Source organism: Allobosea sp., from assembly GCF_051860145.1.
Classification (GTDB): domain Bacteria; phylum Pseudomonadota; class Alphaproteobacteria; order Rhizobiales; family Beijerinckiaceae; genus Allobosea.
Genome location: NZ_JBHYEM010000001.1, coordinates 56273 through 111394, shown reverse-complemented (window position 1 = coordinate 111394; position 55122 = coordinate 56273). Strand labels below are relative to the sequence as shown.

General features: G+C 67.3%; 52 protein-coding genes, 1 tRNA gene and 1 pseudogene (2 of these 54 only partly in view). 20 read left to right on the top strand and 34 right to left on the bottom strand.

Annotated elements, in window-relative coordinates; genetic code table 11:
- From hemW to rph, 3 genes are all read right to left on the bottom strand, one after another.
- Positions 1 to 90, bottom strand: the 5' portion of a protein-coding gene (gene hemW / locus ACTIF2_RS00530) for a radical SAM family heme chaperone HemW (RefSeq protein ID WP_439495057.1). It extends 1113 nt beyond the left edge of the window; the window shows 90 of its 1203 coding nt (coding positions 1–90); its start codon is at positions 88 to 90; its stop codon lies beyond the left edge, outside the window.
- Positions 87 to 737: an RdgB/HAM1 family non-canonical purine NTP pyrophosphatase gene (rdgB, locus tag ACTIF2_RS00525; protein ID WP_439495056.1), complete on the bottom strand. Its 651-nt coding sequence runs from the start codon at positions 735 to 737 to the stop codon at positions 87 to 89. The genes hemW and rdgB overlap by 4 nt, the downstream gene beginning before the upstream one ends.
- Positions 738 to 938: 201 nt before the next feature.
- Positions 939 to 1655 carry a ribonuclease PH gene (gene rph / locus ACTIF2_RS00520; protein WP_439495055.1) on the bottom strand — a complete coding sequence of 239 codons (717 nt, stop codon included), beginning with the start codon at positions 1653 to 1655 and terminating at the stop codon, positions 939 to 941.
- Positions 1656 to 1925: 270 nt separating this feature from the next.
- On the opposite strand from rph, the gene hrcA reads away from it, so the two are divergent.
- A complete protein-coding gene (gene hrcA / locus ACTIF2_RS00515; RefSeq protein ID WP_439495589.1) occupies positions 1926 to 3041 on the top strand; it encodes a heat-inducible transcriptional repressor HrcA in 1116 nt (371 codons plus the stop codon).
- 86 nt (positions 3042 to 3127) lie between these two features.
- Positions 3128 to 3700: an ankyrin repeat domain-containing protein gene (locus ACTIF2_RS00510; protein ID WP_439495054.1), complete on the top strand. Its 573-nt coding sequence runs from the start codon at positions 3128 to 3130 to the stop codon at positions 3698 to 3700.
- Here ACTIF2_RS00510 and ACTIF2_RS00505 read toward each other — a convergent pair whose 3' ends face one another.
- Positions 3701 to 4048 carry a cupin domain-containing protein gene (locus ACTIF2_RS00505; protein ID WP_439495053.1) on the bottom strand — a complete coding sequence of 116 codons (348 nt, stop codon included), beginning with the start codon at positions 4046 to 4048 and terminating at the stop codon, positions 3701 to 3703.
- Positions 4049 to 4205: 157 nt separating this feature from the next.
- Between ACTIF2_RS00505 and ACTIF2_RS00500 the strand changes: the two genes are divergently transcribed.
- Complete coding sequence (locus ACTIF2_RS00500; protein WP_439495052.1) at positions 4206 to 4448, top strand: DUF3297 family protein; 243 nt, start codon at positions 4206 to 4208, stop codon at positions 4446 to 4448.
- A gap of 6 nt (positions 4449 to 4454) precedes the next feature.
- Here the strand turns inward: ACTIF2_RS00500 and ACTIF2_RS00495 are convergent, their stop codons facing one another.
- Complete coding sequence (locus ACTIF2_RS00495; RefSeq protein WP_439495051.1) at positions 4455 to 4907, bottom strand: anthrone oxygenase family protein; 453 nt, start codon at positions 4905 to 4907, stop codon at positions 4455 to 4457.
- 111 nt (positions 4908 to 5018) lie between these two features.
- On the opposite strand from ACTIF2_RS00495, the gene ACTIF2_RS00490 reads away from it, so the two are divergent.
- A complete protein-coding gene (locus ACTIF2_RS00490) occupies positions 5019 to 5474 on the top strand; it encodes a MarR family winged helix-turn-helix transcriptional regulator (protein WP_439495050.1) in 456 nt (151 codons plus the stop codon).
- Here ACTIF2_RS00490 and ACTIF2_RS00485 read toward each other — a convergent pair.
- Positions 5471 to 6010 (bottom strand): GNAT family N-acetyltransferase, encoded by a 540-nt coding sequence (locus ACTIF2_RS00485; protein WP_439495049.1) that lies wholly within the window; start codon positions 6008 to 6010, stop codon positions 5471 to 5473. The two genes, ACTIF2_RS00490 and ACTIF2_RS00485, sit on opposite strands and share 4 nt — an antisense overlap.
- A gap of 137 nt (positions 6011 to 6147) precedes the next feature.
- Between ACTIF2_RS00485 and lepA the strand changes: the two genes are divergently transcribed.
- A complete protein-coding gene (lepA, locus tag ACTIF2_RS00480) occupies positions 6148 to 7953 on the top strand; it encodes a translation elongation factor 4 (protein WP_439495048.1) in 1806 nt (601 codons plus the stop codon).
- A 7-nt stretch (positions 7954 to 7960) separates the two neighbouring features.
- On the opposite strand, the gene ACTIF2_RS00475 is transcribed toward lepA, so the two are convergent.
- Positions 7961 to 9271: an MFS transporter gene (locus ACTIF2_RS00475; protein ID WP_439495047.1), complete on the bottom strand. Its 1311-nt coding sequence runs from the start codon at positions 9269 to 9271 to the stop codon at positions 7961 to 7963.
- Positions 9272 to 9441: 170 nt separating this feature from the next.
- Positions 9442 to 10056 (bottom strand): HAD family hydrolase, encoded by a 615-nt coding sequence (locus ACTIF2_RS00470; RefSeq protein WP_439495046.1) that lies wholly within the window; start codon positions 10054 to 10056, stop codon positions 9442 to 9444.
- A gap of 113 nt (positions 10057 to 10169) precedes the next feature.
- Here ACTIF2_RS00470 and ACTIF2_RS00465 point away from each other — a divergent pair, with 113 nt between their 5' ends.
- Complete coding sequence (locus ACTIF2_RS00465) at positions 10170 to 11066, top strand: protein-methionine-sulfoxide reductase heme-binding subunit MsrQ (RefSeq protein WP_439495045.1); 897 nt, start codon at positions 10170 to 10172, stop codon at positions 11064 to 11066.
- 60 nt (positions 11067 to 11126) lie between these two features.
- A complete protein-coding gene (locus ACTIF2_RS00460) occupies positions 11127 to 12851 on the top strand; it encodes an MFS transporter (RefSeq protein ID WP_439495044.1) in 1725 nt (574 codons plus the stop codon).
- 101 nt (positions 12852 to 12952) lie between these two features.
- On the opposite strand, the gene ACTIF2_RS00455 is transcribed toward ACTIF2_RS00460, so the two are convergent.
- Genes ACTIF2_RS00455 through ACTIF2_RS00435 form a run of 5 tightly spaced genes read right to left on the bottom strand, consistent with a single transcriptional unit; the run spans position 12953 to position 17009 of the window.
- Positions 12953 to 13288 (bottom strand): hypothetical protein, encoded by a 336-nt coding sequence (locus ACTIF2_RS00455; RefSeq protein WP_439495043.1) that lies wholly within the window; start codon positions 13286 to 13288, stop codon positions 12953 to 12955.
- A complete protein-coding gene (locus ACTIF2_RS00450) occupies positions 13288 to 14175 on the bottom strand; it encodes a DUF6772 family protein (RefSeq protein WP_439495042.1) in 888 nt (295 codons plus the stop codon). Before ACTIF2_RS00450 ends, ACTIF2_RS00455 begins: the two co-directional genes overlap by 1 nt.
- 4 nt (positions 14176 to 14179) lie before the next feature.
- Positions 14180 to 14989, bottom strand: a complete 810-nt coding sequence (locus tag ACTIF2_RS00445; RefSeq protein ID WP_439495041.1) for a carbohydrate ABC transporter permease — start codon at positions 14987 to 14989, stop codon at positions 14180 to 14182.
- A 16-nt stretch (positions 14990 to 15005) separates the two neighbouring features.
- Complete coding sequence (locus tag ACTIF2_RS00440) at positions 15006 to 15881, bottom strand: carbohydrate ABC transporter permease (protein WP_439495040.1); 876 nt, start codon at positions 15879 to 15881, stop codon at positions 15006 to 15008.
- A gap of 3 nt (positions 15882 to 15884) precedes the next feature.
- Entirely contained in the window at positions 15885 to 17009 is a 1125-nt protein-coding gene (locus tag ACTIF2_RS00435; RefSeq protein WP_439495039.1) for a mandelate racemase/muconate lactonizing enzyme family protein, read from the bottom strand.
- A gap of 104 nt (positions 17010 to 17113) precedes the next feature.
- Here ACTIF2_RS00435 and ACTIF2_RS00430 point away from each other — a divergent pair, with 104 nt between their 5' ends.
- Genes ACTIF2_RS00430 through ACTIF2_RS00415 form a run of 4 tightly spaced genes read left to right on the top strand, consistent with a single transcriptional unit; the run spans position 17114 to position 21274 of the window.
- Positions 17114 to 17905 (top strand): FadR/GntR family transcriptional regulator, encoded by a 792-nt coding sequence (locus tag ACTIF2_RS00430; RefSeq protein ID WP_439495038.1) that lies wholly within the window; start codon positions 17114 to 17116, stop codon positions 17903 to 17905.
- Positions 17877 to 19175, top strand: a complete 1299-nt coding sequence (locus tag ACTIF2_RS00425) for an ABC transporter substrate-binding protein (protein WP_439495037.1) — start codon at positions 17877 to 17879, stop codon at positions 19173 to 19175. Before ACTIF2_RS00430 ends, ACTIF2_RS00425 begins: the two co-directional genes overlap by 29 nt.
- Before the next feature lie 53 nt (positions 19176 to 19228).
- Entirely contained in the window at positions 19229 to 20521 is a 1293-nt protein-coding gene (locus ACTIF2_RS00420) for an ABC transporter substrate-binding protein (RefSeq protein ID WP_439495036.1), read from the top strand.
- A 3-nt stretch (positions 20522 to 20524) separates the two neighbouring features.
- Positions 20525 to 21274, top strand: a complete 750-nt coding sequence (locus ACTIF2_RS00415; protein ID WP_439495035.1) for an SDR family NAD(P)-dependent oxidoreductase — start codon at positions 20525 to 20527, stop codon at positions 21272 to 21274.
- Here the strand turns inward: ACTIF2_RS00415 and ACTIF2_RS00410 are convergent, their stop codons facing one another.
- Positions 21275 to 22072, bottom strand: coding sequence for an undecaprenyl-diphosphate phosphatase (locus ACTIF2_RS00410; RefSeq protein WP_439495034.1), 798 nt, complete (start codon positions 22070 to 22072; stop codon positions 21275 to 21277).
- A 247-nt stretch (positions 22073 to 22319) separates the two neighbouring features.
- On the opposite strand from ACTIF2_RS00410, the gene ACTIF2_RS00405 reads away from it, so the two are divergent.
- From ACTIF2_RS00405 to ACTIF2_RS00395, 3 genes are read left to right on the top strand one after another with little or no spacing between them, the layout of a single operon-like run.
- The gene (locus tag ACTIF2_RS00405) at positions 22320 to 23012 is read left to right on the top strand and encodes a glutathione S-transferase family protein (protein ID WP_439495033.1); all 693 of its coding nucleotides are present in this window, start codon (positions 22320 to 22322) and stop codon (positions 23010 to 23012) included.
- Positions 23013 to 23050: 38 nt separating this feature from the next.
- Entirely contained in the window at positions 23051 to 24148 is a 1098-nt protein-coding gene (gene queG / locus ACTIF2_RS00400) for a tRNA epoxyqueuosine(34) reductase QueG (protein WP_439495032.1), read from the top strand.
- Entirely contained in the window at positions 24145 to 25011 is an 867-nt protein-coding gene (locus ACTIF2_RS00395; RefSeq protein ID WP_439495031.1) for an SDR family oxidoreductase, read from the top strand. The genes queG and ACTIF2_RS00395 overlap by 4 nt, the downstream gene beginning before the upstream one ends.
- A gap of 6 nt (positions 25012 to 25017) precedes the next feature.
- Here the strand turns inward: ACTIF2_RS00395 and olsB are convergent, their stop codons facing one another.
- The 8 genes from olsB to ACTIF2_RS00355 all read right to left on the bottom strand — a co-directional run bounded on the left by olsB (position 25018) and on the right by ACTIF2_RS00355 (position 35057).
- The gene (gene olsB / locus ACTIF2_RS00390) at positions 25018 to 25881 is read right to left on the bottom strand and encodes a l-ornithine N(alpha)-acyltransferase (RefSeq protein WP_439495030.1); all 864 of its coding nucleotides are present in this window, start codon (positions 25879 to 25881) and stop codon (positions 25018 to 25020) included.
- A gap of 188 nt (positions 25882 to 26069) precedes the next feature.
- Positions 26070 to 28178, bottom strand: coding sequence for an ATP-binding protein (locus ACTIF2_RS00385; RefSeq protein WP_439495029.1), 2109 nt, complete (start codon positions 28176 to 28178; stop codon positions 26070 to 26072).
- Positions 28179 to 28305: 127 nt separating this feature from the next.
- Positions 28306 to 29844 carry a YifB family Mg chelatase-like AAA ATPase gene (locus tag ACTIF2_RS00380; RefSeq protein WP_439495028.1) on the bottom strand — a complete coding sequence of 513 codons (1539 nt, stop codon included), beginning with the start codon at positions 29842 to 29844 and terminating at the stop codon, positions 28306 to 28308.
- 70 nt (positions 29845 to 29914) lie between these two features.
- On the bottom strand, positions 29915 to 32080 hold the full coding sequence (locus tag ACTIF2_RS00375) for a TRAP transporter permease (protein ID WP_439495027.1): 2166 nt from the start codon (positions 32078 to 32080) through the stop codon (positions 29915 to 29917).
- A gap of 125 nt (positions 32081 to 32205) precedes the next feature.
- Entirely contained in the window at positions 32206 to 33183 is a 978-nt protein-coding gene (locus tag ACTIF2_RS00370; RefSeq protein ID WP_439495026.1) for a TAXI family TRAP transporter solute-binding subunit, read from the bottom strand.
- A 165-nt stretch (positions 33184 to 33348) separates the two neighbouring features.
- Entirely contained in the window at positions 33349 to 33921 is a 573-nt protein-coding gene (locus ACTIF2_RS00365; RefSeq protein ID WP_439495025.1) for a TIGR00645 family protein, read from the bottom strand.
- A 98-nt stretch (positions 33922 to 34019) separates the two neighbouring features.
- Positions 34020 to 34676: a peptide-methionine (S)-S-oxide reductase MsrA gene (msrA, locus tag ACTIF2_RS00360; RefSeq protein ID WP_439495024.1), complete on the bottom strand. Its 657-nt coding sequence runs from the start codon at positions 34674 to 34676 to the stop codon at positions 34020 to 34022.
- Positions 34677 to 34754: 78 nt separating this feature from the next.
- The gene (locus tag ACTIF2_RS00355; protein WP_439495023.1) at positions 34755 to 35057 is read right to left on the bottom strand and encodes a hypothetical protein; all 303 of its coding nucleotides are present in this window, start codon (positions 35055 to 35057) and stop codon (positions 34755 to 34757) included.
- A gap of 168 nt (positions 35058 to 35225) precedes the next feature.
- Between ACTIF2_RS00355 and ACTIF2_RS00350 the strand changes: the two genes are divergently transcribed.
- Positions 35226 to 35315 (top strand) — tRNA-Ser (locus tag ACTIF2_RS00350).
- 296 nt (positions 35316 to 35611) lie between these two features.
- Here the strand turns inward: ACTIF2_RS00350 and ACTIF2_RS00345 are convergent.
- The 5 genes from ACTIF2_RS00345 to ACTIF2_RS00325 all read right to left on the bottom strand — a co-directional run bounded on the left by ACTIF2_RS00345 (position 35612) and on the right by ACTIF2_RS00325 (position 40906).
- Positions 35612 to 36067, bottom strand: coding sequence for a YHS domain-containing (seleno)protein (locus ACTIF2_RS00345; RefSeq protein WP_439495022.1), 456 nt, complete (start codon positions 36065 to 36067; stop codon positions 35612 to 35614).
- A gap of 26 nt (positions 36068 to 36093) precedes the next feature.
- Entirely contained in the window at positions 36094 to 36579 is a 486-nt protein-coding gene (locus ACTIF2_RS00340; protein WP_439495021.1) for a hypothetical protein, read from the bottom strand.
- A 27-nt stretch (positions 36580 to 36606) separates the two neighbouring features.
- Complete coding sequence (locus tag ACTIF2_RS00335; RefSeq protein WP_439495020.1) at positions 36607 to 37992, bottom strand: tetratricopeptide repeat protein; 1386 nt, start codon at positions 37990 to 37992, stop codon at positions 36607 to 36609.
- A gap of 71 nt (positions 37993 to 38063) precedes the next feature.
- A complete protein-coding gene (locus ACTIF2_RS00330; RefSeq protein WP_439495019.1) occupies positions 38064 to 39260 on the bottom strand; it encodes an OpgC family protein in 1197 nt (398 codons plus the stop codon).
- Positions 39260 to 40906, bottom strand: a complete 1647-nt coding sequence (locus ACTIF2_RS00325; protein WP_439495018.1) for a thiamine pyrophosphate-binding protein — start codon at positions 40904 to 40906, stop codon at positions 39260 to 39262. The genes ACTIF2_RS00330 and ACTIF2_RS00325 overlap by 1 nt, the downstream gene beginning before the upstream one ends.
- A gap of 298 nt (positions 40907 to 41204) precedes the next feature.
- Here ACTIF2_RS00325 and ACTIF2_RS00320 point away from each other — a divergent pair, with 298 nt between their 5' ends.
- Positions 41205 to 41777: a sigma-70 family RNA polymerase sigma factor gene (locus tag ACTIF2_RS00320; protein ID WP_439495017.1), complete on the top strand. Its 573-nt coding sequence runs from the start codon at positions 41205 to 41207 to the stop codon at positions 41775 to 41777.
- Positions 41778 to 41862: 85 nt separating this feature from the next.
- Positions 41863 to 42504: an NrsF family protein gene (locus ACTIF2_RS00315; protein WP_439495016.1), complete on the top strand. Its 642-nt coding sequence runs from the start codon at positions 41863 to 41865 to the stop codon at positions 42502 to 42504.
- Between the two features lie 419 nt (positions 42505 to 42923).
- Here ACTIF2_RS00315 and ACTIF2_RS00310 read toward each other — a convergent pair whose 3' ends face one another.
- The 4 genes and pseudogenes from ACTIF2_RS00310 to ACTIF2_RS00295 all read right to left on the bottom strand — a co-directional run.
- Positions 42924 to 45362, bottom strand: coding sequence for a hypothetical protein (locus ACTIF2_RS00310; RefSeq protein WP_439495015.1), 2439 nt, complete (start codon positions 45360 to 45362; stop codon positions 42924 to 42926).
- Positions 45363 to 45894: 532 nt separating this feature from the next.
- Positions 45895 to 47538, bottom strand: coding sequence for a cache domain-containing protein (locus ACTIF2_RS00305; protein ID WP_439495588.1), 1644 nt, complete (start codon positions 47536 to 47538; stop codon positions 45895 to 45897).
- 100 nt (positions 47539 to 47638) lie between these two features.
- Complete coding sequence (locus tag ACTIF2_RS00300) at positions 47639 to 48655, bottom strand: ABC transporter substrate-binding protein (protein WP_439495014.1); 1017 nt, start codon at positions 48653 to 48655, stop codon at positions 47639 to 47641.
- Positions 48656 to 48769: 114 nt separating this feature from the next.
- Positions 48770 to 49351: pseudogene (locus tag ACTIF2_RS00295) on the bottom strand (class I SAM-dependent methyltransferase); the annotation flags it as partial.
- Positions 49352 to 49625: 274 nt separating this feature from the next.
- On the opposite strand from ACTIF2_RS00295, the gene ACTIF2_RS00290 reads away from it, so the two are divergent.
- Complete coding sequence (locus ACTIF2_RS00290; RefSeq protein ID WP_439495013.1) at positions 49626 to 49805, top strand: Myb-like DNA-binding domain-containing protein; 180 nt, start codon at positions 49626 to 49628, stop codon at positions 49803 to 49805.
- A 230-nt stretch (positions 49806 to 50035) separates the two neighbouring features.
- On the top strand, positions 50036 to 51622 hold the full coding sequence (locus ACTIF2_RS00285) for a tetratricopeptide repeat protein (protein ID WP_439495012.1): 1587 nt from the start codon (positions 50036 to 50038) through the stop codon (positions 51620 to 51622).
- Positions 51623 to 51669: 47 nt separating this feature from the next.
- On the opposite strand, the gene ACTIF2_RS00280 is transcribed toward ACTIF2_RS00285, so the two are convergent.
- From ACTIF2_RS00280 to ACTIF2_RS00270, 3 genes are all read right to left on the bottom strand, one after another.
- Positions 51670 to 52041, bottom strand: a complete 372-nt coding sequence (locus tag ACTIF2_RS00280) for a hypothetical protein (protein ID WP_439495011.1) — start codon at positions 52039 to 52041, stop codon at positions 51670 to 51672.
- 423 nt (positions 52042 to 52464) lie between these two features.
- Entirely contained in the window at positions 52465 to 53829 is a 1365-nt protein-coding gene (locus ACTIF2_RS00275) for a tetratricopeptide repeat protein (protein WP_439495010.1), read from the bottom strand.
- A gap of 77 nt (positions 53830 to 53906) precedes the next feature.
- Positions 53907 to 54281 (bottom strand): DUF1127 domain-containing protein, encoded by a 375-nt coding sequence (locus ACTIF2_RS00270; RefSeq protein WP_439495009.1) that lies wholly within the window; start codon positions 54279 to 54281, stop codon positions 53907 to 53909.
- Between the two features lie 146 nt (positions 54282 to 54427).
- Between ACTIF2_RS00270 and ACTIF2_RS00265 the strand changes: the two genes are divergently transcribed.
- Positions 54428 to 55122, top strand: the 5' end (the start) of a protein-coding gene (locus ACTIF2_RS00265; RefSeq protein WP_439495008.1) for a BTAD domain-containing putative transcriptional regulator. The gene runs 1342 nt beyond the window's last position; the window shows 695 of its 2037 coding nt (coding positions 1–695); the start codon lies at positions 54428 to 54430; the stop codon falls past the right edge of the window.

Genomic DNA, 55122 nt, shown 5'->3' with positions numbered 1-55122 from the left:
CGGCCAATGCACATAGACCGCGAAACCGGCGCCCGCGGTCGGATGCGTCGGGGCCGCCTGCCGCTCGGCGATGGCGACCGGCGCGCTCATGCGGGCATCCTCAGGCAGGCGGCGGCGAGTGCCTGGAAGGCGCGGGCGCGATGGGACAGGCTGGCCTCGCGGTTGCCCCAGTCGATGCCGTGCTTCTCGATGCTGCTCATCTCGCCGAATGTCCGCTCATGGCCGTCGGGCTTGAAGATCGGGTCGTAGCCGAAACCGGAGAGGCCGCGCGGCTCATGCGTGATCTCGCCGAAGACGCGGCCCTCGAACAGCTCCTGATGCCCGTCCGGCCAGGCGATCACCAGTGCCGAGACGAAGTGCGCGCGGCGCTTGTCGGAGGTCGTGGCACCACGCCTGGCGAGCTCGGCCTGGACGCGGGCGAGCGCCGGGGCGAAATCCTTGCCGGGTCCGGCCCAATTGGCCGAGAATAGGCCGGGCGCGCCGTCGAGCGCGTCGATGCAGACGCCGGAATCGTCGGAGAGCGCCGGCAGCCCGCTGGCTGTGGCGGCCGCGACCGCCTTGATCGCGGCGTTCTCGGCGAACATGTGGCCGTTCTCCTCCGGCTCGGGCAGGCCGAGCTCGCCGGCCGAGACCAGGTCGACGCCATAGGGCGCCATCAGCTCACGCATTTCGCGCAGCTTGCCCTGGTTATGGGTCGCGATCACGACCTTGCCGGAGAGGAGGCGATGTTGGCTCACGATTGGCTCCTCAATCCATTGTATTTGGAGACTGAGGGGCATCCCCGGTATCCTCGCGCCCCGAAGGAGGGGCAAGCCGAGATGGCTTCCCTCGACGGCTGGTCTCTGTTCTGAAAGCGAGAACAATGATTCCGCCGACCAAGGCAAGGCCGATGGTCACACCCAAAACTATGGCCAGCCATTCCATGGCGCCATCCAGCCTCAGGCCACCGCCGCCTTCTGCAGTGCGACCAGCTTGGAGACGCCGCCCTTGGCGAGCTTGAGCAGGGCCAGCAGTTCCTCCTCGGAGAACGGCGCGCCCTCGGCCGTGCCCTGGACCTCGACCAGCCCGCCCGAGCCGGTCACGACGAAATTCGCGTCGGTCTGCGCGCCCGAATCCTCGACATAGTCGAGGTCGAGCACCGGGTTGCCGGCGACGATGCCGCAGGAGATCGCGGCGACATGGTCCTTGAGCGGGTTCGCGCCCTTGAGCATGCTGCGCCCCTCCATCCATTTCAGCGCGTCGTGCAGAGCGACCCAGGCGCCGGTGATCGAGGCGGTGCGGGTGCCGCCATCGGCCTGGAGCACGTCGCAATCGACGACGATCTGGCGCTCGCCGATCGCGGTCAGGTCGACCACGGCGCGCAAGGAGCGTCCGACCAGCCGCTGGATCTCCTGCGTGCGGCCCGAAGGCTTGCCGGAGGTTACCTCGCGGCGGGTGCGCTCATGCGTGGCGCGCGGCAGCATCGAGTATTCGGCGGTGACCCAGCCCTTGCCGGTGCCGCGCAGCCAGGGCGGGCCCTTTTCCTCGACGCTCGCGGCGCAAAGGACCTTGGTCTCGCCGAAGGTGACCATGCAGGAGCCTTCGGCATAGCGCACCACGCCGCGTTCCAGCGTGACCTTGCGCATCTCGTCGGCCGCGCGTTTGGAGGGTCGCATGAGCATATCCTGATGGTTGAATGGCGCGGCTTGTAGGCGTTTGAGCCCGAGGCGGCAAGGCAAAGCTCCTCTTCTCCCCTTGCGGGAGAAGAGGCCCCGAAGGGGTGGATGAGGGGTCGCGCTGCGCTTTCTGAAGCCATCGAGCATCAAATGAAGTAAAATAGGCAGTCGTTGCGCGACCCCTCATCCGTCTCGGCTTCGCCGAGCCACCTTCTCCCGCAAGAGGGAGAAGGAAGAGAGTCCTTGATCCGTCGCCTCGCGACAGGGACAATGGCGCATGCGCAACCCGAACCCCGCATCGCGATGAGCGCGCATTCCAAGCCGGAGAACCCCGGCGGTCTGGTCGAGATCGACCAGCGCTCCCGCGAGATCTTCCGGCAGATCGTCGACGGCTATCTCGCGACCGGCGAGCCCGTCGGCTCGCGCAACATCGCCCGCCTGCTGCCGGTCTCGCTCTCGCCCGCGACCGTTCGCAACGTCATGACCGATCTCGAGCTGGCCGGGCTGATCCATGCGCCGCATGTCTCGGCCGGGCGCCTGCCGACCGAGCGCGGCCTGCGCTTCTTCGTCGATGCGATGATGGAGGTCGGCAACCTCACCTCCGAGGAGCGCAAGCGCATCGAGGCGCAGATCAAGGCGGGCGCGACCAGCCGCACGCTGGATGCCACCCTGACCGAGGCCTCCGCCCTGCTGTCGGGCCTCTCGCGCGGCGCCGGCGTCGTCGTCACCACCAAGGCCAATGCGCGCCTGAAGCATATCGAGTTCGTCCGGCTCGATCCGTCGCGCGCCCTCGTCGTGCTGGTCGCGGAGGACGGCACGGTCGAGAACCGGCTGCTCGCCCTGCCGCCGGGCCTGCCGGTCTCGGCCCTGACCGAGGCCGCGAATTTCCTCAATGCCCGCGTTCTCGGCAAGACCCTGAGCGAGCTGCGCCGCGAGATCGCCGAATACCGGGCCACCATGGAGCGGGAGCTCGATGCGTTGACGGCAAGGCTGGTCGAGAGCGGCATCGCGACCTCGTCGGGTCCGACCAGCGACCGCCACCTGATCGTGCGCGGTCAGGCCAATCTCCTGGAGGATCTCAAGGCGCAGGATGACCTGGAGCGCATCCGCCTACTCTTCGGCGATCTCGAGACCCAGACCGACGTGATCGACCTGCTCGCCCGCGCCGAGGCCGGTGACGGCGTCCGCATCTTCATCGGCTCGGAGAACAAGCTGTTCTCGATGTCCGGTTCCTCGATGATCGCCGCGCCCTTCCACGATGCCGAGCAGCGCATCGTCGGCGTCGTCGGCATCATCGGCCCTACCCGGCTGAACTATGCCCGCATCGTGCCGATGGTCGACTACACCGCAAAGGTCGTCGGCCGGCTGCTGGATGGCGGGCGGTGAGGCGGATGTTCCGCGCGTTTCGTGCGGGAGCCTTTGGAGCATTGCTGATGACAAGTTCGGCGCAGGCCGCGAGCCCGGATCTCCTAGTGGCCGCATCCGCCGGCCATGCCACTGAAGTGTCCCGGTTGATCGCAGCCGGCGCAAACCTCGAAAGCCGCGACACGCAGGGCCGGACGCCTCTGCTGCTCGCCGTCGCCGGCAATCACGTCGCCATTGCCAAGGCGCTGCTCGCCGCCGGAGCCGATCTCAACGCCCAGGCCGCCAACCGCGACACGCCCTGGCTGCTCGCCGGCGCCAGCGGCCGCGCCGAGATCGTCGCGGCGATGATCCCGCTCAAGCCCGATCTCACGATCCGCAACCGCTATGGCGGCAACGCCCTGATCCCGGCCTGCGAGCGCGCCCATGTCGAGACGGTGAAGCTGCTGCTGACCAGCGGCATCGACCTCGACCATGTCAACGATCTCGGCTGGACCTGCCTGCTCGAGATCGTGATCCTCGGCGATGGCGGTCCGCGCCATCAGGAGGTGGCGAAGCTCGTGCTCGACGCCGGCGCCGATCCCAACCTCGCTGACAAGGACGGCGTCTCGGCATTGACCCATGCCCGCCAGCGCGGCCAGCGTGCCGTCGCGGCTCTGATCGAGAAGGCCGGCGGCCGCTGACTATTCGAGCCAGTCCGTGATGAAGCGCTCGCTGGCATGCACGTCGATGGCCTCGAGCCGGCCCGGGCCGAGATTGCTGAACTTGTGCGGCACGCCCGGCGGAACGACCAGGATCTGCCCCGCTCCGGCTTCGATCGTCCGGTCGCCGACGGTGTAGAGCCCGCGTCCGGCGCGGATGATGAAGGTTTCCGCATAGGGATGGGTATGCAGGCGCGGGCCGGCGCCGACCCTGTCCGTGCTGACGAAGATCAGCGAGACGCCGGCTCCAAAGGTTTGTCCCTGCCATTCGCCGCGCCAGTGCTCGGCATCGTCGCTCCAGCTCTCTTTCTCGATCAGATGTCCTGTCATCCCGCACTCCTCATGTTGGCGGCGAGCCTCGCACCGCGCCACCGGCGGCTCAAGCCGCCCGGACGATTTGGCATCGGCGCGCCGAGGCGCTACCTGTGCGCGCCAAGGGCGGCCGCGCCGCTACCAAGGCCCAGACACATCAAGGCTCGCACAGACCATGACCGACACGCTTCCCGATCGTCTCTCCTCGAATCCCAACAGCCCGTTCTACAACGAGGAGCTGCTCGCGCAGGACATCGGCGTGCGCTTCAAGGGCGTCGAGAAGACCAATGTCGAGGAATATTGCGTCAGCGAGGGCTGGGTCCGCCTCACCGCCGGCAACGCCAAGGACCGTCACGGCAACCCGATGACGGTCAAGCTCAAGGGCGAGGTCGAGCCCTATTTCCGCAAGGCGGATTGAGGTCGGCTAGGACCGCGCCAGGGCCCAGCCGAGGCAGCCTGTGGCGAGCAGGCCGAACGCAACCCGTATCTGGTGGAGCTCACCCCAGCGCTGGATGAGGGCGCGCGCCGCGCCGGCCTGCTCGGCCGCCATGCCCTGCAGCTCGGCGTTGACGGGCGCGATCACGAGCAGGGTGAAGGGCAGATTGGCCAGCATCAGCGCCGCGCCGACCAGCCATAGCCTCGTGCCCGTCAGCCACCAGGCGACGAGAGCGGCGAGCGTCGTCAGCACCACCAGCGACGCCTGCATGGCCGTGGCCGGGCCGATCGCCGCTTGCCATTGCCTGAGCAGCGCGCCGTCGTCGAGCAGCAGGCGCGCCGGCTGCTCGGACGCCAGGATATAGATCGCCGCACCGCTGAAGGCTGCGGCCAGCGCGAGCGCGACGGGCCCCAGGATGCTGACGGTTACCGGATAGGACATGAGATCGCTCCTCTTCGGTTCGAGGTCGGCGGTAATTTGAACAGCATGCTATATATCATTGCATAGCATGCTGTTCAACTGCTATCCCGGCCGGGCAATGGCGGCGCGATCGTGACGACCTTCAAGACACATTCGGCCGGATATCTCGCCAATCACATGGCCCGGCTTTTCGCCAAGGCACTGGCCGAAGCCATCCGCCCGCTCGGGTTGGCGCCGGGCCAGTTCATGGTCCTGCTCGAGCTCTGGCGCGAGGATGGCGTCACGCAGAAGCATCTGGTCGAGCGGCTCGATGTCGAGCAGGCGACGATGGCGAGCACGCTCGCCCGGATGGAGCGCGACGGGCTGATCGAGCGCCGCACCGATTCAGCCGATGCTCGCGCGCGGATCATCCGCCTGACGCCACGCGCCCGCGGGCTCGAGGATGCCGCGATCGACAAGGCGCGCCAGATCAATCAGCGCGCGTTGTCCGGCTTGTCGCCGGAGGAGGCTGAGGGAGCCCTGGCCGCGATGCGCGCCATCATCGCTGCGCTCTCCGACGATCCGGCCATACCCGGGCTGACGGACTAGACGAGCGCCTTGTAGAAGAAGGTCGAGCCGCAATCGCTGCCGTCGGGCATCAGCGCATAGCGGGGAATCGTGCCGATCTCGGTCCAGCCGAGCCGGTTGTAGAGCCGCCGTGCCGGGCCGGCCTCGTCGGTGTCGAGGCAGAGCAGGGTGCGCCCGGCCTTGAGCGCCTCGGCTTCTGCGACCAGCATCAAGGCTTCGCCGATGCCTTGCCGGCGCGCCGAGGAATGCACCAGCACTTTTGCGATATCGGCGCGATGCGGCTGGTTTGGCTTGCCGGCGGGGTGCACCTGCGCCGTCCCGACGATGTCGTTCCCGCGTCGCGCGACCAGCAGCAGGACCTGCCCCGCCGCGACGCCAGCGGCGACACCCGCCCAATAGGCCTCGAAATCAGCCTCGGTATTCTCCGCCATGAAGCCGACCGAGGCGCCGTTCGCGACGGTGTCGCGCAGGATGCCGGTGAGGGCAGGGATCGCAGCGCGCGCCGCAGCCGCTCCGAGCCGCTCGATCGCGACGCGGTCATTACTCATCCTGCCCATCGGGCCGTCTCCATCAAGGCCGTACATTAAGATAGATTATCGTCTCTTATATTGGAATCAAGCGCTTCCGCGCCGTCCCTGTCGCGGCCCCGCGCAGGACGCTTGGCCGCGAGGCGCTTCGCTGCTATTGCGCGGCCATGAGCACCCGCAGTTTCGACAACATCCGCAATTTCTCGATCGTGGCCCATATCGACCACGGCAAGTCGACGCTGGCCGACCGGCTGATCCAGCAGACCGGCACGGTCGCCGCGCGCGACATGAGCGAGCAGATCCTCGACTCGATGGATATCGAGAAAGAGCGCGGCATCACCATCAAGGCGCAGACCGTCCGGCTGGATTACCGCGCCCAGGACGGCAAGGATTACATCCTGAACCTGATGGACACGCCCGGCCATGTCGACTTCGCCTATGAGGTCTCGCGCTCGCTCGCGGCCTGCGAAGGCTCGCTGCTGGTGGTCGACGCCTCGCAGGGCGTCGAGGCGCAGACGCTCGCCAATGTCTATCAGGCGCTCGACGCCAACCACGAGATCGTCACCGTCCTCAACAAGATCGACCTGCCGGCGGCCGAGCCCGAGCGCATCAAGCAGCAGATCGAGGACGTGATCGGGCTGGATGCTTCGGAAGCCGTCGCCATCTCGGCCAAGACCGGCATCAATATCGAGGGCGTGCTGGAGGCGATCGTCCAGAAGCTGCCGGCGCCCAAGGGCGATCTCGAAGCACCCTTGAAGGCGCTGCTGGTCGATTCCTGGTACGACGCCTATCTCGGCGTGGTCGTGCTGGTGCGCATCATCGACGGCACCCTGAAAAAGAACATGACCATCCGGATGATGCGGGCCAACGCCGCCTATGGCGTCGACCGCGTCGGCGTGTTCAAGCCGAAGATGCTGGAAGTGAAGGAACTCGGCCCCGGCGAGGTCGGCTTCTTCACCGCCTCGATCAAGGAGGTCGCGGACACCGCGGTCGGCGATACGATCACCGACGACAAGCGCCAGACCCCGAACGCGCTGCCAGGCTTCAAGCCGGTGCAGCCGGTGGTGTTCTGCGGCATCTTCCCGGTCGATGCCGCCGATTTCGAAACCCTGCGCGCCGCGATGAGCCGTCTGAGGCTGAACGACGCCAGCTTCTCCTACGAGATGGAGACGAGTGCGGCGCTCGGCTTCGGCTTTCGCTGTGGCTTCCTCGGGCTCTTGCACCTGGAGATCATCCAGGAGCGGCTCGAGCGCGAGTTCAACCTCAACCTGATCTCGACCGCGCCCTCGGTCGTCTATCACTTGCAACTACGCGACGGCTCGGTGCTCGAACTGCACAACCCGGCCGATATGCCGGACGTGATGAAGATCGAGACGATCGAGGAGCCCTGGATCAAGGCGACGATCTTCACGCCCGACGAATATCTCGGCTCGGTGCTGAAGCTCTGCCAGGATCGCCGTGGCGTCCAGACCGACCTCTCCTATGTCGGCAGCCGCGCCAAGGTGGTCTACGACCTGCCGCTGAACGAGGTGGTGTTCGATTTCTACGACCGGCTGAAATCGATCTCGAAGGGCTATGCCTCCTTCGACTACGCCATCACCGACTATCGCGAGGGCGACCTTGTGCGCATGTCGATCCTGGTCAATGCCGAGCCGGTCGACGCGCTCTCCATGCTGGTCCATCGCTCGCGTGCCGACGCGCGCGGCCGCGCCATGTGCGAGAAGCTGAAAGACCTGATCCCGCCGCACATGTTCCAGATTCCCGTCCAGGCGGCGATCGGCGGCAAGATCATCGCCCGCGAGACCATCCGGGCGCTGCGCAAGGACGTCACCGCCAAGTGCTATGGCGGCGACGCGACGCGCAAGCGCAAGCTTCTGGAGAAGCAGAAGGAAGGCAAGAAGAAGATGCGGCAGTTCGGCAAGGTCGAGATCCCGCAGGAAGCCTTCATCGCCGCGCTGAAGATGGACAGCTGAGCCGGCCCTAGGCCAGCGCCGCCTCCCTCGTCTCCGCATCGATCAGGAACGCCGCGATCGCGCCGGCGAGCAGTAGGACGGCGAACAGCGCGATCGCGGTCGCAAAGCTCTGCGCGATCACCAGCGCCACGGCCGAGGGCGCGAGCAGACCGCCCAACCTCGCCATCGCGCCCGCCGCGCCCATGCCGGTGCCGCGCAGGCTCGTCGGATAGAGCTCCGGCGTGAAGGCGTAGAGCGCCCCCCAGGTGCCGAGCAGGGCAAAGCTCATCAGCAGGATCGAGGCGCCGATCACGGTCGCGCTGCCGGCGCCGACGAAGAGTGCGCAGCCGGCGGCGCTGAGCAGCAGGAAGCCGATCAGGGTCGGCCGCCGCCCCCATCGCTCGACGCCATAGGCCGCGAGCACATAGCCCGGGACCTGTGCCAGCGCGACGATGACGAGGAAGCCATAGCCGCGCACGAAGCCAAAACCCTCGCCGGCGAGTCGGGCCGGCATCCAGGTGAAGACGCCGTAATAGGAGACCGAGACCAGGAACCAGATGGCCAGGATCAGCCCGGTGCGCCGGCGCAGCTCGGGCGAGAGGAGGCTCGCGCCTGGGTCCACTTGTGGCGCGGTGACCGTCGTGCCGGCCGGCAGTTCGGCCTGGCCATTGCGCCGCAGCATCTGGTTGAGGACGCCGCGCGCCTCCTCGCTCCGGCCTTCCTTGAGCAGGTACATCGGCGATTCCGGCACCCAGAAGCGCAGCCAGATGCCGATCAGCGCCGGAAAGGCGGTGACCGCGAAGATCCAGCGCCAGGCATCGGTGACGCCGGCTGCGCTCGCCGCCCAGGCCGCGAGCGCGACGACGATCGTGCCGACAGCCCAGAAGCCTTCGAGCATGACGAGCCAGCGCCCGCGGTTCTTCGGCGGCAGGAACTCGGCCATCATCGCGTAATCGACCGGCAAGGTGCCGCCGACCGCCATGCCGGTCAGGAAGCGCAGCGCCAGCAGGACGCCGAAGGAGGGCGCGAAGACCGAGAGCAGCCCGAACACGGCGTCGCAGGCGACGGTGATCAGCAGCACGCGGCGGCGGCCGTAACGGTCGGCGAGGCGGCCGAACAGGGCGGCGCCGATCAGCATGCCGAGAAAGAACAGCGTGCCGGTCTGCAGCGCCTGCGGCACCGAAAGCCCGAATGTCGCGGCGATCGAGGCGGCGGTGAAGCCGACCGCCAGCACCTGCATGGCGTCCGCGGCCCAGACCAGCCCGAAGATGCCGAGCAGCCGGCGCTGGAACGGCCCGGTACCGGCGCTCGTGAGGGCGTGTTCGACTGTAACGCTCATGATCACGCCTTTTCCTCGGGAATGCCTGCTCTATGTACCCGCATCGTCATCCCGGACAAGCGGCGAAGCCGCGCCGATCCGGGATCCATCGTAAGGTTCAGTGCTCTACGATGGATTCCGGAGCTCCGCTTCGCTGCGTCCGGGATGACGCTTGGAGATTGCTGCAAGGCCTACAGCGGGACGCCGAGCCCCTTCAGCTCCGCGCGCAGATCGATGGGCTCGACGAAATGCACCGCCTGCATGCCGACGGCCCGCGCGCCTTCGACATTCTTCACGCTGTCGTCGATGAAGATGCAGTCGCCCGCCGCGAGGCCATAGCGCTCCAGCAGCGCATTGTAGATCGCCGGATCGGGCTTGAGCAGGCGCTCATGTGCCGAGACGATCACGCCGTCGAAGCTCTGCAGGAAGGGAAAGCGGATCAGGCACTCCGCCCATTTCTCGCGTGAGAAATTTGTGATGGCATAGACCTGCTCGCCCTTCGCCTTGAGATCGGCCAGCACCGCGACGCTGGCTTCGATCGTCGCCGGCACCGTCTCGTGCCAGCGCTCGTCGAAAGCTCTGATCTCGACCTCCCATTCCGGGTGGGCGGCAACCAAGGTCGCCACGGCTTCGGCCCAGGGCCGGCCGCGATCCTGCTCGAGATTCCAGGCGGCGGTGCAGACATTCTGCAGGAACCAGCTGCGCTTGGCATCGTCCGGGATCAAGTCGCGGTAGAGATGGAACGGGTCCCAGCGCAGCAGGACATTGCCGACATCGAAGACGACGACAGGACGGGTCGAAGGCATGGGCGGTCCGTTCCGGGCGATAGCTGTCGCGAGGCTCACGCCCTTGTGTGCAGACGTGCGAGACAGAGGCAAGGCCTCTCGCGTATTCCGGGCATGCAAGGGCGGAGAACGGCATGACATCATGGTTGCCATGGCTGGACCGGCAGGGCCGGTTCTCGGGGCTACGCGCGACGGCTTTCGCGCTGGTGCTGCTGCCGGCGCTCTGGCTTGCCTTCGATGCCTGGACCGGTCAGCTCGGCTCGAAGCCGTGGACGCGGGCGGTGCACGACACCGGCACCTGGGCGGTGCGCCTGCTGCTCGTGACGCTCGCGATCTCGCCGCTGCGTCGCATCCTCGACTGGGGCAAGCTCCTCGGCATCCGCCGCATGCTCGGCCTGTCGGTGATGTTCTACGGTCTCTCCCATCTCCTGCTCTATTGCATCGATCTCGGCTTCGACGGCGGGCTGATCGTCTCGGAGATCGTCAAGCGCTTCTACCTGCTCGTCGGCATCACCACGCTCACCGGCCTCATCGCGCTCGGCGTGACCTCGACCGACGGCATGATCCGGCGCCTCGGCGCCGCCCGCTGGCAGCGCCTGCACAATCTGGTCTACGCCATCACCGCGCTCGCCTTGCTGCATTTCGCCCTGCAATCGAAGATCGACGTCACTCAACCGGCCTTGATGGCCGGGCTTTTCGCGCTGCTGATGGCCTATCGCCTGCTGCCCAGGCTCGGCGTCACGCTCGATCCGGGCCGTCTGGCCCTGATAGCACTCGCCGCCGGCCTGCTGACCGCGCTTGCTGAAACCGCCTGGTATGCCTTCGCCACCGGTGTCCCGGCCTGGACGGTGTTCCAGGCCAATGCCGATATCGTGGTCTATGGCGAATGGGCGGCTCTCAGGCCCGGCCACTGGGTCGCCTTCGCCGGGCTCGTCGTCGCTGCCGCCTCGCTGTTCCGCGGGTCCGGCGCCCGCCGGGCGGGGCGGCGGCCGCGCCAAAGGGAAAGGCTTTCCCCGCAGGCCGGTGGGTGACGGCAAATCATTCCGCCGAGACGGTTGGCAGCAGGTTGGAGACACTCTAACCCTTAGACCATGCCGGACGATCCCCAAGCGCAGCCCGTCGCCGATGTCGCCGCCGCCGAGCTCGCTTCGGAAGGCGTGATCCCCCCGCCGGGGCCGGTTTCCCCCTTCGTGCCGCTGCAGCAGCCGATTTTCCGCGCCGTCTGGTTCGCCAGCCTCGCCTCGAATTTCGGCGGCCTGATCCAGGCTGTCGGCGCCTCGTGGATGATGACCTCGATCGCCGATTCGGCGGATATGGTCGCGCTCGTCCAGGCCTCCACTACCTTGCCGGTGATGCTCTTCTCGTTGGCGACCGGCGCGATCTCGGATAATTTCGACCGGCGCCGGATCATGCTGACCGCGCAGCTCTTCATGTTCTCGGTCTCGGTCGGGCTTGCGGTCTCCGCCTGGTTCAACCTGCTGACGCCCTGGCTGCTCCTGAGCTTCACCTTCCTGCTCGGCTGCGGCACGGCGCTCAACAACCCGGCCTGGCAATCCTCGGTCGGCGACATGGTTCCGCGCCGCGACGTGCCGGCCGCCGTGACGCTGAACAGCGTCGCCTTCAACATCGCCCGCAGCGTCGGCCCGGCGATCGGCGGCATCATCGTCGCCGCTTCCGGCGCGGTCGCCGCCTTCATCATCAACGCGCTGAGCTATATCGGGCTGATCATCGTGCTCGCGCGCTGGAAGGCCCCCAAGGTCGAGCGCCTGCTGCCGCGCGAGACGCTCTGGATCGCGATGGGCGCCGGCGTGCGCTATGTCGCGATGTCGCCGAACATCCGCAGCGTCCTGCTGCGCGGCTTCTGTTTCGGCTTCGGCGGCATCGTCGCCTTGGCGCTGCTGCCGCTGATCGCGCGCGATCTGGTCCGCGGCGGTCCGCTCACCTTCGGCATCATGCTCGGCGCCTTCGGCGTCGGAGCGGTGGCCGGCGCCTTCATGAGCGCCAGGCTGCGCCGGATGCTGTCGACCGAGGCGCTGGTCCGCGCCACCTTCGCCGCCTTCGCCGTGGCGGTCGCGATCATGGGCGTCAGCACGGCGCTGCCGCTCACCTTGCTCGCGCTCTGCGTCGCCGGCGGCTGCTGGGTCCTGACACTGTCGACCTTCAACGCAACAGTGCAGCTCTCCGCGCCGCGCTGGGTCGTCGGGCGCGCGCTCGCGCTCTACCAGATGGCGACCTTCGGCGGCATGGCGGCCGGCAGCTGGGCCTGGGGCCGTGCGACCGTGGAGCTGGGCACAGAGCAGGCGCTGCTGATCGCCGCGCTGGCGCTGGTCGCGGGCGGGGCGCTCGGCCTGCGCTACAAGTTGCCGCCGCTCGAGGCGCTGAATCTCGATCCCCTCAGCCGCTGGCAGGAGCCCAAGGTCGCGGTCGATATCGAGCCGCGCAGCGGGCCGATCATCGTGACCATCGAGTACACGATCCGCGAGGAGGACGTCGTTCCCTTCCTGAACATCATGGCGGAGCGCCGCCGCATTCGCCGGCGCGACGGCGCCAGGCACTGGGCCCTGCTGCGCGACCTGACCGACCCCTGCCTCTGGATCGAGCGCTATGACAGCCCGACCTGGGTCGAGTACATCCGCCAGAACCAGCGCGTCACCCAGGCCGACGCGATGATCGGCGAGCGCGTGCGTGCGCTGCATCAGGGCCCGAACCCGCCGGTCGTCCACCGGGTGATCGAGCGCCAGCCGGGTTCGCTGCCCTATGCGCATCGCAGGCGGGCGCAGGAGGAGGCGCCCGCGCCCGATCCGCGGATCAGTTGAGAGGCTGGCTCAGAGTCCGCTTGGAAGCCTCAGCCCTCATCCTGAGGAGCCGCAAAGCGGCGTCTCGAAGGATGAGGGCTCAGAGAGTTTCAAACAGGCTCTCAGGCCTTCAGGTGCAGGCTGACCAGCACGGTGATCTCGGCGCCGGCCGGCAGCGAGACCGCCACCCGCAAAAAATTGCCGAAATGGCCGAGCCGCTGGAAGGTCACGGCGTTCTCGGCCGCGGGCAGGGCGAAAGCGGAGCCCTCGGTGGCCCAATGGATTCCGTCGGCCGAAATCTCGACACGCGCCTGCGGCAGCGTGCCTTTGGGCGGCTTCAGCGCCCTGACGAAGACGATCGCCTCCTTGGCCCAGCCGGCCTCATAGGGCTCGCTCGCGGCTTCGCCGGTCCAGGTCTCGTTGCGGGCGACGATGGCGGTGAGGTTTTCCGGCAGCATCAGAAATCCCCCGAGAGGCAGACGGAATCGAGATAGGCGAAGGCGCGCTTGTCCGTGTCGGTCTCGGCGAAGAAGCCGAGATTGAGCATGCACCAGAGGTTCTTCATCGCCGGGATGCGGATCGGCTCGTAGCTCTCCATGTCGAAGCTGCGGTCGTTCACCTGGAAGCCGGTGGCGCGCATCGTCGCGAGGTCGAAGTCGAAGCGCAGATAGTGCCAGTTAATCTTGGTCGGGATCTCATTGTAGCAGAGCCGCTGTCCGCCGCCAGGCAGGTCCTCCCAGTCGGTCGGCGCGAGATGGTAATGCGTGATCGTCTTGCCGGCGGTGCCGATCGGCTTGATCGGCGTCGTCTTGCGTTTGAACTGCCATTTCTGGACGTGGTCGCCGTCGAGCGCGTTGAGAAAGCGCAGATGCGGCATCACCCGTTCGCCGCCCGCGCCATACTGGTCGCCGACCTGGAGGTCGTAGAGGAAGCCGAAGGAGCGGATATCGGTCTCCGAGAGCTGGAGCTCGTTCGCCTCGGGCTTGAAGGTGAAATAGGTCTCGAGCCGGATCGGCCCAGCCTTGCGGAAGGTCAGCCGCTTGATCGCGACGTTCTGCGCGCCCTTTTTCGGCCGGGTCGCGATCTTCAGGGCATAGGACCCGTCGACGCCGCCATGCGAGCCGAAATCCCAGTTCGGCAGCGTCGACAGCATCGCATGCGAGTGCTGCGCATAGCCCGGCAGCATCGCGTCGAGCGTGTTCTCGTAATTGCCGACGAGCTGGGTCCAGCCGCACATGCCACGATCGAAATCGTCGAGGCAGATGATGCGCGGCAGCGGGTCGAAGCGGCTCAGGCGTGGGTCGGCCTCGCGGATGGCGCGGCGCATGTCGTCGAGTTGGGTCATGGAATTACCCTTTCACCGCGCCGGCGGTCAGGCCCGCGACGAGATGTTTCTGCATGAGGATGACGAAGGCGAGCACCGGCAGGAGCTGGACGGCCGAGGCGGCGAAGAGCACGCCCCATTCGACGCCCTCGACCGCGCCGATCATCTCGGCCACGACCAGCGGCGCCGTCTTGGCCTTGGTCGTGGTGAAGATGAAGGCGAAGAGGAACTCGTTCCAGGCATAGACGATGACGAAGACCGCGACCGCCAGCATGCCCTGCGCGGCGAGCGGGAAGATCACTCGCCGGATGATCTGGAACTGCGAGGCGCCGTCGATCATCGCCGCCTCGTCGAGCTCGCGCGGGATCTGGTCGATGAAGGTGCGCATCACGATGGTGCCGAGCGAGACGAAGAAAGTCGCGTAGAGCACGATCAGGATGAGATGCGTGTCGTTGAGCCCGAGCCAGTTCACGATCGGGAACAGCGGCAGCGTGATCACGATCGGCGGGATCAGCCGGATGAAGATCAGGAAGAAGGCGCTGGCCTGCAGGCCCCGGCTGGCATGGCGCGAATAGGCGAAGCCGGCGAGCAGCGAGACGGCGACGGCGAGGATGGTTGCGCCGGTCGTGACCAGGAAGCTGTTCCACAAGCCGATGAAGAAGTCGCCCCAGCGGCTCCAGAGCAGCTCGTAATTGGCGAGCGTCGGCGTGAAGCTGAAGCGCGAGGTCAGCGAGAAGATGTCGCGGTCGGACTTGAAGGACGACATCACGATCAGCGCGATCGGCAGCACCGACCAGGCGACGATCACAAGGATGCCGAGGCCTTTGAGGACCATGAGAAGGGGAGAGCGCTTACGCATTTTTGCGGAACATCTCCCTGTAGAGCGAGCGCAGGTAGAACAGGGCGAGCAGCAGCGAGGCGAGCACCAGGAGCCAGCCGGTGGCGGCGGCCGAGCCGAAGGCGTTGTAGCGGAAGGCTTCGAGATAGAGATAGACCGCCATGACCTCGGTGGTCCGCGCCGGCCCGCCGCCGGTCATCAGCCAAACCTCCGAGAACAGCCGGAAGGCGAAGATGTAGCGGAACAGCGCCGCGATCAGCAGCGCCGGCATCAAGAGCGGCAGCGTGATCCGGCGAAAGGCCGTCCAGCCGGTGGCGCCGTCGATAGCGCCGGCCTCGTAGAGCTCGTCCGGCACAGAGAGCCTGGCTGCGTAGATGATGATGAAGCTGAAGGGCAGGTGCAGCCAGATCGAGAGCAGCGAGACCATGAAGAGGCCATGCGAGGGCTTCACCGCCCATTCGATCGGCGGCAGGCCGAGGAAGCCGAGGAACTGGCTCATCATCCCGACATCGGGCTCGAACAGGTAGCGCCACATGACCACCGCCGAGACTTCCGAGACCGCGTAGGGCGCGAGCACGATCGCGAGCAGCAGCGCCCGCATCGGCACGCCCGAGGCGAAGAACAGCGCCATCAGCAGGCCGAGCAGCAATTCGACATGCACGACGACCGCGACGACGATCACCGTGTTGATCAGCGCGCGCCAGAAATACGGGTCGCCGAGCACCTTGGCGTAGTTGGCGAGGCCGACGAAGGTCGCGGCCTGGCCGAAGGAGGATTCGTTCAGGCTGAGCCAGAACACATAGATCGCCGGCAGGAAGATGATGCCGCCGACCATGAGCTGGACGGGGCCGACCAGCGCTATGGCGGAAAATGGCGTGCGTCCGGCCATGGCTTACGCGATCCGGTGGCGCTTCAGCGCCGCGCGGTCGATCTCGATGCCGAGGCCGGGGCCTTGCGGGATTTCGAGCATGCCCTCGACGAGCTGCGAGCCCTCGCCGACGAGCGGGGTGGTGAAGGCGTCGCGCAGCGGGTTGGCGTAGACCATGCACTCGAAGGTGCGCAGCGTCTCGGCAGCGGCGGCGAGCTGCAGGCTGGCGGCGACGCAGATCGCGCCGGACCAGCCGACATGCGGGGCATAGGCCGTGTTGAAGGCCGCCGCGAGCTCGGCGATGCGCCAGGTTTCGGTGATGCCGCCAGAACGGGTGACGTCGGGCTGGATCAGCCCGAGCGAACGGTCCTGCAGCAGCATCAGCGCCTCGCTCGCGACATAGTCGCTTTCGCCCGCCGCAAGCCGGATCGGCAGATGCTGCGCCAGCCGCCGATAGCCGTCGCGGTCATGCGGCGCGATCGGCTCCTCGAAGAAGCCGTAGCCGAGATCGGCCAGCGCCCGGCCGACGATCATCGCGTCGTCGACGTCATAGGCCCAGTTGGCGTCGACATAGAGCGCGATGTCGTCGCCGGCGAGCCTGCGGATGAACCGGGCGCGAGCGACCGCGTCCTTCAGCGGATGGCCGAGCTTGACCTTGATCTCGCGGAAGCCGGCCTTCAGCGCGGTCGCGACCTCGGCCTCGACCGTGGCGTCGTCGAGCCAATTGATCGAGGAGGCATAGGCCGGGACCCTCGTCCGCCCGATGCCGCCGAGCAGCTTGTGCACCGGTTCGTCCGCTGCCTTGCCGGCAATGTCCCAGAGCGCGATGTCGATGGCCGAGATCGCCTCGACGATCTGCCCGCCGGGTCGGCCCGAGAGCGCCGCCCGCATCGCCTTCCACAGGGCGCGCCGGTCGGCCGGATCCTTGCCGATGAGCCGCGGGACCAGCGCCTCCTCGATGAAGCGCGCATAACCGGCAGCGCCCCGCCGTGCCAGCGCCTCGCCGAAGCCGATGATGCCGTCGCTGGTCTCGATCTCGACCACGACGATCTCGATCGCCGGATAGTCGCCCTGCGAGGTGCGCTGGACCTTGGGCAGCACCGCGCGCAGCGGATGGACCTCGATCCGGGCGATGCTGCGGCGGCTCATCTGCTATCGGTCCTCGGCGGGAGGTGAGAGGTCAAACCTAACTGATAGGTTGATCAGTTGCAAACCTGCTCTGTATCTGTCAATCATGAATTGGGAGGATGTCCATGACCGAGGCCGCGGCCCTGTCCGAGATCGAGAGCGACCCGTTCGGCGCCGCCGATGTCGTGCCGACGCGGCTGGGTGATGCGCTGATCGCGCGCATCACCCAGGCGATCCATGACGGGCGGCTGAAGCCCGGCGACGCCTTGCCCTCGGAGGCGCGGCTCGCCGCCTCCTTCGGCGTCAGCAAGCCGATCGCGCGCGAGGCCATTCGCCAGCTCGCGGCGATGGGCGTCGTCAATATCCAGCAGGGCAAGGTCACCCGCGTCCAGGCGCTCGATGCCGGCCCGCTCGACCGCTTCTTCCGTTTCGCCGTGCGCGGCAGCAAGACCGGGCTGACCGAGGCGGTCGAGATGCGCCGCATGCTCGAGCCGCCGATCGCGCGCTACAGCGCCGAGCGGCGCTCCGATGCCGATGTCGCCCGGCTCGATGTCATCCTCTCGCGCATGGAGGCGGCGCTCGGCGACGTGCCGCGCTGGATCGAGGCCGATCTCGATTTCCACGAGGCGATCGCCGCCTCCTCGGGCAACCGCCTGCTCGACCTGCAGATCCGCGGCCTCAGGCCGGTGATCCGCGAGGTCATGGAGATCTTCAATTCGCGCAGCGCCCGCACGCAGGCCGACTGGCGCCAGACCTATGAGCGCCATGTCCGGGTCGTCGACGCCATTCGCGCCGGCGAGGCCGAGGCGGCCGAACGCGCCATGAACAAGCATTTCGAAGCGGCTGAAGCCGCCATCGCGGAACTCGCGACACTCCGGGAGGACAGAGATGACGACAGGAACGGGACCAGATCGTAGGCAGGTTCTCGGCGGCATGCTGGGCTTGAGCTTCGCCGGCGCGGCGGGCTCCGCCTTCGCGCAGCAGGGCGGCCCCTTCAACGTCTTCACTCATCGCGTCATGCAGACGGTGGCGACCGGCGCGCAGGGCGGCGACATCACCAAGGACTGGGCGCAGAAGAATGGCGTCACCGTCCAGTGGACCACCTTCGACACCGGGCCGCTGCAGGAGCGCCTGTTCCGCGAGGCCAGCCTCGGCGAGACCAGCGTCGATCTCGGCTTCGTCGTCAACACGCAGGTCATCCCGCGCGCCGCCAACCTGTTCGAGCCGCTGGACGAATATCTGAAGCGCGATCCGCTCGAGGACCCCGCCGACATCTTCCCCGGCCTGATGGAGGGCATGAAGGTCGCGGGCAAGCAGCTCGCCGTGCCCTTCCGCCATGCCTCGTCCGGCCTGCATTACAACGAGGAGATCCTGGCCGAGAAGGGCTTCTCCAAGCCGCCGGCCTCGATCGAGGAGATGGTCGAGATCGCAAGGGCCTGCACCTATCGCCGGACTGACGGTACTGCCGTGGTCGGCCTGTGCACGCCCGGCGTCACCTATCCCAACGTGATCGACATCGCCCGCGCCTGGGACGGCGATTTCATCACGCCCGACTTCAAATGCGTCGCCGACCAGCCGCCGATGCTGAACGCGATCAAGCTCCTGCGCGCTCTGTTCGAGGCCGGCGCCTTCCCGCGCAATTTCGCGACGCTCTCGCCCGAGGACGTCAATGTCTGGATGCAGACCGGCCGCGCCGCCATGAGCCTGCAGAGCATGGGCCGCAACCGCATCTACAACGACCCGCAGAAGTCGAAATTCCCGGGCAAGATCAAGACGGTCGCCGTGCCGGCCTCGAAGACGCTCGCCGGCAAATACGAGGCCGCGCCGGCCAAGGTCGAGTTCTGGGGCATGGTCATTCCCAGGAACGCCAAGCGCAAGGACCTCGCCTGGAGCTTCATCAAGGCGATGTCCTCGAAGGAGGCGACGCTGAAGGCGGCGCTCAACGGCAACGGCCCGGTGCGCGCCTCGACCTATGCCGACCAGGGCTTTGCCGCGACGGTGCCCTACGCCGCCGAGGAGCTGAAGGTGCTCAAGGTGGCGCGCGTGCCGTTGCCGGCCTTCGACGAGGCCGCCCGCGCCGGCGACCTTTTCAAGGAAGAGGCCGAGGCTGCCGTGCTCGGCATGAAAACGCCGGAGGAGGCGATGGCCTCGCTCGTCAAACGCGTGCAGCCATTGCTGCCGGCCTGATCTGGACAACGCTCAACCGCGCGGCACAGCGCGGACCATCCTCGGAGGAACAGATGAACGACCACTTTCTTTCGCGCCGCCGCTTCGGGCAGCTCGCCGCCGGCACGGCCGCGGCACTCGCCTTGCCCGGCCGCGCTTTCGCACAGGCCAAGACGCTGACCGCGCTCGGCCACCGCGTCCACCAGACCTCGGCGACCACCGGGCCGGGCGGCGACGCGACCGAAGCCTGGCGCAAGCAGGCCGGCGCGAACGTCAGCTGGGTCACCTTTGGCGACGTCAACGCCATCCATGAGCGCCTGTTGCGCGAGGTCACGCTCGCGGAGACCTCGATCGATGTCGGCTATCTGCTGAACGGGCGCGCCGTGCCGCGCAATCTCAAGCTGTTCGAGCCGCTCGACGCGCTGATGAAGGAGGCCGCGATCGAGGATTTCGTCGATTTCGCGCCGGGCCTCGTCGCGCCGCTCAAGGTCGACGGCGCGCTGCACGGCATCCCCGTGCGCCACGCCACCAATGCCCTGATCTATAACGAGGCGCTGCTCGAGGAGCGCGGCATCACCAAGCTGCCCGCCACCTTTGAGGAGCTGGTCGAGGCGGCGCGCAAGCTCACCTTCAAGCGCGAGGACGGCACGCAGGTGAACGGCCTCGCCTTCACCGCCGTCTTCGCCTCGAACTTCCTGACGCTCGCCCGCTGCCTCGGCGGCGACTACATGACCAGCGACGGCAAGCTCGTCGCGGCCGAGGCGCCGATGGTCAAGGCACTGACCGTGCTGGCCGATCTCTACAAATCCGGCGTGCTGCCGCGCAATTTCGCGACGGTGAACAACGAGGAGATCACCACCTGGATGCAGCAGGGCCGGGCGGCGATGACGATCAACCCCTTCGCCCGCCTCGTCACCTATAACGATGCGAGCAAGGGCAAATATGGCGGCCGCTTCAAGTCGCTGCTGCCGCCGATGGCGGCCGACCTCGTCGGCAAGATGGAATTCGCGCCGACGACGGAGTTCTGGTCGCTGGTCATCCCGAAGAATGCCAAGCAGAAGCCGCTCGCCTGGGATTTCATCCGCGCGCTCTCGTCGAAAGCCGGCACCAAGGCGATGGCCCTGAACGGCAACGGCCCGGTCAGGATCTCGACCTATGCCGACCCGGCGCTGAAGGCGGCGATGCCCTATGCGGCCGACGAGGCGGCGGCGCTGAAGGCCTCCCGCATCCATCTCCCCGCCTTCGACGAGCAGGCCCGCGCCCACGACATCTTCATCGAGGAGACGCAGGCCGCGGTGCTCGGCCTCAAGCCGCCGCAACAGGCCATGGACGATGCGGTCAAGCGCGTCCGTCCGCTGCTCGGTTAAGCCATGGCGTCCTTGCAAGGTCGTGTCGCGCTGGTCACCGGCGCGGCGCGCGGGATCGGCCTCGCCATCGGCACGGCGCTCGCGGAAGCGGGCGCCCACCTGATCGTGCATGACCGCGACGCGGCGGCGACGCAAGCCGCCGTGGATCAGCTCCAGCAGGCGGGGCTGAGCGCGTCTCCGCTCGTCGCCGATCTTGCCGATCCGGCTGCACCGGCGCGCATGCGTGATGCGCTCGCCGCCGACGGCCGGCAGCCCGACATCCTCGTCCTGTGCGCCTCCGTCGAGATGCGCGAGAGCTGGGATGCGGTCACTGAGGCCTCCATGGCGGCGCAGAGCGAGATCAACCTTCACGCCACGGTCCGGCTGATCCAGGCCTTCCTGCCCGGCATGGTCGCGCGCGGTTTCGGCCGGCTCATCGCGATCGGCAGCGTCCAGGAGGCGCGGCCCAATGCCAGCCATTTCTATTATGCCGCCACCAAGGCGGCGCAGACCAATATGATCCTGAACCTCGCCCGCACGCTGCGCGAGCCGGACATTACCTGCAACATCATCAAGCCCGGCGCGATCCTGACCGACCGCAACCGCGCCGTGCTGACCGACCCCGCTTATGAAAGCGCCGTCCTGGAACGGATTCCGCTGCGCCGGCTCGGCGCGGCGCGCGACTGCGCCGGGGCGGCACTGCTGCTCTGCTCGCAGGAGGGCGCCTATATCAACGGCGCCGAGATCGCGGTGGATGGCGGGTTGGGGCTCTGATCAGCCAAAGACCCACAAGCCCGCCAGCCCGGCCGCGCCGACGATGATGCGCCACCAGGCGAAGAGCGCGAAGCCGCGGCGCGAGACGAAGTCGAGGAAGCTCCTGACCACGACCAGCGCCGCGAAGAAGGCGGACACGAAGCCGACCACGATCAGCATCGTGTCGTCGAAGGTCAGGATCTTGTAGTTCTTGAGCAGGTCATAGGCGAAGGCGCCCGCCATGGTCGGCATCGCCAGGAAGAACGAGAACTCCGCCGCGGCGCGCTTGCTGGCGCCGAGCAGCATCGCGCCGACGATGGTCGAGCCCGAGCGCGAGACGCCGGGGATCATCGCCAGGCACTGGATGAAGCCGATCTTGAGATACATCGCCAGCGGAAAGGCGGTGGCGTCGGTGTGCTTCACCTCGAGCTCGAGCTCGTCGACGACGAGCAGCACGAGCCCGCCCGCGATCAGTGCGCAGCAGACCAGGAACGGGTTGAACAGCACGCCCTTGATGAAGCCGTGCAGGACGGCGCCGATCAGCGCCGCCGGCAGGAAGGCGACGAGCACGCCGATGACGAAGCGCCGCGCCGTGGGGTCGGTGCGCAGCCGCAGCGCGATGTCGAGCAGCCTGCGGAAATAGACCAGGAGGATGGCGAGGATCGCGCCGAGCTGGATCAGGACCTCGAAGGTCTTGCCGTTCGATTCGAAGCCGAGGAAATGCCCGAGCAGCAGCAGATGCCCCGTCGAGGACACCGGCAGGAACTCGGTCAGGCCCTCGACGATGCCGAGAACGATCGCTTCGATGAGATTGTCCATGACCTTGTCCCAAGGCGGCTGCGGCGCCGCCCGCCGCGGCAGAGGTAAACCGCGCCCCTCTCTTGCGCCAAGCTCTTTGCAAATTGGTTACCAACTTGCCAACGCAATACGGTGAAATCGCGCGCCGGACCTTGCGGCAACTTGTGAGGCCGGTGAGCCGGGACTATAGCAGGCGCCCGGCGCATAGCCTGATGCCTTCCCTCCGCGCAGCCCTGCTTCAGCCGCATCCTTCTGTTTCAAGAGTCCAATGGCGTCTCTTCATCACTATCCGCTATGCCCGCATTCGCGCTTCATCCGGCTCGTCCTCGGCGAGTTCGGAATCGAGCCCGAGCTGATCGAGGAACGTGTCTGGGAGCGCCGCCGCGAGTTCCTCGAGATCAACACGGCGGGAACGACGCCGGTCTTCCGCGAGGAGAACGGCCTCGCCGTGCCCGGCGCCGGGCCGATCGCCGAGTATCTCGACGAGACCCGCGGGCTGGCGCTGGGGCCGCGCCGCCTGCTGCCTGAAGGGCCGGCCGAGCGCGTCGAGGTCCGCCGCCTGCTCGACTGGTTCAACCTCAAGTTCCATGAGGAGATCACCGGCCCGCTCGTGCTCGAGAAGGTGATGAAGCGCTTCATGAGCCGCGACGAGGGCGGCGGTTCGCCTGACATGAGCACGATCCGCGCCGCGCGCGCCAATGTGCGCTATCATTTGCGCTACATCGCCTGGCTGACTGCCAAGCGGAACTGGCTCGCCGGCATGTCGCTGAGCTATGCAGACCTTGCCGCGGCGGCGCATCTCTCCTGCGTCGACTATCTCGGCGACGTGCCCTGGGAAGAGGACGAGGCCGCGCGCGCATGGTACGCGAGGATCAAATCCCGGCCGAGCTTCCGGCCGCTGCTGAGCGACCGGATGCCGGGCATGGCGCCGAGCGCCCATTACGACAATCTGGACTTCTGAGCGGCGCCAGACTCAAGCGCGCGGTCGTCGAGCGCGCCATGGCCGAGGGCTTCGTCGTGGCGCGCGTCGCGGCAGCCTCCGCGATCCCCGACGCTCCGCAACGCCTCAAGGCCTGGCTCGACGCCGGCCATCACGGCGACATGGACTGGCTCGGCGAGCGCGTCACGGAGCGGGCCGATCCCCGCGCGCTCTGGAGCGAGGTCCGCAGCGTCGTCATGCTCGGCATGAGCTATGCCGGCGAGGGCGACCCGCTCGCCATTCTCGCCGAGCCCGACAAGGCGGCGATCTCGCTCTATGCCCGCCGGCGCGACTATCACGACGTCATCAAGGGCAAGCTGAAGAGCGTCGCCGGCCTGCTGGCGGCGCGCGGCGGCGCCGACGTCAAGGTCTTCGTCGACACCGCCCCGGTGATGGAGAAGCCCCTGGCGCAGGCGGCGGGGCTCGGCTGGCAGGGCAAGCATACCGTGCTGGTCTCGCGCGAGCACGGCTCCTGGCTCTTCCTCGGCGCGATCTACACCACGGCCGAGCTGCCCGTCGACGCGCCGGAGGTCGACCATTGCGGCTCCTGCCGGCGCTGCCTCGAGATTTGCCCGACGGATGCTTTCCCCCAGCCCTATCAGCTCGATGCCCGCCGCTGCATCGCCTATCTCACCATCGAGCATCAGGGCCATATCGACGCGTCCCTGCGGCCCGGCATCGGCAACCGCGTCTTCGGCTGCGACGATTGCCTCGCCGTCTGCCCCTGGAACAAGTTCGCCGAGGCCGCGCACGAGACGCGGCTCGCGCTGAAGGGCGAGCTCGATGCGCTGCCATTGGCCGAGCTCGCCGGGCTCGACGATGCGCGGTTCCGAACGCTTTTCGCCGGAACGCCGGTGAAGCGCACAGGCCGGGATCGTTTCGCCCGCAATGTCCTGATCGCCATCGGCAATAGCGGTCGCCCGGAGCTGGTCACCAGCGCCGAAGCGCTCATGGCCGACGCCTCGCCGCTGGTGCGCGCAATGGCGGTCTGGGCGTTGATCCGGCTTGCGCCCGCCCGTGCGCGCCAGCTTGCGCGGGCCGCGCTCGTCAGCGAAACCGACGCCGCCGTCCGCGAGGAATGGCTCCAGCTCCCGCTTGCTCCGGATCGTGTCGCATGAAGCTCGTGATTTTCGGTCTCGGCTACTCGGCCGGTTTCTTCGCGCGCGCCGCACAAGTCGAGGGCTGGGAGGTCACCGGCACGGTGCGCTCGGCCGAGAAGGCGGGCAAGCTCAGCCGCGAGGGGTTGCGTACGCTGGTCTTCGACGGCTTCGCGGTGTCGCGGCCGCTGGCCCAGGCCGTGGCCGAGGCCGATGCGGTCCTGGTCTCGGTCCAGCCCGGCGAGGACGGCGACCCGGTGCTGAACGGCCTGGCGGAGGCGCTGACGCAGGCGCCGAATCTCGGCTGGATCGGCTATCTCTCGACCATCGGCGTCTATGGCGACCATGGCGGCGCCTGGATCGACGAGACCGCCGAGTGCCGGCCGACCAGCGCGCGCTCGAAGCAGCGTCTGGCGATCGACGAGGCCTGGCTCGGCTTTGGCGGGCGCAGCGGCAAGCCGGTCCAGATCTTCAGGCTGTCGGGGATCTACGGGCCCGGCCGCAACGCCATCACCAAGCTGCGGGCCGGCACGGCCAACCGGCTGATCAAGTCCGGCCAGGTCTTCAACCGCATCCATGTCGACGATATCGCCGGCGTGCTCCTGGCCTCACTGGCCAGGCCCCGCGCCGGCGCCGTCTATAACGTTACCGACGACGAGCCGGCCCCGCCGCAGGACGTGATCGCGCTGGCCGCCGAACTCGCCGGCCTCACCCCGCCGCCGGAGGTGCCGTTCGACCCGGCGAAGCTCTCGCCGATGGCGGCGAGCTTCTATGGCGAGAACAAGCGCGTCTCCAACGCCTTGATGAAGCGCGAGCTGGGTTACGTGCTGCGTTACCCAACCTATCGCGAGGCGCTGCGCGCGCTGGCGGCCGCGGGCGAGTGAACGTCCTCAGGCGGCGCAGCGCTCGCAATCGTCGCTGAGATAGTCGAGATAGCGCCGGTCGATGAAGGAGACCGGCACGATCACCAGCACGTCGATGGTGCCGAACTGCTTGTCGATCACGGCGCCCGAGCCGAAGCGCGCGCCGAGCCGCAGATAACCCTTGATCAGCGGCGGCATCTGTCTCAGCGCGGCCTTGGCGTCGACCTGTTCGATCGGCAGCTGCGCCATGCTGACATGGCGCTCCGGCCGCGCGGCGGCGAACCATTCCTTCTCCGCCCGCGCATGGTGGTGCAGGAAGCTGAGCGGCAGAGCCAGCGCCTCGGGATCGGTGCCGTCGAAGCTGGCGCAGCCGAACATCGCATCGATCCGGTGATGGCGGACATAGGCCCAGATGCCGCGCCAGAGCAGCTCGACCGTCTTCTTGGTGCGATAGGGCTTTAGCACGCAGGAGCGGCCGAGCTCGAGGAAGCGCAGGCCGGGATGGTGGGAGATCATGCCGGACAAGTCGAACTCGGCCTGGGTATAGAAGCCGCCCAGCTTTGCCACGGCGCCCTCGCGCATCAGGCGATAGGTGCCGACGACCTTCGGCTTGATGCCGCCGAAGCGGCCGCGAGCGGCATGGTCGATGACCAGCAGGTGATCGCAGGCGGCGTCGTAGCGGTCGGCGTCGCGGCGGAACATCCGCGAGACCACGTCGGGCTTCGCCGACATTTCCTCGTAGAAGACGCGGTAGCGCAGCCGTTGCGCCCGCCAGATCTCGCGCGGCCCGCGCGCGAGCCGGACTTCGAGCGAACCCGAGCGGCCGAGCGAATCGCTCAAGCCGTCCTGGTTCCAGCCGAAGCGGCGGGCCGTGTCGCTCGAGATCAACATGAGCGGGGAGAGGCGCGACAGCAAAGGATGGCCGGCCGGCAACTGATTTGCCGGCTGTCGCAGACCGCGCAACATATCGAAGGCCATCGCTCGTTTCGTCCCCGTGCCGTCGAATCTGCCGTTCGTCAGGCTAGCGCCGATGATCCTACGGGATCGCGACGGAACTGCGACAGACTTGTGACGGCTCGTCAAGCACTCAGAGTCAGGGGAGGGCGCTCCTCGATTCGCTCGATCCAGCCGCGCAGGGCCTCGCGGGCCAGCGGTTTAGCCAGACAATCATTCATTCCGGCCGCAAGGGCGGCGCGGCGGTCGTCATCGGCGACATTGGCCGTGACTGCGACGATCGGTAGCGACGGCTCGCGTCCGAGCGTGGTCTCCAGGGCACGAATCTGGCGGGCGGCGGCCAGCCCGTCCAGCTCCGGCATGCGGATATCGAGCAGAACCAGGTCGAAGGACTTTCGGTTTCCGGTCAGGCCGGCCTCCGCGAGCGCCACGGCCTCGCGCCCGTTCCGGGCCCAGATGGCGGCACAACCGAGCCGTTCGAGCGTCCTCGTCGCCAGCAGGGCGTTGATCTCGTTGTCCTCGGCGACAAGGACGGTGAGCCGCGGCGCGGCCTGCGTGGCGGTGCCGGCTGCGTCCGTCGTGCTGTCGGGCGCCGGCGGCGTCCCGCTCTGCCCGCCCGGACCGGCAAGCCGCTCGTAGAGCGAGCGCGCCCGCACCGGCTTGACCAGGAAGCCGGTGAAGCCGCTCGCGAGCGGCGAGCCGAACTGGCGGCGCTCGAAAGGCGACAGTACCACGAGACAAGTGCCGATCCCTGCCTTGCGCGCCGCGGCCGCGACCGCGCGCGCCGCGTCGGTCCCGATTTCCAGGTCGATCAGGGCGGCATCGTGCCCCGGCTCGCGCCCGAGCAGGCCGAGCGCCTCGCTCGCGTCCCGCGCCTGCAAGACCGCGGCGCCGGCATGGCCGACCGTCTCCGTCAGATAGCCGGCCCCGAACGGCGCGCCCGAGACGATCAGGATGCGCTTGCCCCGCCAGTCGGGCGCCGCCGCGACCTGATCGCAGCCCTCCGCCGCCTGCAGGGGCAGGATGACGCGGAAGATCGCGCCGCCGCCAGCCGGGCTTTCCGCCGTGACCGTGCCGCCCATCAGCGTCACGAGCCGGCGCACGATGGCAAGCCCGAGGCCGGTCCCGTCATGGCGGCGAGCGGCCGAGCTGTCGGCCTGCTCGAACTCCTCGAAGATCGTCTGGAGCCGCTCTTCCGGGATGCCGGGCCCGGTATCGGCGATGGTGATCTCGATGCCGTCCGCGCGGCGGCCGATGCGAATGCCGACGCCGCCGGCCTCGGTGAACTTGACGGCATTGCCGACGAGATTGAGCAGGATCTGCCGCAGCCTGTCGCGGTCGCCGATCAGATGGGAGGGCAGGTCGGGCGCCAGCAGGCTGGCGATCTCGATTCCCTTCGCCTGGGCGCGCGGCGCCATCAACTCGCTGACCGTCTCGATCAGCAGGCCGAGATCGAAGCGTTCATGCGCCAGCTCGAGCTTGCCGGCCTCGACCTTGGCGAAATCGAGAATGTCGTCGACCAGGCCGAGCAGCGCCTCCCCGGACGTGCGCAGCGCGCGGACATAGGTCGATTGCTCCGGGTCGAGCCGGGTGTCGTTCAGGAGATCGGCCATCCCGAGGATGCCGTTCAAGGGCGTGCGGAACTCGTGGCTGACGGTGGCGAGGAAACGCGACTTCGCCTCGCTTGCACCCTCGGCCCGGCTGCGCGCCTCCTCCAGGGCCTGCTCGCCGGCGATTCGGGCCGAGATGTCGCGCCCGACGCGCTGCAGCACGGTCTTTCCGAGCGCGACCGGCACGACGGTCTCGACCCAGGAGATCCAGCGGTCGCCGCCGTCGGGCGAGGCGATGCATTCGTCGAAGATGCGCGTGCCGTCCGCCAGTGCCTGCGCTGGGCGGCTGGTGATACGACGGGGCTCGGCCGTGTTGCCGATGATCTCGGTCTCGGTCGCGCCGAGCAGGGCGGCATAGGCGGCGTTGGCGTAGACGATCTGGCCGCCGTTGCGGCGCACGATCAGGTCGCCCTGCGCCTCGATCAGGCTGCGATAGCGCTCCTCGCTGTCGGCCAGTGCCCAGAGATGGTCGTTCAGGCGGTCGAGGTCCTGGCTCAGTTCGGTCGCTTGCCGGGTCAGCCGATCCCGCGCCCGCAGCGCCAAAAACGCCAGCAGACAAGCCGCCGCCGCGATCAGGCTGGCGACGATGACCCAGAGCATCGGCGTGAGGGACAGGGGCTCCATGGCCGTGAATCTAGCAGCGCCGCCTTGAGAAAGGGTTCGCTCCACCGCCGAGGTTTCAAGATCGTTTGAATCGAACTGTTAACCTCTCCGTTAGCCTCTTGGCGCGGCTGCCAGGCGCGGCGGCGGTTCAGGCCGCCTGCGCCACCTGGTCGATGCGCGAGCGATAGGACAGCGCCTCGGCCAGGTGGAGACGGCCGACCTTCTCCTCGTCGTCGAGATCGGCCAGCGTGCGCGCGACCTTGAGCACGCGGTGATAGCCGCGCGCGGTGAGCCGCATGGCGTCGGCGGCGTCGCGCAAAAGGGCGATGCCCGCATTGTCCGGCCGTGCGACCTGGTCGAGCACGGGCGCGGGGCAGGCGGCGTTGGTGCCGATGCCGGCTAGGCCGAGCGCTTCGAACCGTGCGGCCTGCATTCGCCGCGCCGTGGCGACGCGGGCGGCGACCTCTGCCGAGCCTTCGCTCGCCGCCGGCAGGATCAGGTCCGCCGCCGTCACGGCCGGCACGTCGATGACGATGTCGATCCGGTCGAGCATCGGGCCCGATATCCGGGTCTGGTACTGGGCCATGCAGCGCTCGTTCGGTTGCCGGCGGCAGGCGAAGCCCGGCTCGGTCGCCTTGCCGCAGCGACAGGGATTCATCGCCGCGACGAGCTGGAAGCGGGCGGGATAGACCGCCCGGTGATTGGCGCGCGAGATCAGCACCTCGCCGCTCTCCATCGGCTGGCGCAGGGCATCGAGCGCCTGCGCCTGGAATTCCGGCAGCTCGTCGAGGAAGAGCACGCCGTGATGCGCCAGCGAGACCTCGCCCGGCTTCGCCTGGATGCCGCCGCCGACCAGCGCCGCCATCGAGGCCGAATGATGCGGCGCGCGGAATGGCCGACGGTCCGTGAGCGCCCCTTCGGCGAGGTGTCCGGCGACGGACTGCACCATCGAGACCTCGAGCAATTCGCGCGGCGAGAGCGGCGGCAGGATCGAAGGGAGCCGGCTCGCAAGCATCGATTTGCCTGCGCCAGGCGGGCCGTTCATCAGCAGGTTGTGCCCGCCGGCCGCGGCGATCTCCAGCACGCGCCGGGCGCTTTCCTGGCCTCGGATATCGGCGAGATCGGGCAGCGGCCCGGCCTGCCTTGCGATTGCAGGCTCGGGCCGCGCCATCACCTGCGTGCCCTTGAAATGGTTGGCGAGCTGGATCAGCGAGCGGGGCGCGAGGATGTCGATATCCGCCGCCGCCCAGGCGGCTTCCGGCCCGCAGGCGGCCGGGCAGATCAGCCCCTGGCCGCGCGCATAGGCGGCGATCGCGGCCGGCAGCACGCCGGCGACGGCGGTGATCGAGCCGTCGAGGGCGAGCTCGCCGAGCACGGTATAGCCGGCGAGCGCATCGGCCGGAATCGCGCCGATCGCGGCCATGACCGCAAGCGCGATCGGCAGGTCGTAATGGCTGCCTTCCTTGGGCAGGTCGGCTGGCGCCAGGTTGACGGTGATGCGCTTGGCCGGCAGCGCGAGGCCGGACGCGATCAGCGCCGCGCGCACGCGCTCCTTGCTCTCGCCCACCGCCTTGTCCGGCAACCCGACCAGGATGAAGGCGACGCCGCCCGGCGTGACCTGGACCTGAACGTCGACGGCGCGCGCCTCGATGCCCTCGAACGCCACCGTCGCGACCCGCGTCACCATCAGCGCCACCCCATTCCCCAGGGAGAAGCTAACGAACGCTCAGCCGGATGGCAAGAACATATCGAGAACTTCAGGTGGGCGCGAGGGCCGCGCGCCGCGCCAGGAACTGTCGCACCAGCACCGGCGCGGCGATGACGAAGCCGGCCAGAACGCTGCCCGGCGTGGCCAGGATCATCGGCAGGGCGGCGAGTGCGATCACGAGGCGCTCCCACATGGCCAATGGCGCCAGGAACCAGCCCGCGAAGGCGGCCGACAGGAAGGTGATGCTCATGATGCAGGATGCGGTCGAGCCGATCAGCTCGGTCCAGGTGAAGCCGGACGCCATGATCAGCATCGAGGGCGAGAACACGAAGACGAAGGGCACCAGCACCTTGCCGAGCGCCAGCCGGAAGGCGGTGTTGCCGGTCCTGAACGGGTCGGCACCGGCCATGCTGGCGCCGGCATAGGCGGCGATCGCGACCGGCGGCGTCACATCGGCGAGGACCCCGTAATAGAATACGAAGAAATGCGCCACGAGCGGCTGCACGCCGAGCATGCCGAGCGCCGGCGCCGCGACCGTCACCATGATGATGTAGTTCGCGGTGGTCGGCACGCCGCAGCCGAGCAGGATGCAGACGATGCCGGTGAGGCAGAGCGTGAAGAACAGCGTGGCGGATTTGATGTCGAAGGGCAGGAACGGCAGGAAGCCGAGGATGCCGTTGGCCCATTGATCGGCCAGCGAGGTCACGATCCAGGAGATCTTGAAGCCGACGCCGGTGAGCGTCACGACGCCGACGATGATGCCGACGGTGGCGGCCGCCGCGCCGACGCCGATCGCGTATTTCGCCCCGAGGATGAAGGCGTCGATCATGTCGTTGAGCCGGCGGCGGCCCTCGGTCGAGCGTATCAGCACGCCATGGGCCATCACGGCGAAGCAGGCCAGCGTGAAGCCGGCATTGACGCCGGGCACGCGCAGGAACTCGGTCGGCGCGGCAAGGCCGATGGCGAGCGCGAAGACCAGCGCCGAGGCCGCGCGGTACTGTGCCAGGCCGACCAGCATGCAGCCGGTGATGCCCCAGAACGCGGCGAGATAGGGCGTATAGCCCGTGAACAGGATGAGGATGAGCGCGAAGAGCGGCGCGAGCGTCGGCCAGTCGCGGGCGAAGACCTCGCGCAGCTTCGGGATCTCGGCGTCGGTCAGGCCGCGCATGCCGGTGCGCTTGGCTTCGAAATGCACCTGCATCAGCACGCCGAAGAAATGCATGAAGGCCGGGATGATCGCCGCGACGACGATGGTGGCGTAGGGCAGGTTGAGGAATTCGACCATCAGGAAGGCGGCCGCGCCCATGATCGGCGGCGTGATCTGGCCGCCGGTCGCGGCGGTCGATTCGATCGCCGCCGCGAAATGGCGCTGGTAGCCGAGGCGGATCATCATCGGGATGGTCAGCGAGCCGACCGTCACCGTATTGGCGACCGAGGAGCCCGAGATCATGCCGAACAGGGCCGAGCCGAAGATCGAGATCTTGGCTGGCCCGCCGGCGAACCGGCCCGCGACCGCCGCGGCGACGCCGAGGAAGAGCCGGCCGAGCCCGACGCGGGTGGCGAGCACGCCGAACAGCACGAAATGGAAGACATAGGTCGCGACCACGCCGAGCGCGACGCCGTAGACGCCCTGGCTGGTCAGGTAGAGATGGTTGACGAGATTGGCCCAGGTCGAACCGGGATGCAGGAAGATGCCGGGGAACCAGTTGCCGTAAAGCGCATAGACCATGGCGAAGAGCGCGATCAGCGGCAGGCCCCAGCCGATCGAGCGGCGCGTCGCCTCGATCATCAGCACGATGGTGATCGTGCCCATCACGACGTCGAGCGGCGAGGGATTGCCGACGCGGAAGACGAGATCCTCGAAGATCCAGGGCACGTAGAGGCTCGCGACCGCGACCGCGACCGCGCAGATCCAGTCATAGAGCGGCACGCCGCCCGGGCGCAGCCAGGTCGAGGCGTGCATCGTCTGGGCGTCGCTCTTGCGGCCCGAGAACACCAGGAAGATCAGGCCGAGCACGAAGGCGAGATGGATGCCGCGATGCGTCGTCTCGCGCAGCAGCCCGAAGCCGGCCGTGTAGTAGTGGAAGGCCGAGAGCGCGAGCAAAAGCCCGCCGACGATCAGCGCCGTGCCATGCGGCACCTTGCGGAACTGCATCTCGGGATCGAGTTCTTCCTCGAGCTTGGCGAGATCGGCGGCTGAGGGCTGGGGTGTCATCGCGGACTTTCGGCGGGTCGCGGTATCAGCAGGCGAAACCGTCATTCTCGGGCGACGCGCAGCGTCGACCCGAGAATCTCCGGCAAGAGATGCTCGGGTCAGGCCCGAGCATGACGCCTACGGCGTCACTTCAGCAGCCCGGCTTCCTTGTAGAATTTCTCGGCGCCCGGATGCAGCGGCACGCCGAGCAGGCCCTGCAGCGCGGTCGCCTTCTGGATCGCCTTGCCCTTGGCATGGCCGGCGTCGAGCGCGGCGCGGGTCTTGTCGCTCCAGAGCGCCTTGGTCACGGCATAGACCGTGTCGTTCGAGATCTTGGCCGAGGTCACCCAATGGGCGCCGACCGCGACGGTCTTGACCGCGCCGACATCCTTGTAGGTGCCGGCCGGGATCTCGTCGGCGGCGAAGAAGGGGAACTCCTTGGCGAGCTTCTCGGCCTCGGCGCCGGTGATCGGCAGGATGTCGATGCCGGAGCCGGTCGAGGCCAGTTCCGAGATCGCCGCCGCCGGGAAGCCGCCGGTAAAGAAGAAGGCGTCGACAGAGCCGTCCTTCATCTTCTCGGCCGCCTGGTTGGGCTTGAGGTACTCGGCCGAGATGTCCTTCTCGGTGATGCCGAAGGCGGCAAGGATGGCCTTGGCGTTGAGCAGCGTGCCGGAGCCGGGCTCGTCGAGCGAGACCTTCTTGCCCTTGAGATCGGCGATGCCCTTGACGTTCGAGGCCTTGCGGACGACGAGATGCACCGATTCCGGATAGAGATTGGCGATCGAGCGCAGCTCCGCGACCTTCGGCTTGCCGTCATAGACGCCGGTGCCGGAATAGGCCCAGTAGGCGACGTCGGCCTGGACGAAGCCGGATTCGGCCGCGCCGCCGACGATGGCGTTGACATTGGCGACCGAGCCGTTGCTGGCCACCGCCGTCGAGACGAGCTGCGGCGGCGTCGAGATCGCGTTCGCGATCAGGCCGCCGATCGGATAATAGGTGCCGGCCGTGCCGCCGGTGCCGATGCGGAAGAAGGCCGGCGCCTGGGCGAGCGCAAGGCCGGCCGCGAGCGCGACGCCGCCGAGCGCGAGGCCCATGACGGCGAATTTCGATTTGAAGATGGACATGTCGACAGATGCTCCCGTGAACCGGCCAGTGTTCGCAGCTTTTGGCCGGCGATCAAGAGCCGTGCGGGCAAGACCCGTGCGTTTCGCGCCGTGCGCGCGCAAGATTGTGGCTATTTCGCGGCAATCGCGGCCGCCGACGGCCGACGAGCCGCCATCTCCGGTCGCTCAGTGACCGTTGCCGTTGCCCGCCTTTGCATGCGCATCGCCCGAAATCCGGTCGCTTAGCGCCATCACCAGGCCGGAACCGACGAAGACGAGGTGGATCGCGACATACCACATCAGGTCGCGGTCGCTGGTGCCCTTGACGTTCATGAAGGCCTTCAGCACCTGGATCGCCGAGATCGCGACGATCGAGGAGATCAGCTTGAGCTTCAGGCCGGAGAAGTCGATCTTCGACATCCAGTCCGGCCAGTCGCGATGCGCGCTGGCGTCGATCTTCGAGACGAAGTTCTCGTAGCCCGAGAAGATCACGATCACGATCAGCGAGCCGGTGAAGGTCAGGTCGATCAGCGCCAGCACGCCGAGGATGACCTCGGCCTCGGTGGCGGTGAAGACATGGCTGAGGAAATGGAAGGCTTCCTGCAGCGCCTTGATCAGCAGGCCCGCCAGCGCCAGCACGAGCAGCAGGTAGAATGGCGCCAGCAGCCAGCGGCTGGCGAAGAGGATCGCTTCCAGCGCTCTGGTCACGCCCGACGACTCGGGAACGGGCCCGTCTCTCTCTGCCTCACGCTCGCTCATCGCCCGCCCCGCTCGATCGGCCAGCCTGTTTTCTGCCATGACGCGAAGATGCCCCGCAAGCAGCGCTGCGGGGCATCCTCGTCGAAAGCGGCGGGGAGCTAGGCGTCGACGCCGACGCCGATCTGGCAGGCGACGCCGGTGCCGCCCAATCCGCAATAGCCGGCCGGGTTCTTGGCGAGATATTGCTGGTGGTAGTCTTCGGCGAAGTAGAACTCCGGCGCCTCGATGATCTCGGTGGTGATCGGCCCGTAGCCGCGCGCCGCCAGCGCCTCCTGATAGGCGGCCCTGGACCGCTCGGCCGCCTGCTTCTGCTCGGCGTCGAAGACATAGATGCCGGAGCGGTACTGCGTGCCGGCGTCATTGCCCTGGCGCATGCCCTGGGTCGGGTCGTGGCTCTCCCAGAAGGTTTTGAGCAGCGCCTCATAGGAGAGCCGGGCCGGATCGAACACCACGAGCACGACCTCGTTATGCCCGGTCAGGCCGGAGCAGACCTCCTCATAGGTCGGGTTGGGTGTCAGGCCGCCGGCATAGCCCACCGCCGTGACGAAGACGCCATCCTCGATCTGCCAGAACTTGCGCTCGGCGCCCCAGAAGCAGCCGAGCCCGAACAGCGCCTTCCGGGTTCCGGCAGGGTAGGGTCCCTGCAGCGGGTGCCCGTTCAGGAAATGCCGCTCGGCGGTCGGGATCGGCTCCGGGCGGCCAGGCAGCGCCTCGTCGCGCGTCGGCAGCGTCGTCTTCTTGCGCAGGGAGAACATCGCGGGCTCCATCCTTGGTGATGGCCTAATATAGGCACGCCTCGGCCGGTCCGACAGTCAGGTCCGGCGCGCGCGGGTTCACCGTCGCGTGACGATGCCGACCTGCGGTTTCGGCCGCGCGCCGAGCCAGAGCAGCAGGAAGCCGAGCACCAGCGCGACCAGCGCGGTCGGCGCCAGCGTCAGGTAGAGCATGACGGGATCCCAGAGCAACGGGTGGATATGGCGCTCGATCGTGGGCTGCAGCAGGAGGTAGCGCTCGCCCAGCAACCCGAACAGCGTTTCGCCGAGCGGCGTGGCCTGGATCGCCGAATTGGCGATCGAGCGCGCGCCGTCGATGATGAGCGCGACGAAACCGGCGGCGATGCAGACATAACCCAGCAATCGGACGAGGAATCTCAGCGTCCCGCTCCCTTCCCGTCATCTCCCCCTCTTCGATGTGACCTCTGGGCCGCCGCTTTGCAACCTCGCGCCGCGCCATTGCGCGGTGAATGCGAAAACCCCGTTTCGGGTCTTGAAACTAGCCGGCTCGGCGGTCATAAGCAGCGCGCCGGACAGGTGGCCGAGTGGTTGAAGGCGCACGCCTGGAAAGTGTGTATACGGGAAACCGTATCGCGGGTTCGAATCCCGCCCTGTCCGCCAGCTGGTTTTCAACCTCCTACTTTTGCAGCAGGCCGCCGCAAATTCGTCGGGATGTCCGGGTGTTAGGGCTTTCGCCGGTCTCTTGTCTCAAGCCAGAATTCAGATGAATAGGCTCTTTCCGGGCGCCATTCTGAGCACAGGGCCGTCGGCTTCGGTTGCCCGGAAGAACCGAAGTTGGCTGCAGTTGCGGCGGGGCAACGTCGCAAGTTGGCCCATTCCCGACGCCCAGACTGTCTGCTTCTGGCGGCGCGATCAAGTTTTGAATCTCGCGAGCCAGGGCCGCATCGGCGCATGGCTTACGGGGTCAGGTTCGGCCAATTGGCGTCGGCCCGAGTGATATAGGCCTGTGTTTTTGCCAGCCAGGTCTTCCGCACGCCGAGGTCGTAGTTCAGGTAGAGCTTGCCGTCGATGATCGACCAGGCCTCGGGCTCGATCTTGACAAGATAGCCGCGCGAAGTGCCGTAGGCGCAGAAGCCGCCATAGGCCGGCAGGTAGCGCTGCGGGTCGGCCTCGAACAACGCCTTGTGCTCGGCGCTGGCGAAGCGCCAGGTGGCGCCGCCATGGCTCACCGCGAATTCCGGCTTGCCGAGCCTTGGTCCGCCATCGCGAAAATAGGCGACCGGGTCGTAGCCGCGGATCGCGAGCCTGTCCGGTGAGCCGAGCGTGTTGACCGGGCGGGGCATGTCGGCCCGGACGGTGGGCGCAGCGAGGGCCGCGGCGGCGAGCATGATGAAGTCGCGCCTGTCGAGCATGGCGTTTCTCCTTTCCATGGCTGTGCTCAGGTGTTGCGCGCTTCCAGCGCCTCGAAGACATAGGCCGCGAGGTAACCGTAGATCGCGTGGCCGACGAGGCTCATGAAGGACAGTCGCGGCACGTCGTTCAGCAGGAAGTGCTGCCCGGCCAGCGGGGCGAAGAAGGCGAGCGCGATGAAATAGGTGATCACGCCCCAGATCCAGCCATCGGCCGGCATGCCAAAACTCTTCACCCAGCGCGTCACGATCCAGTAGCCGAGAGGATAGAACAGGAAGCCGGTGATGAAGTGCAGCAGCTTGGCGATCGGCGTCGAGATCGTCAGGCCGAGCTGATGCGCGAAGAGCGATTTCACCAGCTCCGGCGGCTCCAAAGCGTATTCGGCGAACCAGGCGGTCGGCACGGCCGAGAACAGCTCCCAGAAGCCGAGCCCGGCGAAACCGCCGAGCGCGAGATTGATCACCGTGCGGGTGGAGGGCAGGGCGAAGCTGCTGGTCATCGTGGTGGTGGTCATGGGTCTTCTCCGTATTGGCGCCGGGTGTCAGTGGGCGATGGCGAGCGGGGTCGAGGCGACGGCGAGCGCCGCGAGGCGGCCTGCGGGACGGCCGCGCAATTGCGCCAGGCGCCCCGCGGCGAAGAGGTTCGCACCGCCGCGCCGGGCGAGCCGGTCGCTCAGCGTGTCGGCGGCGCGGTCGAGACTGCCGGCGCGGATCAGGCTCTCGGCATAGGCCTGCTCGAACAGGTCGCGCTGGGCATGGCTGCCGCCGATCGCGACGAGCCCGCTACGGGCGGCGCCGAGCAGGCGGGCGGCCTCGGCGTAGTCGCCCTCGCTGAAGGCGATCAGCCCGAAGGCCGCGAGCGCGCCATTGCGGGCGGCCTCGCGCCGCTCGGAGCTCGGATGGCCATGCGCGTCCTCGGCCAGGCTGCGGGCAATGGTCTCGGCCCCGTCATGATGGCCGGCGCCGAGCAGGGAGAGGGTGTAGTGCAGGTCGGCGAAGACGAGGCGGCCGTCATGGACGCGCCCCTCCGCCTTTGCGGCGAGCTCCTCCCAGCGGCTGCCGACATCGACGCCGGCATAGTCGAGCCGCGCCAGCAGCGAGGCCCCGTTGGCGATGTCGCGGTAGTCGTCGGTCGGCTCGGCGCGGATCTCCTCGTCATAGAGGCGCAGCACCTCGGCGGTCTCGCCGCGCTCGAGCCGGAACAGGGCGAGATGCCAGGTGATGTGGAAGCGCAGGTTGTTGGCATGGGAGAGGGTGCGGCCATCGCCGAGCCAGGCGACACCCTCGTCGGCCCGGCCGGTCATCTCCAGCACGTGAGCGACGGCATGGCGGCCCCAGGCGTCGCGCGGGCTGAGCTCGACGGCGCGGCGGCCGATGCGCTCGGCCTCGGCATAGTGGCCCTGTTCCTCCAGTGCGAAGGCGTAGCAGCCGTTGACATAGCCGGCGAGCGGATGGTTCTCGCCGAAGCCCGGAGCCACCCGCCGCAGGCTCGCCAGCATCTCGGCCTGGTCGCCGAGCATGAAGCGCAGGCCGTGCGAGAGCTTCAGCGCCAGCACGTCGAAGGGATGGGCGAGCAGGATCGCCTCCAGCCGCTGCGCCGCCCGGCGCGGCGCGTCATCGAGCCAGAGCGCCAGCGCCTCGATCACCATCGACTCGCGCCGGGTGACGGGCCGTAGCGCTGCGGCGGCGCGCGCCCTCGTCAGACAGTCGCGCGCCGGGCCGGACACTTCGCTGCGTGCCAGCGAGAGCAGCATCAGGCCCTTGGCGGCATGGGCCAGCGCGAAACCGGGATCGGCTTCGAGCGTGCGTGCGAGATGCTCGGGCGTCGCGGCGGCATGGGCCAGCAGGGCCTCGAGCGTGTCGTTCCAGGCGATCCGGGCCTTGTCGTTCGCGGTGCTGACATGGTCGCCGGAGAGGTCGTGATGCATAAGTCTGCTCCATTGCGGCGCTCGTGCGGAGCGCTCATCGGGGAGTTCGCAGCGAGCCGATCAAACGGCGTTCAACTCGCTTCACGGACCCGTGTTCGCAGGGCGATGGCGGCCGGCGCGGGCTCCGCCTGTGCCTGGGCCTCGGGCCTGGGAGCCGGCTTCGTCCAGGGCGCGCTCTTGAACCAGCCGACCACGACCGCGACACCGAGGATCAGAGCGAAGCCGGTGAGGTTCAGCAGCGCGATGACGGGCTCGCTGTGCCCGGCCATGTCGGCGGCGGTCCCGGCGAGCCGCGCCAGCACGACGCTGGCGAGGAAGGTCGCGAGCGATTGCCGGCCGATCAGGATGAGCAGATGGCCCGCCCCGCGGCCCAGCCGCTGGCGCCAGGGCTCGATCAGGCTCAGCACCAGATAGGCCAGCGCCAGGAAATGCAGCACGCGCAGGATGTGCAGGTTGCTCTTCTCGGCCTCGGGGATGATGAGGTCGCGCAGCGCCTGCGCCGCAGGCCAGTGCTCGAGGATGCCCCAGAAGGAGAGCGGCACGCAGAGGATGACGAAGGCGGTGGCGGCCGGCACGAAGCGCCGGTCGCCGAGCCGCGGCACCGGCAGCCATGTCATGGCGATGAAGAAGCCGATGAAGAAGATTAGCTGCCAGGCAAACGGATTGAGAAACCAGCCGGCACCGTTCCAGGGATTTCCGGGCAGGTTGAGGCCGCTCGTCCAGACCAGGGCGTAGAGCAGTCCGGACAGCGCGAAGGGCAGCGCCGGATGCAGGCGCCTGAGCGCCATCATGACCGGCACCAGCGCCAGGATGACGAGATACATCGGCAGAATGTCGAGATAGTCGGGCTGCCAGGTCAGCGTGGCGAGGCCGAGCAGGGCGCTCTCCGGGGCGCTGAGCAGCGGCGGAAACTGCTTTGCAAGCTCGCTGAGGCCGAAGGCCCTGTCGAGCAGCGCGGCGAGTGCGATCAGCGCCAGGACGAGGCCGAGCTGCGCCCAATAGACCTGCCAGATCCGGTAGGCGATGCGCGCCGTGCCGAGCGCAACCCCGCGCCGGACGAAGACGCTGCCGAAGGCGAGGGCGCTGGCGACGCCGGAGCAGAAGACGAAGAGCTCCGCGCCGGACGAGAAACCGAAGCGCGCCGGAATGAAGGCGTTCCAGCTGTTAGCCGGCAGATGCGCGACGAAGATGATCAGCATGGTCAGGCCGCGGAAGAGGTCGAGCCGCTCGTCGCGCGGCCGTTTCGCGCCCTGCTGGGACAGGCTCATCAGAAGGCTCCCTCGTAGCTCTCGGCGTCGATATGGCAGGCGAGGAGGGTGAATCCCTCGCGCTGGAACGCGGCCTGCGCCTCGCGCTTCAGGCTGCGGCGATCGTCGAGATCGACGCCGTGGCCGCCCATGGCGCGGGCGACCGCGGCGAAGTCCGTGGCGCCGAAATCGACGCCGGCGCGCCTCAGCCCGAGCTGGCGTTGCTTCAGCGCGATCAGCCCGAGGCTCTCGTCGACGAGCACGGCGATGACGATGGGAAGCCTGAGGTCGCGCAGGGTCGCGAGCTCGCCGAGCACCATTTCAAGTCCGGCGTCGCCGACGAAGCATAGCGTCGGCCGGCCGGAGCCGAGCGCAGCGCCGATGGCGAGCGGCAGGGCGCAGCCCATGGTGCAGAGCCCGGTCGATTGCAGCAGGCCGCGCGGCCCGTCGCAGGCCCAAGCCTGGCTGAGCAGGATGCGGTGCGCGCCGGAATCGGCTGTCGCGACGGTGCCGGCCGGCGCGGCCTCGCGCAGGGTTTCGAACACGGCGTGCGGCCCCCAGGCCGGCGCGGCGGCGAAGGCTGCGCGGAAGCTTCTGCGGATCGCGGCCGGCTCGCGATCCGGCCAGGTGTTGTTTGACCAAAAACCCTCGGCGAGCCGCGTCAGGATTACGCCGACATCGCCTTCGAGCAGCACGCTCGATGCGTGCATGCCGTGCTGCACAGGCTCGGCGACGATGTCGATGACGCGCTTGTCGGCCGGCCAGGGATTGCGCCAGCCCTGGCGCATCTCGATCGGGTCGTAGCCGGCGAGCACGATCAGGTCGGCGGCCGCGATCAGCGGATGCACGATCGCGTCGGCCTTCGGCGAGAGGCCGATGCCGCCGATCACGCGCGGGTCGCTCTCGGGTACCAGCCCCTTGGCCTTGTAGGTGGTGAGGAGCGGCGCTCCGGTCTGCGCCAGGAAGCGGTCGAGCGCCGTCGCGCCACCCTGGTTGACGAGGTCGAGCCCGGCGATGACCAGCGGCGTCCGCGCGCTCGCGATCAGCTCGCGGGCAAAAGCGAGGTCGGCTGGAGCCGATTGTGGCGACATCGGCATGGCCGGCGGCGTGCGCCGTGCCGTGCGTGCTTCTGCGACGGAGATCGGCAGGTCGATATGCACAGGGCCGGGCCGGCCGCGCGTGGCGATGGCGATCGCCTTCTCGACGACGTGGTCCTCGGTACCCGGCGCGGCGCGGAAGCTCGCCTTGACCAGCGGGCGCAACACCGCCTGATGGTCGAAGACCTGATGCGTGTAGCTTTCGGCCAGGGCCTGATCGACGCAGCCGGTGATGAAGATCAGCGGCACGCGGTCCTGCTGGGCGTTGGCGACGACGTTGACCGCGTTGGCGACGCCCGGCCCGAGCGTCGCGACCAGCACGGGCAGCGCGCCGGTGGCGTGCCAGAGCCCTTCGGCCATGAAGCCGGCGGCGTTCTCGTGCTTGGCGAGCAGGAAGCGGATTCCGGCGCGCTCCAGCGCGTCGACCAGCGCCAGCACCTCGCCGCCGGGAATGCCGAAGGCATGGGTCGCGCCCGCTGCCGCGAGCCGGCCGGCCAGCAGGTCGGCGCCCGTGACGAGATCGCTGGGGACAGCCGTCGCGCGGCGTGTCGGGATCGTATCGTGGCGCATGCTGTCTCTCCGGCGCGCCGCAAAGGCGGCTTGCCGGAGAAATCGCACGGCGAGGAGCTTTGGTTACATCTTCACGGAGACGTGAGCCTGGCGCCCACCGGCCATTCCGTACGCACCGTCTCGCCGCTACGTTGAAGGTTCCTCCGGCGGGCGGCCCGCAGGACGCTCCTCGCATGCGCGAGCATAACGGGGCGCGGACGGGCTTCATCGCCGGGTCCGGGCTTGTGAGCCTTGTGTCGGCATGCAACGGAATAAGCCGGATTCCGTCTCGCCATCCGGAAAAAAGCGCTTCAGCACTGTGTCGCTCGCCGAACTCGAAACGCAGCTGCGACCGGTCTTCCTCGCCGCGCTGGCCGGCGACGCCGCGGCCTACCGGCTCTTCCTCGACACGATCAGCGCCCGGCTGCGCGGCTATTTGCGCCAGATGCTGGCGCGCGCCGGCCGCAGCGAGCCGAGCGAGGCCGAGGACGTGCTGCAGGAGACGCTGCTGGCGCTGCACCTCTCGCGTCACACCTATGATCGGTCGAGCCCGGTGACGGCCTGGGCCCATGCCATCGCCCGCTACAAGCTCGTCGACCATTTGCGTCGCAGCGGGCGGCATGCCGGAAACCTGCCGATCGACGACGAGGTCTATCAGCTCGCCGCGCCTGGCGGCGACGACCCGGACGCCAGGCTCGATCTGGAACGCGCCATGCAGGCCCTGCCGGAGCGGACCCGCACGTTGATAGACCGGGTCAAGATCCAGGGCGCGAGCGTTGCCGAGGCCGCGGGTGCTGCGGGAATGACCGAGACCGCGGCCAAGGTCGCGATCCATCGCGGCTTGCAGGCCATGGCCAGGCTCCTGTCGAAGCGCGGCGTGAGGTCAGGGTGACCGCATGTGACGCTACACCAACGTAACCTTTTGCCGGCGCGCCGCGAATTTTGTCCCGAACCGAACTCAGTCGCAAGATTCAGACATGCAAACCGATGACCTGATCTCCGTCATGACCGCGAGCCACCAGCCGGTGGACACTGGTTGGCTGAGGCGCGCTACGGGGATCGCCGCGCTTGGAGCGCTCGTGGTCACCGTCACGCTCGTCCTCGCCACGCTCGGGGCGCGGCCCGATCTCGCGAGCACCTGGATGACGCTCCCGGTCGTCGCCAAGGCCCTGCTCGGCGCCAGCGTCGCGACGATCGCCCTCATGCTGTTCCAGAGGAGCCTGCGTCCCGGACTGAAGACGGCGCGGCTTGTGCCATTGGTCGCGGTTCCGCTGCTGGCGGCGGCGGCCTGGGCGCTGTTGACCCTGGCCCAGGCACCGGTCGAGCATTGGAGCGCGCTGGTCTTCGGGCGTTACTGGCGCGCCTGTCTCATCGCGGTGCCGCTCTATGCGCTTTGCCCTCTCGTCATCCTGCTGATCCTGGCACGCCGGGGGGCGCCGATAGACGGGCGTCTCACGGGAGCTTGCGCCGGCCTGGCCTCGGCGGGCCTGGCCACGGTGGCCTATAGCGTGCATTGCCCCGACGACGCGGCGCCGTTCCTGGCCGTCTGGTACACCCTCGCCATCATGATCGTGACTGGCCTCGGCGCGCTCGCCTTCCCGCGCCTGGTCCGTTGGTGAGGTAACCCAGCCGGCGGCATCGACCGACGTCACCGAGCGATCGAACGTCCGTTTCCGAGCGACGAGCGAATGTCCGCAAATGGCGCGGGGCTGACGGATCACGATCCACGGCAGAGACTTCTGGCTTGGGGAGCCGTCGTAGCCGGCCTTACCACGGAATGGCGGCTTTGCGGGGTTTGCAGAAGTTCGTTGGGCAACGCTCGGATGTCCGGATCGCGCCCTAAAGTGGAAGCTGTGAGCGAAATGCGGCATCTGCTGCAGTTGACCCGTTGACGACATCAAGTCGACCTTCCAAGCGCTTCAACTCATTCGCAAATGACGAAACGCCCGCCCTGGCAGTGGCGACCTATCGCTGGGCCCGATAACGGCGGCGGACGCCGGTCTCTTCGGTCGGTCAGACAACGATGGCGCCGCTCAGGTCATTGGAGCATTGTCTTTCCGCGTAATCTGAATCTGACGAGTAGCAGAGCCGGTCCCGGCAGCAGCAGATAGCAGGCCGCCCCGACCCGAAGCGTCGTGTCGATGCCGAACTCGATGCTCGTCAGTACCGCGATGCTCGCCGCAAGCACGCCCGCCGCGCCATTGATGCCCCAGAACCACGGCGTCGGTCGCGCGTCGATCATCGCGACCAGCCGCATCCCTGTGGGAAAACCGAAGCCCATAAGAAAGCCGGCTGGGGCGAGAACCAGAACGGCCAACCCGGCCCTCACCAGCAGGCTTGCGCTCTCCAGTTGGAGCAGGAGCTCGGGAAGCCACAAAGGTAAGGCGAGGAGATACAGGCTGGTGAGGGCCGACCAGCCGACCAATTGCGGGCCGCTGCCCAGCTTGGCACGTTCGGATGCCAAGCTGCCGAGGCCGGTCGACAGGATCAGGCTGAAGAGGACGACGCTGAGAGCATAGACCGGATGGCCCAGGAAGACGCTGATGCGCTGGAGCAGCGCGATTTCGACCATCATGAAGCCGATGCCGATCAGCGCGAAATAAGCTGTTCCGGCGATGGCCAGGGTCGACGATGCTGCGAGCACGGTGGAGCGAAGCGGAACGATGATCGTCGCCGCGACGAGGACCGCGGAGATCAGGATCAGCATGGCGAGCGTCAGGGTGGCGCTCAGGTTACCCCCATAGACGCCCGGCCTGGAGGCCATCGCCAGGATGTTCTGATCAAGCAGGCGATCGAGCCGCAATTGGTTGAAGAAGAAGGGGCGGGCGTCGGTCGGCGCGCTCAGGTCGAGATAGGAGGCGCGCGTGGCGCGCTCGAGGGCCTCATGGTCAGGCGCCGAGGCGATGCTCTCGAGCAGCGGCGAGGCGGCCGGTGCCTGCGGATCGAGCAGAACGGAAAAGGCATAAGTCTCCGCGGCTTTCCGGGCGGCGTGCAGGCCCTGGTCCGACAAGGGCGAACGCGACATCACAAGGCTCGCAACATGGCCTGACGAGGCCATGAACAGATGCCGTTTCGGGTCGGTTACTCCGAGGGCTTGAAGTGCCGCAACCGCGAGGCTCACCATGCGGCCGGTCTCATTGACCTCGCCGGGAGCATACCAGCGGCTCACGGTGAATACGCCCCCGGGGGTCAGGCGCTCGAGGAAGATCCGCCAGGCCTCAACGGTGTAGAGACCATTCTCCGATAAGGTGAAGGCGCCCGCTCCTGTCGCGGCCCAGGTGTCGATCAGGCTCATCTGGATGATGTCGAAGGCGCGATCGGTGCGGGCGAACCAACTTCGGGCCTCGTCGACCTCGAAGGTGATGCCGGGTTGACGGCTGATGGCCGTGTAATTCGAGAACCGTCCCTTCAACAGATCGATGAAAATCGGGTTGATCTCGACTCCGACCACTTCGGGGAGGCCGAATAGGCGCGCGGCCAGCAAGTCCCTGCCGCCGCCGACGCCGATCACGGCCCCAGTCTGAAGTCCCGGGAGCGCATAGGCGAGATTCGTCACGTCGTAGCGGAGGAACGCAAGCTCCTCGAGGTCGCGAGAGAAGCGATAGACCGCCGTTCCGGCGCCGCCATCGATGTTCATCGAACGCTGTTCGATCGGTTCCGGAGCAAACCGGCTGGACGGTCCCCAGAGCATCGGGGACGATTTCTCAGACTGGCCGACCGTGATGCGCGAGAACGAGTTCCATTTCTCGTAGGCTATCGTCTCCGGATGCTCGATCCCGTCCTTCACGATGGTCGGGCGGATGCTTTCGGTTGCGCTGTTGGCTGCCGCGAGGGCCGCCAGGCAGCCGAGCACGACCCAGCGATGCCGGAACAGCTTGGCCGCAACAGGTTGGCCGGGCGGCATGCCCTCGAAGCCTGCCCCGGCAAAGAACAGACCCGCCGCCGCGCCGAGGACGGCGATCCAGAGCACGGCCGACGGGCCGCTGATCAGGTTGAGCAGCGCCAGGGCGCCGAGGCAGCCCAGAGCTGCGCCGAGCAGATCCACGCCGTAGACGATGCCGATCGGATACGGACTGCGGGTCAGCGCCAGGCTGACGACGATGCCGGAGAAGAAGAACGGCAGCGAAAGCGCGACGGCGAACTCGGCCCAGACGACGAACGACATGACCGATGCAGGCAAGCTCGTGACGATGGTCAGTTGCACCAGGACCGCGAAGACGGTCGCCACGGCGAAGCCGAGCGAAGCGACGCTCAGGTGATAGGATAACTGTGCGGGACGATAGGCTTCGGAGCGAAGATAGACCCAGACGGCTCCGGCGGTGAGGCCGAACATCGCGATGCTGATGACGAAGAACGCGAGATGATACCAGGACGTGACGGAAATGATCCGGGTCTCGACAATCTGCAGCATCAGCGTCGCTGCAGTGATCAGACCAAGGCCCACATAGAATGGCAGCCGCTGCGCGACCTTCTGCAATCGCGCCTCCATCTCACGGCACACCGATCGCTCCTCCTGCCGCTCAGCCCGCCAGATCCACGGCGTCTAGCTCAGCAGTCTCATCGGCAAGAGATCCGATGAAGAACTGTCCCATAATTCGAGAGCGATGTCAGCTTGACGGGGGGAGCCGACTTGGGTTCGCGAACTCGGGTCACATTGCGATCGAGGTCGGTGCACCGAATTGCGCTGGGGAAATGGCCCGGCGGAAGGTTCGGTAATGGCGCGACGGCGACGAACGGTGCCCCCATACCGACTTCTGCTTCCGGCCAACAGCGGTCACAGGCTGGCGCACGCTTGAATGTCTCGGATAGGTCGTTCCAGTCATGAGGCGGCCGCGCCGCGAAGGTCCGCTTCCGGGCAATGAACCAGAGTCTGCTAATGGCGCCGGGCCGACGGTTAGCTGAAGCGCGCGCACAACGACGGGCTGCGGACCTAGCGGCCGCGTGCTGATCCAGGATCTGGAAGCCCCGCGCAGCCTCGCCAAGACCCAAATCGCCTGAGACAGTGCCGCTCAGGCGGCGAAGACCTTGACGGGCTGGTCGAAGCCCTTCAGCTCGCGCATGCCAAGTTCGACAAGCGGGCGACGGCCATTGACGGCCAGCGCCGCGACTTGATCGACCAGAATCTCGGCATCGCCGGCGCTGGCACAAAGGCGCGAGGCGATGTTTACCACCGGTCCGGTCGCCGTGTATTCGAGCCGGCTGCCGGAGCCGATCCGCCCCACGGTCGAAGGTCCCATTGCCAGCCCGAGTCCGAAGCCGAGCTGGTGATCCAACGCCTGACGCTCGCGCAAGAGGGTTTGCACGCTCGCTTGCATGTCGCGCGCCATGTCGATGGCCCGCAGCGCCGGGTCCGGGCACGGAACTGGGGCATTGACCAGAACCATCAGGCCGTCGCCGGAGAATTGCGTCAGCGTCGCCCCATGTGCGATCACCACCTGGTCCAGCGCGTCGTAATATTCGCTGAGGACAGTCATGACTGTCTCGGGCTCGGCGCGGCCCGAAAAGGCGGTGAAGCCGCGCAGGTCACCGAAGATGACCACGACCTCGAGCCGCCGGCCGTCAAGCACTCCGTCGTCGCCCGACCGGTCGATCAGCTCGGCGACCTGAGGGGCGAGAAAGCGTTTCAGCCGGGAGATCCGCTCGGAGCGCTCCTGCGATAGTGCCAGGTCGCCAGCCATTTCATTGAAACGCTGTGCCAGATGCTCGAACTCGTCGCCGGTGGCGATATCGATACGGTGGTCGAACTGGCCGGCGCCAATCCGGGCGACACCGTGCTCCAGGATACGGATCGGCTGGACCATGCGCTGGGTCAGCCAATAGGCCAGCAGGGCCGCGAGGCCCGCGCCGCCGATCAGCAGCGCTACCGTGCGCCAGAGCGCCGCGTAGATCGGCGCGAGAGCCTCCGACATAGGCTGTTTGACGACGACGCTCCAGTCGATGCCGGATATCTGCGCCATGGCGGCGAGGACCGTCTTGCCGCCTATGTCGCGTCCCGATGAAGCCTGGCCGTTGCGCGCAATGATGCGCGCCCGCAGGTCCTGAAGTGGGCCGATGATCCCCGGGTCAGCCCGCAGGACGAGGCTGATATCGGGATGGGCGACCAGCCGCCCCGGCTGGTCGAGGACGAACGCCGCGCCGGTCCGCCCGACGCGGATCGCCGAGATCACATCCCAGATCAGCTTGAGATTGACCTCGGCGACGGCGGCGCCGACCGCCCTACGGGGGCCGGCGACGGCGATAGTCAGGAAGGGTTCTGAACCGGCATGCAGCGTAACCGGGCCGTACCAGGCGCCGCCAGGATGGACGCCCCCGAAGGCCGGGCTCTTCGAATGATCCGCGCCGGACTCGATCTTGTTGAGCCCGATACGCGAAACGAAGAGGCGCTCGCGGCCGCGGGCATCAAGCAGCGTCAGGCTGACGATGGCGGGCACCTGGCGCAGCAGGCGCGCGGCGTCGAGCCTGCGCCTCTCATCGACGCTCTCGGTCCATGGCAGTTGCACTGTCCAGGCGAGCTGGTCGCGGATGCCGTCCAGGAAATCCTGGATCTTCGCTGCGGCCGCACGGGCCTCGGCGTCGAGAAGCTCGTTCAGCCTGGCCCTCTGATCGTGATGGCCGAACCAGGCCTCGCTGCCTCCGGCGACGAGCAGCGGCACCACGACCGCAGCGAACAACGCGATGAAATATTTCTTGAAGAGCGAACTGCGTGACTGCGGCTGCGTCACCGCGACAGCCCGGGCGCGGCCGACACGCCGATCATTCTATCACCATATCGGCGCTGCTCAGGAGCGAGGGCGGCACGGTCAGGCCGAGCCGAACGGCTGCCTTGAGATTGACGAACAGCTCGACCTTGGTGACGCGCTGGACCGGCAGATCGGAGGGCTTCTCGCCCTTGATGATACGGCCGGCATAAAGGCCCGTATGCCGGTGCGACTGCTGGAAGTCGCCGCCATAGCTCATCAGCCCACCGGCGACCGGGAAATCCCTGGCCTGGGTTATCGCGGGAATCCTGTAGCGGGTCGCCAGCTCGGCGAGGCGCCGGCTGCGATAGGCGAAATAGGGATCGGAGGTGAAGACCAGCCCGGCAAGTTGCATCTGCACCACGGCGCGGAACAGGGCGTCGAGCTCAGGCTCGCTGCTGGCCTCGAGGAGTTTGAGGTCGACCCCGAGGCTGCTGGCGGCCGTCTGCAGGTTGCGCGATTGCGAACCAGCCGTCGGGCTCGTCGGGTTCACCGCCACGGCGAAGGTCCTGGCGGCCGGAAAAAGTTCGCTCATGAACTCCAGCCGCTTGCGCGAGACTTCGACGCTCAGGCTGGTCACTCCGGTGAGATTGCCGCCCGGCCGGGACAGGCTGGCGACCAAGCCCAGTGCCACCGGATCGCCGCCCATCTCGAAGACGATCGGGATAGTTCTCGTCGCCGAGCGCGCCGCGAGCGCGACCTCCGCCCCGCCCGGCGCGACCATGACGGTAACCTGGCGCTTGGCCAGCTCCGCCGCGAGCGCGGGCAGGTGGCCGTATCGGCCCTCAGCCCAGCGGAAATCGATCGCGACATTGCGACCTTGGACATAGTCGGCTTCGGCCAGCCCCTCGGCGAAGGCCGCAAGACGGCTGGCATAAGGCTCGGGCGATTCAGAGCCGAGATAGCCGATGAGCGGAAGTGCGTTCTGCTGCGCGCGAACGGGGATCGGCACCGCCGCCAGGGCGCCGAACGCAATGATCTCGCGCCGGGACGGTCGAGCTGCCCGACGCGAGCTGCAGAGTCTGGAATGCACGGCCTTATCCCCTTCAGACCGACATCGCCACAGGTTGCGGAGCCCCCAACCTGCCAAGCGCTCTTATAGCACGCGGACGAGGGCTCTGGAATGAAGGGAACCGAGCCGGCCAATTCAGCCTGAGGGTCGAGTCACGACGATCTCAAGATAGCTGCTTGGCACCGCCATGGTCGAATCGCTCAAGCGGTTGAACTGCTCGACCAACGCCACGAGGTCGTGCGTCAGCTTCGCCCGCGCGGTCAACTCAAGAGCCGCGAAGGCCTTGAGCACCGGCCCATAATAGCCGCCGAAGACCTGGAGCCAGTAACCGGGAGAGCGGTAGCGCATCGAAACTCCTGCACGGCCGAACAGCTCGATCAGGCGCTCCTCGGTTCCCCATTGGGCGGGCGAGCTCAGGCCGGGCGGCGGCGGGACATGCCTGCCGATCGTCTTGAAGAGCTGGCCGATGAATCCATCCAGCGTCCAGTTGGCCATGCCGATCTTCCCGCCCGGCCGGCAGACGCGCAGCAGCTCCGCGGCGGCGCGCTACTGGTCCGGAGTGAACATCACCCCGAAGGTCGACATCACGGCGTCGAACTCACCATCGCCGTAGGGCAGCGCCTCGGCATCGGCTTCGCGGAAAGTAATGTCGAGGCGCTCGGCGGCGGCGCGCTCTCGGCCGCGGTCGAGCAGCGCCGATGGACGTTCACGACTGCTGAATCCCGGTTGTCCCCTCATTGATGCCTGACATCGGGGTAGAAGCGTTCGTAGCGACATCCTCGACTTAGCCGGCGCGGCCATCGATCTGCCGTCTCACAATTGCACCTGTAAACAGCTGAATGTCCGCTGCCGGCAGTGAGCGAAGTTCCGTTCTTGGCGCCGAGCGGTCTGATGGTCTGGCACCCATCTATACGTGCGGTCAAATTCGTCGCCATCACTGCTATAGATCGCGCGAGTGCCGGGTGGTGTCCCGGCAGAGCAGGAGCAGATTGTGACCGAGCGATTTCAACGGCATCGCCAACCCTGGACGCATGAGGAAATCGAGAAGCTAAAGTTACTCGCCAAGAAGGGCATGGCATTGAAGGCGATCTCGAAAGCGATGACGCGCAGCGAGGAATCCATCAAAGACCGCGCTAAACTTGATGGCATCGGGATCGCCAAGCTCCGTTAGGATGGTATTGTTACGCGTTAGCTCGTCGCTCCGGACAGACACACTGCGCTCCGGCCCAATGGGCTGAGGGCATCGGGGGGCGTACGGGACGTTGCGCAGGCTGAACCGCGTTGACAGGGCGAATCGACGGGAGCAGCTTTCCTTGGGGCAAGCGAGGGGGCCAATCGATCGGCGCATCCATCCGGTTCATACAAAAGGGCCCGGTCGGAGGACGCCGAAGGGAGGGCACCATGAGGACACTATTGGTTGCCGCCACGGCCGTGGCGGCGCTCTACGGCGACCCGGCAATCTCGGCCAGCGGCGGCAAGCTCGGAAAGGTCAATTTCGAAACGTCCTGCACACCCGCCGCGCAGAAGCTTTTCAACCAGGGAATGCTATATCAGCACTCGTTCTGGTATCGCGCCGCGAATAGGTCATTCGAGGACGCCATCAAAGCTGATCCGCAATGTGCGATCGCGCACTGGGGCATCGCGCTGAGCCTCCTTTACAATCCGCACGCCCCACCGCCGCCGGCTAATCTTCCGCTTGGGCTTGTGGCGATCCAGAAAGCGAAGGCGCTGAACGCAAAAACCGAGCGAGAGCGCGATTACATCGACGCGCTGGGCGCGATGTATGTCGATTACGAAAAGCTCGACCACCGCACCCGCGTACAGAACTATCTCAAGGCGCAAGAGCAGGTCGCGCAGAAATACCCGAAGGACATCGAGGCACAGATCGCCTACGCGATCACGCTCAACGTAGCGGCTTTGCCGACCGACAAGACCTACGCAAACCAGCTCAAGGGCGCTGCGCTCCTCGAACCGATTTACAAGCGGCAGCCCCAGCATCCGGGGGTCGCCCATTATTTGATCCATCTCTATGACTATCCGGCTATCGCCGAAAAGGGGCTGGCAGCCGCGAAGCGCTACGCCAAGATCGCGCCGGCTGCACCACATGCCCAGCACATGCCGTCGCACATATTCACGCGTGTCGGCCACTGGAAGGACTCGATCACCGCCAATACCGAATCCGCGCGCGTCGCCAAACTCGACGGCGAGCAGCACGATCAGGCCCATGGCATGGACTATCTGGTCTATGCCCATCTCCAACTGGCGCAGGACAAGAAGGCTGCGGCCATTGTCGATGAGATGAATGCGATCGACTTCAAAACCGAGCGCTTTGCCGGGCCGTATGGCGTGGCTGCGAGCAACGCGCGCTACGCGGTCGAACGCGGCGACTGGCAGGCGGCGGCCACGCTCCAGCCACGGCAAACCAAGTTCCTTTACGCCGATGCGGTCACGCATTTTGCCCGTGCGCTCGGCGCGGCCCGCTCCGGCAATCCCGCCGCCGCGAAAGCGGACGTCGAGAAGCTCGGCGAGCTCAGCGCCAAGCTCAAGGACGCAAAGGACGCCTACTGGTCGGAAATCGTTGGCATCCAGCAGCAGGTTGCGAGCGCCTGGGTGCTTTACGCCGAAGGCCGGCATGACGAGGCGCTGAAGGCGATGAGCGCTGCCGCCGATGCCGAAGACAAAACCGAAAAGCATCCCGTCACGCCGGGCCCGCTCGCTCCCGCGCGGGAACTCTACGGCGCAATGCTGCTCGATCGCGCCATGGCAAAAGAAGCCCTCGCTGGCTACGAAGCCGTGCTCGCAAAGGAACCGAACCGGCTCGCGGCCTACCTTGGTGCGGCGAAGGCCGCGACCAAGCTCGGCAATACCGAAAAGGCAAAGCGATACACCGGCAAGGTGACGGCGCTGACCAAGGAAGCCGACTCGCAAAGGCCCGAGCTGATGGAACTTCGAGCGGGCAAGTCCGCGTCAGCAGCGCCTGCGCGCTAGTCGGATCACGCAGGAACTCCGAATGGCCGGAATGATCCGGCCATTCCCTATTTTATCCAGAGCCGAAGAGGCGCATCGCGCCGGTCGCGGCAGCTCATCATGCCGACATAAGCGTCGGATTTCGTCGCCCTAAACGTGCAGGGATTGCCGTCGATAGTGAGCGTTGCCCTAACACGCGAAGCACTCAGCATTTGAAGCTGTATCTCGCCAGTGCGTGTTTCCGGTCCATCCGCCGAGCAGATTCCGGTATGCTTTAGAACAATGGGACCGCCGAATTCCTGCTTGCCACCAGTTGCGGTGAGATTGGCGGTCAACTCCCATTCGCCAAGCACGCCGGCTTGGCCGATCAACTCCAATGCATCGGCAGATGTGAGTTCGGCCGAAACAGTAACGAAAGCGGCAACAACAAGTGCGCGCATTTGCGGGGCCCAGCAATAGCCGACCGACCAAATCGAATGCAGCTTAACGACACTAGGCTCCCTTACGTGGCAGACGCAAGCCGTCAGGGAACGGCGCACCATCCAGCTTCAAGCTAAACGACCCACCTTCGCGATGGCGGCTACGGGCTGCGATCGCGCCTCGGATAGGCGTTGAGCGGCGCAGCCGATATAGTCGCGACGACGGTCTGCCAAGCCGCCCAGCCCTCCGCGTCGAAGCGCGCGATTCAGGCGGGCGCTTGGTGCTGCCGGCGGCCGCGGTTACGGCCGGCACGATCCCGCCGGCGCCAGGCGCAAGATCTGCTTCCGAAGCAGCGGCGTCAGAAGCGCGAACTTATTGGTGTTCATCCGATCCTCCGAAGGCTCAGAACAGGATCGGATGAACAGCATATTGAAAGCTCCCATCTACGCGGCTTTGGACTTCGCACACGCAACGGTTCGACAATCGCCGCATTCCTGGGGTCCGGCACGCCGGGCGAAGAGCTTTGCAAGAGGACTTTCGTGCTTCGCCGCAACCCGCTCTGCGGCGAGCGCTCTTGCCAGCGGCCGGTCGCCCGCTCGGAACGCCGCCTCGATTAGCGTCAGGTCGATGATGTCGCGCTGGGCGTTGCTGCCGCCGAAGCGTGCGGCGATGCCTCTGACCGGCCGGATCAGACGGACGGCCTCGCTATACCCGCCCTCGCCGAAGGCCGCGAATGCTTTCATCAGCGGATAGCCGACATCCTGCGCGAAGCCGGCATTGTCGCTGGCGGAGAGCATCGCGAAGGCTTGCGTCTGCAGCGTATTCTCCACCAGGTCGCGGCGGCCGGCGCCGATGAACGCCATGATCGCATGGAGGTCATTGAACGCGTAGCCGCCAGCGATCCAGATCGCCTCAAAACGCCGAGCCAGGACGTGCCAGTGCTGGCCCAGCTCGACCCCGCGTAGATGCAGGCGCCACAGCATCGCAGAAGCGTCGATCAGGTCGAGCATCTGCGGCTGGGCGATACTCGTGATCGGCCCGTCGACCAGTTCGAGAACCTCGTCGATCTGGCCGAGCTCGAGGTGATAGAGCGCGAGATGCCACCAGTTATGGACGGCCAGGAAGCTGTTTGTCGTCCAGCTTGGCAGGTCCTCGCGCATGAAGGCGATCCCCTCGTCATGCCGCCCTTCCATCTCCAAGACATGGGCGACGGCGTGGCGTGCCCAGCCGTCGCGCGGCTCGTCGCTGATTGCAATACGGCCGTTCTGTTCCGCGAGCGCATACTGGCCATTCTCCTCCAGTCCGAAGGCATACATCGCGAGCGCCGAATGCCGGCCCGGAACCCCCTTCGACCAGGCCGGCAATGCCCGCGCGATCCGGTCCCTGAGCATGCGGGCATTGCCGGTGAAGAAGTCGAGCTGATGCCCCGCAATGAGGGCCAGCAGATCGAGAGGCTGCTCGATCGCGACATCTTCGATCACGCGTGAGGCGTCATGCAGGCGCCCCAAGGCGAGGTGCCCGAGCGCGGCAAGATGGCCGCGTTCCTGAAGGGTCGCCGGCAGAACCTTGGCGCTCTCGATCGCGGCATGGGCGGCCGGTAGGCCTGCCGGCTCTCCGCCCAAAAGGTAGAGCCAAGCCTTCAAGGCATGCGCCATGACGAGGCCGGGCTCGCGCTCGATCAAGCGATCGGCGGCGGCGACGGGATCTCCGGAGAACATGGCGAACTGGCTGACGGCGTCGGAATAGCCGATGGCGGCCTCCGGCGTGGCGCCCGAGAGAATCTGACCGCGGATATCGGTGATGGACATGCTGTGGTTTCCTCGTGCAGGAATAAGGGTTGGGACGATCCGGCCGACGCGCTGCGGCGGCCGGTTCACACTCATGCTCAGTCGCAAAGGCTGAAGGTCAGCGCTCCGGAGACGGCGGCCTCGATTTCGGTCCGCGTGATGCCGATATCCTTCAGCATCCTGTCGTCGAGCCGAGACATATCCAGCGCGGCGCGGCGCAACTGGTTCCGATGCGCCATGTCGCTTGCCAGCGCTTTCAGCCGGTCGGCCAGGCGTCCGAGAACAGGACGACGCACCGGAGCGGCGGCATCGGCGTCGAAGGGCCCGTGAACTTCGTAGAGAAACTGGCCGCTCAGAATTTGCCCGGAGGCGTAGCGCCCGACCAAGCGGTCAAGCAGTGTCTTCTTGCGCGGCCTGATCACGTCGGTCAGGCCGTCAATGTCGTAGAAGAAGTCGTTATTGAGAGCGTACATCTAATCCTCCTGGGGTGGACGCCGCTTCGCTCGTTCGAGAGCGCCGCGGCGTTGGAGGTGGGTTTAGAGACGCTGCGTCAGGCGCACGTAGAAGCGGCGTGAAATCTGCGTTAAATCATCGGGAATTCGCGCGAGAGGGCGTCTGCGTGGCACGGACCGGCCAAGATCCCGCAACGGAAAGTCCGGCCTTCGCGCTGGACCTGCTCGGCGGCTTCGAGCTGCGATTCCGCAGCGGCACCCCGGTGAGCCTGCCGACGCGCAAGGCGCAACTGCTCCTCGCCTATCTCGCCCTGCCAGCCGGGCGCTCGCATGCCCGCGACAAACTTGGCCTGTTGCTCTGGGGCGACAGGCTCGACGAACAGGCACGCGGGAGCCTGCGCAACACGCTCGCGGCGATCCGGAAAGCCCTTGGGGCCGACGCATTGAAGGGCGAGCGGGATATGCTGGCGCTGGCAGCGGGACTGGTCTCCGTCGATGTCGATCGCCTTGCAGAGGCGGCCGCCGGCGTGGCCGAGCTTTCCGAGGAAGCGCTGGAAACCATTCTGAGTTCGCACTTGCTGGAAGGCGCGATCTCACCGTCCGAGGCGTTCGATGAATGGCTGGCCTTCGAGCGGACGCGCTGCCTTGGCCTGGCGCAGACCGCGGCCCAGAAGGCGATAGCGGCGCACGAGGGGGCCGGGCGCACTGGCAAGGCGCTCGATCTCGCGCAGAGACTGGTCGTGCTCGATCCCTTGCGCGAGCAGAGCCATCGCCTGGCGATGCGCCTCTTTGCGGCGGCCGGGGAACGCTCCCGGTCGATGGCGCAGTTCCAGGCGTGTCGCGACGTCCTGAAGCGGGAACT

Excerpts from the sequence above, each read along its gene's own strand:
- rph (WP_439495055.1), bottom strand. The coding sequence starts at position 1,655 with ATGCGACCCTCCAAACGCGCGGCCGACGAGATGCGCAAGGTCACGCTG.
- hrcA (WP_439495589.1), top strand. The coding sequence starts at position 1,926 with ATGGCGCATGCGCAACCCGAACCCCGCATCGCGATGAGCGCGCATTCC.
- ACTIF2_RS00505 (WP_439495053.1), bottom strand. The coding sequence starts at position 4,048 with ATGACAGGACATCTGATCGAGAAAGAGAGCTGGAGCGACGATGCCGAG.
- ACTIF2_RS00500 (WP_439495052.1), top strand. The coding sequence starts at position 4,206 with ATGACCGACACGCTTCCCGATCGTCTCTCCTCGAATCCCAACAGCCCG.
- ACTIF2_RS00495 (WP_439495051.1), bottom strand. The coding sequence starts at position 4,907 with ATGTCCTATCCGGTAACCGTCAGCATCCTGGGGCCCGTCGCGCTCGCG.
- ACTIF2_RS00485 (WP_439495049.1), bottom strand. The coding sequence starts at position 6,010 with ATGGGCAGGATGAGTAATGACCGCGTCGCGATCGAGCGGCTCGGAGCG.
- lepA (WP_439495048.1), top strand. The coding sequence starts at position 6,148 with ATGAGCACCCGCAGTTTCGACAACATCCGCAATTTCTCGATCGTGGCC.
- ACTIF2_RS00475 (WP_439495047.1), bottom strand. The coding sequence starts at position 9,271 with ATGAGCGTTACAGTCGAACACGCCCTCACGAGCGCCGGTACCGGGCCG.
- ACTIF2_RS00470 (WP_439495046.1), bottom strand. The coding sequence starts at position 10,056 with ATGCCTTCGACCCGTCCTGTCGTCGTCTTCGATGTCGGCAATGTCCTG.
- ACTIF2_RS00465 (WP_439495045.1), top strand. The coding sequence starts at position 10,170 with ATGACATCATGGTTGCCATGGCTGGACCGGCAGGGCCGGTTCTCGGGG.
- ACTIF2_RS00460 (WP_439495044.1), top strand. The coding sequence starts at position 11,127 with ATGCCGGACGATCCCCAAGCGCAGCCCGTCGCCGATGTCGCCGCCGCC.
- ACTIF2_RS00455 (WP_439495043.1), bottom strand. The coding sequence starts at position 13,288 with ATGCTGCCGGAAAACCTCACCGCCATCGTCGCCCGCAACGAGACCTGG.
- ACTIF2_RS00450 (WP_439495042.1), bottom strand. The coding sequence starts at position 14,175 with ATGACCCAACTCGACGACATGCGCCGCGCCATCCGCGAGGCCGACCCA.
- ACTIF2_RS00445 (WP_439495041.1), bottom strand. The coding sequence starts at position 14,989 with ATGGTCCTCAAAGGCCTCGGCATCCTTGTGATCGTCGCCTGGTCGGTG.
- ACTIF2_RS00440 (WP_439495040.1), bottom strand. The coding sequence starts at position 15,881 with ATGGCCGGACGCACGCCATTTTCCGCCATAGCGCTGGTCGGCCCCGTC.
- ACTIF2_RS00435 (WP_439495039.1), bottom strand. The coding sequence starts at position 17,009 with ATGAGCCGCCGCAGCATCGCCCGGATCGAGGTCCATCCGCTGCGCGCG.
- ACTIF2_RS00430 (WP_439495038.1), top strand. The coding sequence starts at position 17,114 with ATGACCGAGGCCGCGGCCCTGTCCGAGATCGAGAGCGACCCGTTCGGC.
- ACTIF2_RS00425 (WP_439495037.1), top strand. The coding sequence starts at position 17,877 with ATGACGACAGGAACGGGACCAGATCGTAGGCAGGTTCTCGGCGGCATG.
- ACTIF2_RS00420 (WP_439495036.1), top strand. The coding sequence starts at position 19,229 with ATGAACGACCACTTTCTTTCGCGCCGCCGCTTCGGGCAGCTCGCCGCC.
- ACTIF2_RS00415 (WP_439495035.1), top strand. The coding sequence starts at position 20,525 with ATGGCGTCCTTGCAAGGTCGTGTCGCGCTGGTCACCGGCGCGGCGCGC.
- ACTIF2_RS00410 (WP_439495034.1), bottom strand. The coding sequence starts at position 22,072 with ATGGACAATCTCATCGAAGCGATCGTTCTCGGCATCGTCGAGGGCCTG.
- ACTIF2_RS00405 (WP_439495033.1), top strand. The coding sequence starts at position 22,320 with ATGGCGTCTCTTCATCACTATCCGCTATGCCCGCATTCGCGCTTCATC.
- queG (WP_439495032.1), top strand. The coding sequence starts at position 23,051 with ATGGCCGAGGGCTTCGTCGTGGCGCGCGTCGCGGCAGCCTCCGCGATC.
- ACTIF2_RS00395 (WP_439495031.1), top strand. The coding sequence starts at position 24,145 with ATGAAGCTCGTGATTTTCGGTCTCGGCTACTCGGCCGGTTTCTTCGCG.
- olsB (WP_439495030.1), bottom strand. The coding sequence starts at position 25,881 with ATGTTGATCTCGAGCGACACGGCCCGCCGCTTCGGCTGGAACCAGGAC.
- ACTIF2_RS00385 (WP_439495029.1), bottom strand. The coding sequence starts at position 28,178 with ATGGAGCCCCTGTCCCTCACGCCGATGCTCTGGGTCATCGTCGCCAGC.
- ACTIF2_RS00380 (WP_439495028.1), bottom strand. The coding sequence starts at position 29,844 with ATGGTGACGCGGGTCGCGACGGTGGCGTTCGAGGGCATCGAGGCGCGC.
- ACTIF2_RS00375 (WP_439495027.1), bottom strand. The coding sequence starts at position 32,080 with ATGACACCCCAGCCCTCAGCCGCCGATCTCGCCAAGCTCGAGGAAGAA.
- ACTIF2_RS00370 (WP_439495026.1), bottom strand. The coding sequence starts at position 33,183 with ATGTCCATCTTCAAATCGAAATTCGCCGTCATGGGCCTCGCGCTCGGC.
- ACTIF2_RS00365 (WP_439495025.1), bottom strand. The coding sequence starts at position 33,921 with ATGAGCGAGCGTGAGGCAGAGAGAGACGGGCCCGTTCCCGAGTCGTCG.
- msrA (WP_439495024.1), bottom strand. The coding sequence starts at position 34,676 with ATGTTCTCCCTGCGCAAGAAGACGACGCTGCCGACGCGCGACGAGGCG.
- ACTIF2_RS00345 (WP_439495022.1), bottom strand. The coding sequence starts at position 36,067 with ATGCTCGACAGGCGCGACTTCATCATGCTCGCCGCCGCGGCCCTCGCT.
- ACTIF2_RS00340 (WP_439495021.1), bottom strand. The coding sequence starts at position 36,579 with ATGACCACCACCACGATGACCAGCAGCTTCGCCCTGCCCTCCACCCGC.
- ACTIF2_RS00335 (WP_439495020.1), bottom strand. The coding sequence starts at position 37,992 with ATGCATCACGACCTCTCCGGCGACCATGTCAGCACCGCGAACGACAAG.
- ACTIF2_RS00330 (WP_439495019.1), bottom strand. The coding sequence starts at position 39,260 with ATGAGCCTGTCCCAGCAGGGCGCGAAACGGCCGCGCGACGAGCGGCTC.
- ACTIF2_RS00325 (WP_439495018.1), bottom strand. The coding sequence starts at position 40,906 with ATGCGCCACGATACGATCCCGACACGCCGCGCGACGGCTGTCCCCAGC.
- ACTIF2_RS00315 (WP_439495016.1), top strand. The coding sequence starts at position 41,863 with ATGCAAACCGATGACCTGATCTCCGTCATGACCGCGAGCCACCAGCCG.
- ACTIF2_RS00285 (WP_439495012.1), top strand. The coding sequence starts at position 50,036 with ATGAGGACACTATTGGTTGCCGCCACGGCCGTGGCGGCGCTCTACGGC.
- ACTIF2_RS00280 (WP_439495011.1), bottom strand. The coding sequence starts at position 52,041 with ATGCGCGCACTTGTTGTTGCCGCTTTCGTTACTGTTTCGGCCGAACTC.
- ACTIF2_RS00275 (WP_439495010.1), bottom strand. The coding sequence starts at position 53,829 with ATGTCCATCACCGATATCCGCGGTCAGATTCTCTCGGGCGCCACGCCG.
- ACTIF2_RS00270 (WP_439495009.1), bottom strand. The coding sequence starts at position 54,281 with ATGTACGCTCTCAATAACGACTTCTTCTACGACATTGACGGCCTGACC.